The following is a 57,671-nucleotide window of genomic DNA, read 5'->3' as shown; positions in this document are numbered from 1 at the left end:
AGCGCACCGTCCGGGCCGCGCCCGTCCCGGAAAAGGTAGAGGTCCCGCTCCGGCGCGCCCGGCCCGGCCGCGAGCGCCGCCTGGAAGGCGGGGTGCGCGCTGCTGGAGTGGTTCGGGACCAGGTCGACGACGACCTTCAGGCCGGCCTCGTGGGCGTCGCGCAGCAGCGCGTCGACGTCCGAGAGAGTGCCGAACAAGGGGTCGACGTCGGTGTGGTCGGCCACGTCGTAGCCGTGATCGGCCATGGGGGAGCGGTAGAAGGGGCTGACCCAGATCCCGTCGACGCCCAGGTCGGCGAGGTCGGGCAGGCGCCGGCGGATGCCCTCGATGTCGCCGACCCCGTCGCCGTCGGCGTCGGCGAAGCTGCGGACGTAGACCTCGTACATCACGGCGTCGTGCCACCACGTGGAGTAATCGGTTTCCTCGGTTCCCGCTGGTGGCGCGGCCGGGCCGGAGCGGCCGCCGGGCTGCCCGGGTTCGCCCGCACGGTATGTGACAACGGGATCCATGCCAGCATCAAACCCTCTCTGCGGGCATGAAGTAAACGGGATGCTCCGGTTACGGAAAGTGTCCGTCGAGCGGCTCGGCGGGCGCGATGTCCGACTCTCGAACTACACTTCCGCGAGTGGATGACGTCACTGTCCGTTATGGTGTGCTTCCTGGGGGTAGATGTGTCCCGGTGGCTAAACGTCCCCTCGGTGCCGCGGCCGATCCGGTCGAGGCGTCCGGACGGGCGGCATCCGGACCGGCGACGTCCGGGCGGGCGACGTCCGGATGGGAGAGTCGAGGCCCGGTGATCGACACGGAGTCCCGCTCGGCGGGCTGGGCCGCCACGACGGCCACGGTTGGCCGCGCCATCGTCCGCGAGCTGTCGAGTACCCGGCGCCGGCGCCGCGCGCACGTCACCGAGGAGGCGACGCTCGAGCAGCTGTCGTTCCTCGCCGACGCGAGCCTGGTCCTGAGCAGCTCGCTCGACCCGCAGCGGATCATCGACATGATCGCATCCCTGGTTGTGCCCCGGATGGGCGACGCGGCCGTGGTCTGGCTTCGCGGCGACGGGGACAGCATTCGGATCGCCGGGTCGCGCTTTCTCGACCCGAAGACGGCGGACTTCGTCCGGGCCATCGTCCAGATCCACCCGCCGACAGCCACCGAGGACATCCCGCCGGGCGTCGTCGTCCGGACCGGCCAGTCGTACTACGTGCCCCGCTACACCGAGGACGTCGTCCGCCGGCTGTTCCCCGGCGAGGCCGCTGAGCGGTTCGGGGAGATCCAGGCAGGAGCCGCGATCACCGTGCCGATGTACGCCCGGGGGAGGGTGTTCGGCGCGCTGACGGTCGGCCGGCGCGAATCCGTCGAGTACACCGCGCTCGACATCCGCCTCATCGAGGAGCTGGCCCGGCGCGGCGGCACCGCGCTCGACAACGCGCAGCTCTTCCGGGACGTCGAGGAGTCCGCGCTGACACTGCAGCGCTCGATGCTTCCCGCGCACCCGCCGGCCCTGGACGGCATGGAGATCGCGATGGAGTACCGGCCCGGCACGGCCGGTACGGAGGTCGGCGGGGACCTCTACGACGTCATCCCGCTGCCCGGCGGGCGGGTCGGCGTGGCGATCGGTGACGTGATGGGCCGTGGCCTGCACGCGGCCGCGGTGATGGGCCAGCTGCGGGCCGCGCTGCGGGCGTACGCGCTGGAGGACTGGGGGCCCGCCGAGCTGCTGGCCCGGCTCGACCGGGTTGTCGACTCGCTGCCCGGCCTGCAGATGGCCACCTCCATGTACGCGGTGTACGACCCCTACTCCGGCCGGATGACGATCGCGAGCGCGGGCCATCCGCCGCCGCTGTTGCTGCTGCCCGACGAGGAGCCGGACTACCTCGTGCTCGAGCCCGGGCTCCCGCTCGGGACGGGTGAGCAGGGCACCTTCTCCGAGCTGACCGTCTCGCTCCCGTCCGGCTCGGCGTTCGTGATGTTCACCGACGGCCTGGTGGAGTCCCGGCGCCGGCCGCTCGCGGACGGCCTGGAGCACCTGAGGTCGGGCCTGGGCGAGCAGATTGCCCGTCCGCGCGCCGTTCGGGCGTTCGCGCCGCCTTCGGGTGATCCGTCTGTGGGCGCGGCGCCTGCCACGGGTGATCCGTCTGTGGGCGCGGCGCCTGCCACGGGTGATCCGTCTGTGGGCGCGGCGCCTGCCACGGGTGATCCGTCTGTGGGCGCGGCGCCTGCCACGGGTGATCCGCCCGCGGCCGCCGTGGCGCTGGCGGCCTCCGCGCCGGCTGCGGCCGCCGCGCCGGCCGCCGCGGCTGGCGGAGCCATGGTCACGCCGGAGCGGCGGATCAGGGAGCGGCGGTCGGGCCGGGACCGCCGCGGGGGCTACCGCAGGACGCGGGCGAGCGGTGACCGCCGCCGCACCGGCGGTGGCTTCGCGGCCCGCAGCTGGTCCGGCCCGGACGCGGTGAGCGGCAGCGGATCGGGCCCGAGCGAGGAGAGCGCCCGGACCCTGCTCGAGCGCTGCCTGCTGGCCGCGGATCTCCCGCCGCGCACGGACGACGACATAGCGCTGCTCACGCTGGTCACCCGGCAGCTGCGCCCGCCGCTGCTCCAGCTCGCGCTGCCCGCCGTCGCCGCATCGGCCGGACAGGCCCGCACGGCCGTCCGGCGCTCGCTGCTCGACGCCGGGATCGGATCACTCGACGACGCGATCCTGTTGGTCAGCGAGGTGGTCACCAACGCGGTGCTGCACGCGCGCAGCGATCTCGTGCTGCGGGCCACTCTGGAACCCGGGCGGCTGCGGGTGAGCGTCGAGGACAGGGAGGGCACCGCCCTGCCCCGGCCCGGCGGCAACTCCCCGGACGATCCGGAGGCCGAGCACGGCTGGGGCCTGCTCCTCGTCGAGGCGCTCGCGCAGGCCTGGGGAGTCGAGACGACACCGGACGGCAAGCGCGTCTGGTTCGAGATGGAGATCCCCGACGAGGCCGACCACACCTGAGACCACACTTGAGGACGAGGCGGTGTGCCGGCCGGTGGCCGGTCACCGGCCGGCCGGCGTGGTCGGCTCGATCGAAGTCGACTCCGTCGGGGCTGTCACAGCCGGCGCGGCCGCGGCCGGGGCGGACTCGGCCCGGCGGACGATAGTGCGCAGCATCCCGCCGAAGACCACGGCGTGGAACGGGCTGACGGCCCGCCAGTAGAGGTGGCCCGGCAGCCCGCGCGGCAGGAACAGCGCCCGCTGCCGGTAGACCGTCCCGCGGTCGGGGCCGCCTGGCTCGACGCGCAGTTCGAGCCAGGCGTGGCCGGGCAGCCTCATCTCGGCGCGCAGGCGCAGCAGCCGTCCGGGGACCAGCTCCTCGACCCGCCACAGGTCGATCGCCTCCCCGGTGCGCAGGTGGGCGGGGTCGCGCCGGCCGCGGCGGTGCCCGACCCCGCCGACGAGTGTGTCGAGCCACCCGCGCGCCGACCACGCCAGCGGCCAGCTGTACCAGCCGTTCTCGCCGCCGATCCCCTCGATGACCCGCCACAGGCCCCCCGCCGGCGCGGCCACGGCCTTCGACCGCTCGTCGGTGTAGAGCGAGCTCCCGGCCCAGGCCGGATCGGTCGGGACGGGCTCGCCTGGCGGAGCGCCGCCGGCCAGGATTCCGTTGGACGGGGCGTTGTCCGGCGAGCCGCCGTCCGCCGCGGTCCGGACGTCCGCCGCGACCGGGCGGTGCCCGCGGTGGCCGGCCCGGTCGGCGGAGAGGTACGCGGCGACCTCGGGGAACGGCGCGGCGAGCGGGCTGCCCGGCCAGACCGCAGTCGACCACCGGGTCTCCACCGTCCGGTCGCGCACCCGCGCCAGCGCGTAGGCGACCGCGGTCTCGAACGGCAGCAGCCCCTCGGGCGGGTCCGGCACCCACCGCGCGATGTCGTGCTCGCCGACGACGACCTCCGTCCGCAGCGAGCGGACCAGCGGCCGCGCGATCGCCCGGGGGACCGGCGTCACCACCCCGACCCACAGCGACGACAGGCCGGGGGAGAGCACCGGCACACGGATGATCACTCGGCGACGCAGGCCCTCGACCGCCGCGAAACGCTGCATCATGTCGGCGTAGGTCAGGACGTCCGGCCCGCCGATGTCGAACGAGCGGTTGATCCCGGCCGGCAGCTGGAGACATCCGATGAGGTAGTGCAGGACGTCCCGGACGGCGATCGGCTGGATGCGGGTCCGCACCCAGCGTGGGGTGAGCATCACCGGCAGCCGCTCGGTGAGGTGGCGCAGCATCTCGAACGACGCGCTGCCGCTGCCGATGATGATCGCGGCGCGCAGCACGACCGTGGGCACCCCGGAGTCGAGCAGGATCCGCGCGACCTCCTGCCGGGACGCCAGGTGCGCCGACATGCCGATGCCGGTGGCCGGGCTCAGCCCACCCAGGTAGATGATCCGCCGGACGCCGGCGGCCCGCGCCGCCCGCGCGAACGCCGCGGCCGCCCGGCGGTCGACGGCCGAGAAGTCGCCGCCGGTGTCGATCGAGTGGATCAGGTAGTAGGCGACGTCGACATCCTCCATCGCCGCGTGCAGCGACTCCGGGTCGAGGGCGTCGGCACGGACCACCTCGATGTCGGGATGCCGGGCCCAGCCGACGTCGGACAGCCGCGCCGGATCACGGGTCATGCAGCGGACGTGATGGCCCTGGCCGAGCAGGCGGGGTGCCAGCCGACCACCGATATACCCGGTCGCACCGGTGACGAGTATGCGCACCCCGGGTACCTGCCCCGGCCTGGCGGCGGGTACCGCCCCACAGACCGGGTGGGACGGGTCAGGCGCTCGCGGCCTCGGAGACGTCCCCCACCGTGCTCAGGTACCGCGACCACCGCGGGTCCATGCGACGGGACCCCAGAATGCGCCAGGCGGCTCCGCTCGGCGCTCTGGGCGCCGTGCGAAGCCGCCAACCGAGGTCCGCGACGGCCCGGTCGGCTTTGACATGGTTGCAGCGGCCGCAGGCCGCCACGACGTTCTCCCATACGTGTGGCCCGCCGCGAGAGCGGGGGATCACGTGATCCAGTGATGTCGCCGGGGCGTTGCAGTACACGCACCGGTGATGGTCGCGTGCCAGTACACCCTTGCGGGTGAGTGGAATCTGTGAACGGTAGGGCACGCGTACGAACCGTGCCAACCGCACGACGATCGGAACCTCGACTGCGGCCGTCGTCGAACGCAGCACCTGGCCGGCGGATTCGACCATCACGGCCTTGTCGGTCAGAACGAGCACCAGTGCTCTTCTTTGTGACACCACGCACAGAGGCTCGTACGTGGCATTGAGAACCAGCGCCTCTGCCACGCGCCGACCTCCTGCCCACCCGAGGGTCCTCGCGGACCGTCCTACCCAGCGTCTCCGGTGACAATGGACAGTCAACCTTCTTCGGCGGCAGAACGCGAGCCTGTTTGCATGGTCATCCGTCCCGGCAAAGCGTCGATGTGCATATCCGGCGTGGTTTGTGACGAACAACAACCTCATTCGACCGTGTGCCGTGACCGAAAAATTACACTGTGTGACTGACTGTCGGGCCGTGTCCGTGTGTGGCCGACACGGGGGTGCCCGCCGTCCGGGTCCGCCGATGGGCAAGACTGTCAAGGTCGACTCGGCGCTGCGCCAGCTCGCTGTGCGGGCTACGGAGCGCCGCCGGGGGATGGGTGCCGGCGGCCTTGCCGCGGCCCGGCCGGGGGGCTTCCAGACGCACACGGCGCCCGATCGGCGTCGATCCGACTGAGAGACCTGCTTACGGAGGATGGCCGGCGTTGTGTCCATCTCACGTGTCCCGTTTGGTGCTGTCCCGTTCGGTGGCGTGCCCGCCGAACCAGTCGCGGCCGGGCTGCCCCCGGCGGTCATGGGCGCGGAGCCGTCCCTGCTGGCTCAGCCCGTGATCCCGATGCTCGGCGCGATCCTGTCGCCCACCGCCGCACCGACGACCGCGGCGACGGTCTCGCCCAGCCCCATACCCTCGGTGTCGATCTCGCCCGGTCCGACGACGGATCCGCTCGTCTCGATCGAGGGCGTCGCGAACGCGCTGCGGGACGCCTGCGGCACGGACCCCGGCCTCATGTGCCGCACCGTGTACGACGTCACGGGCAGTAACTATCTTGCGTCCGGCGCCGAGGTGTTCCTCGGCACGCCGATCAAGATTCTGCTGATTCTGCTGTTCGCGATGGTGATCCGGACGCTGCTGCACCGGTTCATCCGGCGGACCACCGAACGGGCCGCCTCGGGGCGCAGTACCGGCATGCTGCGCGGGCTGCGGTCGAACACCTTGCTGGGCGCATTCGGTGATCCGACCGTTCTGCTCGAGCGGCGGCGCCAGCGTGCCGGAACGGTCGGATCGCTGCTGCGCAGCGTGACGTCAATCTTTGTGTTCGGGCTGGCTTTCCTCACGATCCTCGGCGAGCTCGGCCTGAATCTAGCCCCGATCGTGGCCAGCGCCGGAGTGCTCGGCATCGCCGTCGGTTTCGGTGCGCAGAACCTCGTGCGCGACTTCCTGTCGGGCATGTTCATGCTGCTGGAGGACCAGTACGGCGTCGGCGACGTGATCGATGTCGGCCCGGTCTCGGGCACCGTCGAGGCGGTGAGCCTGCGGATGACCCGAATGCGCGACGTCGAGGGGACGGTCTGGTACGTCCGCAACGGCGAGATAACCCGGGTCGGGAACAAGAGTCAACAGTGGGCCCGCACGGTTCTCGACGTCCCGCTCGACTACGACACCGAGGTCGCCGCCGCGAAACGGGTGCTCGTCCGGACGGCCGACAAGCTGTGGAAGGACGAGGCCTGGTCCGGCCTGATCCTCGCCGAGCCGGAGGTCTGGGGCATGGAGACCATGACCGCGGACGGCTACACGCTGCGGATCGCCATCAAGACCCAGCCGCTCAAGCAGTGGGACGTCGCCCGCGAGCTGCGGGAGCGGGTCCGGGCGTCGCTCGGCCGGGCCGGGATCGAGCTCGGCACCGTCCAGCGCAGCGAGGTCGTGGTCGTCGACGACGATGACGACGACAAGCCCGCCGAGGAGGAGGAGACGCCGGGCGGCACCGGCGGCTCGCCGGACCAGGGCGCGAACGACGTGCCGACACCCAGGATCGATCCGCCCGCGCCGGCCCCTTCCAGGCACAGCGCCTGAAGCGGGGCTGAGGATCGGACAAGGTCTTGCTGAGATGCGCGTCCGGAGCATGGAACTGTCGGGCGAGCGGGGCAGACTGGAGCCGTGCGAGTACTGGTGGTGGACGACGACGCGGCCGTCCGCGAGTCGCTGGAGCGGTCGCTGAGGTTCGAGGGCTACGAGGTGCGCACGGCGCCCGACGGGGTCGCCGCGCTGGAGGTGGTGGCGCGCGACCAGCCGGACATCGTCGTGCTCGACGTGATGATGCCGAGGATGGACGGCCTGGAGACCTGCCGCCGTCTGCGGGCGCGCGGTGACGACGTCCCCGTCCTCATGCTGACTGCCCGTGACGGGCTGGCCGACCGGGTCAGCGGCCTCGACGTGGGCGCCGACGACTACCTGGTGAAGCCCTTCGCGTTGGAGGAGCTGTTCGCCCGGCTGCGGGCGCTGATCCGGCGGTCCACCCTCGTGACACGGGCCAGCGTGGGCCACGGCCCCGCGCAGGGCGCCGAGCCGGGCCAGGGCGTCCCCCCCGCGCTGTCGTACGCGGGGGTGGCGCTCGACCCGGCGAGCCGCCAGGTCCTGCGGGAGGGCCGGGAGCTGACGCTGACCAAGACCGAGTTCGAGCTGCTCGAGCTGTTCCTGACCCATCCGCGCCAGGTCCTCTCCCGATCGATGATCATGGAGAAAGTCTGGGGCTACGACTTCGGACCCTCCTCGAACTCCCTGGAGGTGTTCGTGAGCTACCTGCGGCGCAAGCTCGAGGCCGGCGGGGAGCCACGGCTGCTGCACACGGTGCGCGGGGTGGGTTACGTCCTGCGTGAACCCGCCGCCGACCGGGTGTGAGCCCGCTGCCGCTGTCAGGGCCGACGATGCCGACGAAACCGGCCAGGTCGAAGAGGCGGGCAAGGCCGACAAGGCCGACAACGCCGACGAGGTCGGTGTGACCGGGCCGGAGCAGCCGGCGGACACGCTGGTCGAGGGCCGGCGGGTGGGGGGTCCGTCGTCCCGGCCGGCGGCGTCGCGCTGGCCCAGCCGGCTCCCGCGGCTGACGCTGCGGGCCCGGATGGCGCTGCTCGCCGGGGTGGCCGTAGCCGCCGCGGTCGCCGTCGTGGTCAGCGTCGCCCTCGGCGTCACCCGGATCGTGCTGAACCAGGCGATCGACGACCAGCTCCTGGAGCAGGCCAAGGCGTCGGCCGGCAACCTGCAGGCGAGCCAGATCAGCGTCCGGGCCCTGAACTTCGGCATGGAGCTGCAGTTCCTCGACGGCGACGGAGTGCCCCTGGAGAGCGCCTTCCCGTCGCTGGAGACCTTCGCGATCCCCGTCGACGCGGCCGACGCCGAGGTCGCGCGGGGCCTGCGTGGCAAGAACCTGCGCACCGTCACGGTCGAGGGCCAGCGGTACCGGGTGGCCACCGTCCCGCTGCGCTATCCGCCGCCACTCACCGGCACCGGGGCCCTGCAGCTGGCCCGGTCCACCTCCGACGTGGATCGCACGCTGCGCGATCTCGGGCTGGTGCTGTTCATCGTCGGGCTGGTCGGCGTGGTCGGCTCGGTGATCGCCGGCCGCCTCGTCGCCCGCGCCTCGCTGAAACCGGTGGACGCCGCGGCGGCCGCGGCGGAGGAGGTGGCACGTACCCAGGACCTCTCCGCCCTGATCCCGGTCACCGGCTCGGACGAGATCGCCCGGCTGGCTACCAGCCTCAACAGCATGCTGCGGGCGCTGGAGGCATCCCGGCTGCGGCAGCGCCAGCTCGTCGACGACGCCGCCCACGAGCTGCGCACGCCGCTGACCAGCCTGCGCACCAACATCGAGCTCCTGATGCGGGCGGAGACGACTCCGAACCGGGCGCTGCCCGCGGCGGACCGCGACGCGCTGCTGCGCGACGTCGACGCCCAGATGCGCGAGCTGACCGCGCTGGTCAACGAGCTGATCGAGCTGGCCCGCGACGAGGTGCCCACGGAGGAGATCGAGCGGCTCGACCTCGCCCAGGTCGTGCGGGCCGCCGCGGACCGGGCCCGGCGCCGGGCGAACACCAAGGGCATCCGGATCGAGGTGAACGTCGAGCCGTCCCTGGTGGACGGGCGGCCGAGCCTGCTGGAGCGGGCGGTGACCAACCTGCTGGACAACGCGGTGAAGTTCAGCCCGCCGTCCTCGACCGTGCGGGTGGTCAGCCGGGCCGGCGAGGTCACCGTCGCCGACGAGGGCCCGGGCATCGCGCCGGCCGACCGGGCCCGCGTCTTCGAGCGCTTCTACCGGGCCACGGCGGCGCGCAGCCTGCCCGGCTCCGGCCTCGGCCTGGCGATCGTCGCGGACGCCGCGGCGATGCACGGCGGGACGGCCGAGGCCGCCGAGTCGCCGTCCGGCGGCGCGCTGCTGCGGATGACATTGCCCTGCGTGGCGGCCTGGGAGCGGGGGGTTCCCTGGGACGGCGACGATCCCGTCGGGTACGGCGGGTTCGTCTCCGACGGCGGGACCGCCGGCGCGAACGGCTCCCTTTCGGCAGGCGGCCCTCCTCCGATGGGCGGCCCTCTGCCCATGGGCGGCTTCGCTCCGGCGGGCGGAGCCGCGCCCGTGGGCGTCTCCCCGACGCGCTCCGGGCCCGCGGCTGCGGCTGCGGACGCGGACGCGGACTCGCCGTGGCGGCGGCCGGCCGGCGGCTCCGCGGCGGCCGCCGAAGCGGAGCAGGCGGTGGCCGAGAGAGCGGAGACGGCAGAGCAGACGGCAGAGCGGGCGGCTGGGCGGGCGGCTGGGCGGAAGGCGGGCGGGGCAGGCGCGGGCGGTCCGGCCACGGCGCCCGGCGTTGGCGCGGAGCGGCCCGGGGGGCGTCCAACGGTCCGCCCGGGGCAGCGGGCAGGATCAGGTCCGTGACATCCGCGACCGAGCGCCCCGACCAGCCCGCCGAGCCCCCCGCTGCTACCGCGGCGCCTACCGCTGCGGCGCCGTCCACCGCCGGGCCGTCAGCCGGCGGCGCGGTCGGAGCCGGTGGGCAGCCGGGTCCGGCGTCTGTCTGGTCCGGGCTCGGTGACCTCGCGGCCCTCGCCGCCGAGTTCGGGGTGGCCACGTCCTACGACGGGCAGGACGGCACGCCGGTCACGGTGCAGCCGACGGCCGTCCGGGCGGCGCTGGGCCTGCTCGGCGTCGACCCGTCGGACCCGGCCGTCGCGCTCGCCGGGGCACGCGAGGCGCGTCGGCGGCGCCCGCTGCCCCCGTGCGCGGTCGTCCGGGCGCAGGCCCCCGCGCCGGTCGCCGTGCATGTGCCGGATGCCGCCGCGGACGCCGTCACCGCCGAGGCCGTGCTGGCCGGAGGGGAGAGCGTGCCGCTGTCGGTCGGGCTGCGCGGCACCGTCGGGGAGGTCGACGGCCGTGCCGTCCGCGCCGGCACGGTGGACCTGCCGTCCGGCCTGCCGCTCGGGGATCACCGCCTGCGGCTGAGCTTCGGCGGGAGCACCGCCGAGTGCCCGCTGATCGTCGTCCCGGAGCGCGTGCCCGACTTCGCGGCCGCCCCGAGCCCGGCCGAGGCCACCGGGCGGGCCTGGGGCTGGATGATCCAGCTGTACGCGCTCACCTCCGCGGGATCGTGGGGGATGGGCGACTACGCCGACCTCGCCACCCTCGCCGAGTGGTCCGCGCGTGACGGCGCCGACGTTCTGCTGGTGAACCCGCTGCACGCGGTGGCGCCGACCTTTCCGGTCGAGCCGTCGCCGTACTCGCCGGCGAGCCGCCGCTTCGTCTCACCGCTCTACCTGCGGCCCGAGCTGACCCCGGAGTACCGGCACGCCTCCGAGACGGTGCGGGCGGAGGTCGACCGGCTGGCGGGAGTCGCCCGCCGGGAGGGGACCAGGGACGGCCTGATCGACCGGGACGCGGTGTGGCGGGCCAAGCTCGCCGCCGTCGAGCTGCTGTTCACCTCGTCCGGCGGCGGGACGGGCGACGGGCCGGCCGGTGGGCAGGAGGCCGACGGCGCGCTGCGCGACTTCGCGCTCTGGTGCGCGCTCGCCGAGCGGCACGGCCGGGACTGGCGCACCTGGCCGGAGGACCTGCGCGATCCCGCCGGGCCGGCGGTCGACGCCGCGCGCGCCGGGCTGGCGGACGACGCCGCGCGCGCCGAACTAGCGGAACGCGTCGCGTTCCACGTCTGGCTGCAGCGGCGGTGCGACGACCAGCTCGGCGCGGCGCAGGCCGCGGCCAGGGCGGCCGGGATGCGGGTCGGCGTCGTTCACGATCTGGCCGTCGGGGTCGATCCGGGCGGCGCGGACGCCTGGGCGATGCGCGGCGTGCTGGCCACCGGTGCCTCCGTCGGCGCCCCGCCGGACGGCTTCAACCAGCAGGGCCAGGACTGGGGCCTACCGCCGTGGCGGCCCGACGTCCTCGCGGAGAGCGGGTATGCCCCGTTCCGGGCGATGGTCGCCGCGGTGCTGTCCCGGGGCGGCGGGCTACGGGTGGATCACATTCTCGGGCTGTTCCGCCTGTGGTGGGTCCCGGACGGTGCCGGTGCTGCCGGCGGCACCTTCGTCCGCTACGACGCCGAGGCGCTGCTGGGGCTGCTCGCCCTCGAGGCGCACCGGGCCGGCGCCCTGGTCGTCGGTGAGGATCTCGGCACCGTCGAACCGTCGGTGGCCGAGGCGCTCGACGGCGCTGGCATCTTCGGCTCCTCGGTGCTGTGGTTCGAGCAGGCGGCGGACGGCTCCCCGCTCCCGCCGGGCGAGTACCGGGCCCGGACCATGGCCAGCGTGACCACGCACGACCTGCCGACCGCCGCCGGCTTCCTCGAGGGCGAGCACGTGCGCGTGCGTGCGCGGCTCGGCCTGCTCGCCCGCACCGACGAGCAGGAACGCGCCGCCTGGCTCGCCGAACGCGCCGGACTGATGCGGCTGCTCGCCGACGAGGGCCTGGTGAGCCCGCCGGCGGGGGTCGTGGCGGCGGAGGAGGATCGCCTCGATCCGGAGCTGCGTGCGGCGGCCGCGCTCGGCCTGCACGTCCTGCTTGCCCGGTCACGCGCGCGGATCGTGCTGGTCGCCCCCGGCGACGCGTTCGGCGACGTCCGCCAGCCGAACCTGCCCGGGACGGTCGACAGCTATCCGAACTGGCGGCTACCGGTCGTCGACGATGCCGGGGAACGCGTCACCGTCGAACGGCTGATCACCGATCCCCGGTCGCGTCGGATGGTCGAGGCACTCGGGGCGATCACCGCCGATCGGGCGGGAGCCACCACCACCCGGCGCCCCTGAAGCGCTGTGGCACGCGTCGCCGGGACGCAACCGTGCTCGTCGGCGGTGTGGGCGAGCTAGCTCGCACCCCTGGGCACGGATCGTGCCGGCCGTTCCCGGTACCCTTCCGGACGTGATTCCACGTCGTCCGCGCCGTACGTCTCGGCGGTCCGCCGCGGCCGGCGATCTGCCCCCGACCTCCAGGTCGGGTCGGCGGGTCGCCGCGCGCCGCGTTCTGACCGTCGCTGCGTTGTCCCTGTTCACGGTGCCCTTCCTCGCGGTGTCGGCCTCCGCGCAGGATGTGGGGACTCCCTACGACCCCGACCCGCTGTCGGCTGTCCATGCCTGGGCGCTCTACGGTGGAACGGTCATCGGCGGCTTCCTGCTGGCGTTCCTCCTCACCGCGGTGACGAGCCGACTGAGCCGCCCGTCGCGCTACCGTCCGGGCCAGCCTTGGGAGCACGACGAGATCTGGATCGGCGCGAAGCCGGAGGACATCGAGGCGAAGCGTTCGCGGGCCGCCGTACCGGGTGCGGGTGGTGCCAGTGGCACCTGGTGAGGCATTCACCCACGAGCAGACCGAGCGGATCGAACGTGCTCGGCAGTCCGCGCAGACCCAGACCGGCATCCGCTTCGCTGTCCGCGTCGGTGCGCTGGACGGCGATCTGAAGCTCGCCGCCGAGCGGCTGCTGGGCGGCCTGGCCGATCCCCGCAACGACGAGGCGGTGCTCGTCGCCGTCTCCCCGGGGCAGCGGTTCGTCCGCGTTGTGACCACGCCGGCCGCGAAGAAGCGCATCAGCGACTCGGCCGCCGGTCTGGCGGCCCTGGCCATGACGTCCAGCTTCGCTCTCGGTGATCTGGTGGGCGGTGTGATCACCGGGCTGCGTCAGCTCTCCGACGCCGCCGGCGCGCCCGCCGCGCCGACCGGGTCCCGCCGCTGATCTCGACGGTTCCCGCCGCTGACACCGGCCGCCGCGCCGGGCGCAGAGAGCCCGGCGCGGCGGACCGTCAGCCCGCGACCGGCCCCGCGGTGTCCTTCGCCCGCGCGGCGAGTGCCCGCACGAGCCCGTCCCGGCCCTCCATCAGTGCCCGGCGCAGCGCGGGCACCGGGTCCCGCTCCGCCAGGTAGGCGTCGGTCAGGTCCACCGTCGACTGCTCGATGACCCCGGACGGGAACAACATCTGGGTGATCGTCTGAGCGGTGTCGAACGAGCGGGTCTCCCAGATCCCACCGATCTCGGCGAAGAACCGGTCGACGTACGGCCGGGTCAGCTCGAGCTGGTCGGAGATCCAGAAACCGTTCATCGTGGCGACCGCCAGGTGGTTCGACAGGGCGTCCGAGTCCATGACCGCCGACCAGGCGTCCGCCTTGGCCTGCGCCGTCGGGCGGGCGCTGCGCGCGGTGGCGGCGCGCTTCTCCCCGGTGGCGGTGTTGTCCCGGGCGAGCTCCGCGTCGATCTCGGCGTCGCCGTAGACCCCGCGCGCGACGAGCTGGATGAGCAGGGTCCAGCGCAGCTCGGTGTCCAGGGCGAGCCCCTGCACCACGTCGGTGCCCTCGAAGATCGCCTTGACCCGGGCGATCTGCCCGGGCTCCTCGGTCTGGGCGAAGGCGGTCGCGAAGACGAGTTGCAGGTCGCCGCCGGGCTCGGCGGAGCGCATGAGCTCCTCGGCCCGGGTGGTCAGCTCGCGCAGCGCCGCCGGGCGGTTCGCCGGGTCGCCGTAGCTGTCGACGGTGAGCGCCGCCTTGGCGACCAGCGACTGCACCACGCCGATGTCGTCCTCGGCGTCGATGCCGGACAGCACGAGCCGGACGTAGTCGCGGGCCGCGAGCTCCGCGTCGCGGGTCATGTCCCAGGCCGCCGCCCAGCACAGCGTGCGCGGCAGCGAGGCCGAGATCGTCCCGATCGAGTCGATCAGGGTCCGCAGCGACCGCTCGTCCAGCCGGACCTTGGCGTAGGTGAGGTCGTCGTCGTTGAGCACGATCAGGTCGGGCTGGCGGACCCCGACGAGCTTCGCGACCTCGGTGATCTCCCCGACGACGTCCAGCTCGACCCGCTCGCGGCGGACGAGCGCGCCCGTGGTGTCCCGGTCGTAGAGGCCGATCGCGATCCGGTGCGGGCGCAGCGTCCGCGACGCGGTCGCGGGGGCGCTCGCCGGCTCCTGGACGACGTCGAACGAGGTGAACAGGCCCGACGAGTCGGTGAGGAACCGCGGCCGCAGCGTGTTCGCCCCGGTGGTCTCCAGCCAGTCGGCCGACCACGGGCTCAGATCCCGCCCGCTGGCCTTCTCCAGCTCGACGAGCAGGTCCTTCAGCGAGGTGTTGCCGTACTCGTACTTGCGGAAGTAGCTGCGCAGGCCGGCGAGGAACTCCTCCTGGCCCACCCACGCGACGAGCTGCTTGAGGACGGAGGCGCCCTTGGCGTAGGTGATGCCGTCGAAGTTCGTGCGCACCGCGTCCATGTCGGGGGCGTCGGCGACGATCGGGTGCGTCGAGGAGAGCTGGTCCTGGCGGTACGCCCAGCCCTTCTCCGCGTTGGCGAAGGTCGTCCAGCCGTTGGTGAAGCGGGTGGACGTCACCTGCGCCAGCACGGACATGTAGGTGGCGAAGGACTCGTTGAGCCACAGGTCGTCCCACCAGCGCATGGTCACGAGGTCGCCGAACCACATGTGCGCCATCTCGTGCAGGATCGTCTCGGCCCGCCGCTCGCGGCGCGCCTCGGTGACCTTCGCCCGGAAGACGTACTCCTCGAGGAAGGTGACGCAGCCGGCGTTCTCCATCGCGCCCGCGTTGAACTCCGGCACGAACAGCTGGTCGTACTTCCCGAACGGGTACCGGTAGTCGAAGACCCGGTGGTAGAAGTCGAAACCCTGTTTGGTGATCTCCAGGATCTCGCCCGGGTCGAGGAACTCGGCGAGCGAGCGGCGGCAGTACACCCCGAGGTCGATGCCGTCGTGGTGGTCGCGCACCTCGTGGTACGGCCCGGCGACCAGCGCGGTGATGTAGGTCGACATCACCGGGGTCGGGGCGAAGGCGGTCCGCGTCGCGCCGTCGGGAGCGGCCGTGGTGCCGGTGACCACGCTGTTGGAGATGATCCGCCAGTCGGCGGGCGCCGTCACCGCGAGGGTGAAGGCGGCCTTGAGATCCGGCTGGTCGAAGCAGGTGTACATGCGGTGCGCGTCGTACGTCTCGAACTGCGTGTAGAGGTACACGGCGCTGTCGACGGGGTCGACGAAGCGGTGCAGGCCCTCGCCGGTACGGGAGTAGGCGCACTCGGCCACGACCCGGAGCTCGTTCGTCGCGGCCAGGTCGGGCAGAGCGATCCGCCCGCCGTCGAAGACCACCGCCGGGTCCAGCGACCGGCCGTTGAGGACGACCTCGCGCACCGCCGGGGCGGCCAGCTCGACGAAGGTCGACGCGCCGGGCTCGGCGCAGGTGAACGACGCGGTGGTGCTGGACAGGAAGGTCTCGTCGCCGACCGTGAGGTCGAGCTCGACGTCGTAGGACGAGACGGCCAGCAGGCGGGCGCGCTCGCGCGCCTCGTCGCGGGTGAGGTTGTGAGGCACCCGGATCCTTTCGCAGAAACGTCGCGGAGTCGGCGAGGACGCGCGGCCACTGGGCATGCGGCCCACTGGGCCGGCGAACCACTGGACGTGCGCGCCGCGTCGCGGTCGCACGCGGCCATGACGTTGACCTCGGTGACCAGTCTCCCACGCCCGGACGCGGGGCCGGCGACGTCCGGACCGCACGCCGACCCGCCCGCTTCCGGCCCGGCGGGGGCCGCCGGGCCCGTCCTGTCCTGGCACCTCCGGCCTGGTCCGGCCACAGGATCGCGTTGTTCGGACGTGTGCTGAGTGCGTTGTTCTCACCCTTGGTGGAAGCTTGCGCCGACCATCGGGTTGGATGTCCCGAAGGACGGAACCTTCAGACACCGGACGTAGGGGGTAGCGGTGCGGCGGGTGGCGGGACTGGGCCGGGTCCCGGTTCGGCGTGGCCCGAGGAGGGCGGCCGCGGACGCCGCGGCCGACTCCCGGGCCGCCGGCTCCGCCACACCAGGCTCGGCGGGCCCGGCGGGCCCGGCCACACCAGGCTCCGCGGGTTCCGCCGGCGGCCCGGGTCCCGACGGCCGGCCCGCTCCGGCCGGCCCGCGCCAGCGCATCCCACGCCGGCTGCGCCTCGCCCGCTCGGGGGCCGGTGCCGGCCCGCCCGAGCAGGAGCCACGCCGGGCCGGTCCGGCCGGAGCGGCCGGAGCGGGCAGCACCGCCGCTGGCGCCACGCAGGGCTCGACGGCGCGCCGTGCCGAGCAGCACGTGCCGGTGTCCCTCCGCGTCGCCTCCGCGTGGTCTTGGCGTCTGCTCATCATCGGGACGGCCGTCTACGTGCTGGCCATGATCGTGGGACGGGTGCGGATCGTCGTGATCCCGGTCATCGCCGGCCTGCTCATCGCGGCTCTCATCCACCCGATCGCGTACCGGTTCCAGCGGATGGGCGTGCCCAGGCTCGGCGCGGCGTTCGCGGCCCTGCTGATCTTCCTGTTGCTCGTCGTCGGGGCCGGCGTCGCGGTGGGCTTCAACGCCGCCAACGAGATCCCCGCGGTGGCCGACCAGGTCAGCGAGGGCGTGGACCAGGTCCGGGACTACCTGACGGACGGCCCGTTCCACCTTTCCCAGGGCCAGATCGACAACCTGGTCGACGACATCCGCAGCAGCCTCACGAGCAACCGCGGCCGGGTGGTCTCCGGCGTGCTGTCGACGGCGTCGGTCGCCGCGGAGGTGCTGACCAGCATTCTGGTCGCACTGTTCTCGACCTTCTTCTTCCTCTACGACGGCGAGCGGATCTGGAGCTGGATCGTCACCCGGTTCCCCAGCGGGGCCGAGGACCGGGTCCGCGGCGCGGGTCGGGAGGCCTGGCTCACCCTCACCGGTTACATCCGGGGCACGGTGTTCGTCGCCGCGGTGGACGCGGTCGGCATCACAATCGGGTTGGTCGCCGTCGGCGCCCCGCTCGTCGCGCCGCTGGCGCTGCTGACGTTCTTCGGCGGCTTCATCCCGATCGTCGGCGCGACCGTCGCCGGCATCGCCGCCGTGCTGGTCGCGCTCGTGTCGAACGGCGTGCCCGACGCGCTGATCATCCTGGGTGTCGTGATCGCGGTGCAGCAGGTCGAGGGCCACCTGCTGCAGCCGTTGGTGATGCGTCGGGCGGTCCGGCTGCATCCGCTGGCCATCGTCATCGCGCTGTCCGCGGGTGGCGTGCTCGCCGGGATCCCGGGGGCGATCGCGGCGGTGCCCTTCGTCGCGGTGGTCAACCGGGTGGCGACATACCTGGCCTCGGCCGGGAAGGATCCGCAGCCCGCGGATGGTTGACGTGGGAACGAGGCCCGATGGCCCTTCCGGGCCATCGGGCCGGACCCCGTCCTGTTCCGCGCGCCACCTTTGGAGCTGCCATGTCAGCCGACGTCGCCGTCTCGGTAGATCCTGTCGCCGACGGGCCCGCCGCACCCGCCGACCGGGCCGGATCCGTGGATGCCGCCGGCACCGCGGTGGGCAACGTCGAGGCACTGCCCACCCCCGAGCCGGCGGTCGTCGACGCGGACTTCTGGTTCGACCCGCTGTGCCCCTGGGCGTGGCTGACCTCGCGCTGGATGCTGGAGGTCGAGAAGGTCCGCCCGGTCCGGACCCGGTGGCACGTCATGAGCCTGGCGGTCCTCAACGACGGCCGGGACATGCCCGAGCAGTACCAGGAGCTGATGAAGCAGGCGTGGGGGCCGGTGCGCATCTGCATCGCCGCCGCCGCGACCGCGGGGGAGGAGATCCTCCTCCCGCTCTACACGGCGCTGGGCCGCCGCCGTCACCTGGAGAAGGCCGAGCTGACGGAGGAGACCTTCGTCGCCGCGCTGGAGGAGGTGGGCCTCGACCCGGCGCTGGCGGCGGCCGCGCACTCCACGGAGTGGGACGAGCGGCTGCGGGCCAGCCACTCCGACGGCATCGGCCGGGTCGGCATGGACGTCGGGACGCCCGTCATCGCGATCGGGGACAACGCGTTCTTCGGCCCGGTGATCACTCCGACCCCGCGCGGCGAGGCCGCCGGTCGGCTGTGGGACGGCGTCCTCCTGGTCTCGGAGACACCTGGCTTCTACGAGCTCAAGCGCAGCCGCGAACAGGGTCCGATCTTCGACTGATCCGCGAGGGGTTGGTCACCCCCGCGCGGCGGTGCGCGGTGACCGGGCATGATGGCGCATCATGCGCGTCCATCTGGGTTCTGATCACGCCGGGTTCCACCTGAAGAAGGCTCTCGTCGCGCGCCTCGCGGAGCTCGGCCACGCCCCCGTCGACCACGGGCCTGTCGAGTACGACCCCGACGACGACTACCCGCCGTTCGTCATGGCCGCCGCGGCCGCCGCCGCGGCGGAGCCCGACAGCCTGGGGATCGTGATCGGCGGCTCGGGGAACGGCGAGGTCATCGCCGCCAACAAGGTTGACGGGGTGCGTGCGGCCCTGGTCTGGAGCGAACAGACGGCGACCCTCGCCCGCCAGCACAACGACGCCAACGTGATCAGCGTGGGCGCCCGCATGCACTCGCTGCCCGAGGCGGTGGAGCTGGTCGAGATCTTCCTCGCGACGCCGTTCAGCGGAGAGCAGCGTCACCTCCGCCGACTGCGGATGATCTCCGCCTACGAGCGTTCCGGGGAGATCCCCGAGCCGTCCCCCTCCTCGCCGGCGTCCTGAGCGCCGTTCGGCCCGCGGCGGGCCCCACCGGCCCGCCGCGGCCGTCCGGCGCGCCCTCGGCCCGCTGACGGGTCCGACGGGCCTGACGGGCCTGACGGGCCGGGGCTGTCGGCGGAGCGCGTGGCGGCGCGGCCTGCCGCCGGATCCGTGGCGCCGCCGGGCCCCGCCGGCGCGGGGTGGGCGTGGCGCAGCACGACCGCCTGCTCCGCCCAGGCCAGGTCCGCCTCGGTGGGGCGGGAGACGTCCCGCGCGCGCATCGCGGCGCTGAGGCTCAGCCGGGAGCGCCCGGCGCCCACCAGGCCGCGCAGCATCGCGTCGGCGCGGTGTTGGTCGTCACGTGGCATGCCGCCTCCCGTCAGGTCCGCGCGCGGTGGCCGGCGGCCGCGGTACGTCGGGCGCGTGCGGGCCGCCGGAAAGGCCTCGAACCGTATGGTGCCCGCGTGCGTGCGCGGATGCGCGGATCCCCGTGCCGTACGGCCGGCGGAACGCACGATGGTGGTATTCCGCGGACGTAGTGACCGCCCGCATCTCCGGTGCCGGCGCCCCGTGGCCAGGGGGCTGTTCCCATTGGGAAATCTCCTGGTGGCCCCATGTTCGCGGGGTGGTCGAGAACCGGGTCGTACCGGGCCCCGGGGCGGCGGGTGGCCCCGTCGCGGGGTGCCGCCGGGGCCACCCGCCGGACATCCCCGCCGTGGTTCGTGCGACCGTCGACACCGACGTCGCCGTCAGGTCCCGAAGTTTCGTGCTGTTTCCGGGTCCAGGTACACATGTGACGATCCGGGGCTTCTCGGGAGGTAGATGTGAACGATGAGTAGCACCTTGGTGTCGTTGCGTACAATGTTCCCGGTGTTGCCGCTGACCATGAAGAACCCCGTCTGCCCAGCGGCGTCGATCTTCAGGCCATTCCGTATGCTGAGCGCCGATCTGCGGCGATCGTTGCGCGGGTATGACCGGTAAGCGAGCGGATCTGTCGCCCTCTGGCGTACAGACGTCGCTAAGACGGGAGGAAGTTGACAGAGCACGCAACTCCCCCGAAACTCGGCGATTCAGACTGGTCGCCACGGACAGACTCCATCCGGTGAGGGTCCGGTCATCGCTCCTGTCGTCACAGCCGAGGGGTGAGTAATGGACCTTGTGCCCGTGAGCGTGGTCATTCCCGCTTACAACGAGGCACTTCGTCTTCCGGCGTCCCTGCCGCGGCTGCTGGCTGTCGTGGGCAAGATCCCCAGGGCTGAGGTGATCGTCGTCGACGACGGCAGCACCGATGGCACCGCCGGGGTCGCAGAGGACCTGCTCGAGGGCTTTCCGAACCACCGTGTGGTACGCCTGCCGTGGAACTGCGGAAAGGGCACCGCGGTAAGGGCGGGCGTGTCGGCCGCGCATGGCCGGTCGATCGTCTTCATGGACGCCGACGGGGCCTCCGACGTGAACGACCTGCCGTTGCTGCTCGCCGCGCTCGAGCACGCCGAGGTGGCGCTGGGTTCGCGGCGAATCGGCGACGGAGCCACCCGGACAAGCGGCCGCAGGGCCGGTAGCTGGGCTTTCAACCAGATTACGCGTTCACTCGCGGCGCTGGACGTCGCTGACACGCAGTGTGGCTTCAAGGCGTTTCGGCACGCGGAAGCCAAGATTCTTTTCAGTCTCGCGCGCTCCACCGGCTTCGGATTCGACGTCGAGGTGCTCTCGATCGCGCGCTCGGTGGGCTATCGCATCGCCGAGGTACCCGTGCGCTGGGAGGAGACGCCCGGCGGCACCTTCCGGATTACCCGGCACACCCCCGCGATGCTCGTCGACGTCGTCCGGGCCCGCCGCTATCTCAGCCGGGTCGGGCTCCCGCCGGTCAGCCGTCGCCAGCGGCTGGGCGAGCTCGGCGTCGTGGACGCGTCCGAGCTGCTCGGCCGGCCGGCCACGCCGCGCGGTGCGGGGGAACCGCAGGGTGCCCCGCCCGGCCAGCTGCCAGTGCCCGCGACCCCCACCCGGCCCGGCACACCGGCCCGGCCGACGGCTCGTACCCGGCCCGGCACACCGGCCCGGCCGGTGCCTGTCGCCCGGCCCACGACCGCCGCCGCTCCCGCCCGGCCCACGGCCGTTCCCGCGCTGCCCGCGGCTGCTCCGGCCCGGCCCACGGCCCTTCCCGCGCTGCCCGCCGCCCCCGCGCGGCCCCCCGCGGTGCCCCGCCCCATGCCGCGTCCCGCTCCCGCGGTTCCAGCCGTGAGCGTGGCGCACGGGACCGGGCGGTTCACCCCGTCGCCCTCCCGCGGTGAGATCCCCGGTCCTGCGCCCGCACCGTGACCAGCGGAGCCTGCCCGGGCCCGGTCGCGCCGCCGCGGGAACCGGCCGCCGCCCGGGCGTCACCGGCTCCCGCCGGCCGCACCGGTCCCCAGCCCTGTCGGTGCGAGGTTGTATGAAGGTCGGGCCAATCCCGACTACCGCCTGGAGCCTCCCATCTCCTCCTCGCCGGCCGGACACGCCGTCCGCCCGGGTCCGACCGACCCGGCCGCCGATCACACGTCCGCGGGAGCCCCTGCCCGCGGCCTCCGCGGGGCGGGCCGGTCACGGTCCGACCGCCCCCGCGCGGCGCCCGGCCGGGCCTCCCGCCGGCCGCTGCTGGCGATGTTCGCCGGCTTCGTCCTGCTGTTCCTCCTCCAGGCACCGGGGAAGCTGACAGCCGACACCAAGCTCGACGTCCCGCTCGAGCCGTGGCGGTTCATGTCGGCGGCCACGCACCTGTGGAACTCGACGTCCGACTTCGGCTTCCTGCCGAACCAGTACGCCGGCTACCTGTTCCCGATGGGCCCCTTCTTCGGGCTGGGGAACCTGCTCGGCGTGCCGCCGTGGATCACCCAGCGGCTGTGGATGGCGGTGCTGCTCACCACCGCCGCCTGGGGCACGGTCCGCCTCGCCGAGGCGCTCGGGATCGGTCGGCCGAGCGCCCGGTTCCTGGCCGGCCTGAGCTACGCCCTGTCGCCCATGTTCCTCGGCAAGGTCGGCGCGACGTCCGTGGCGATGGTCGGGGCGGCGATGCTGCCCTGGATCACCCTGCCGCTGATCCTCGCGCTGCGCCCCGACGGCGCCGGCGGGGCGGACACGGGCCACCGTGACGACACCGGGGAGCGGGCCCGGGAGTTGGCCGCCGCGCGTCTGTCGCCGCGGCGCGCCGCGGCCCTGTCGGGGCTGGCGGTGCTGTGCACCGGTGGTATCAACGCGACCGTCACGCTGTGTGTGCTGCTCTGCCCGGCCGTCGTCCTGGTGTTCGCGGGCGCGACACGGCGGGCCTGGGCACTGCGGGCATGGTGGTGTGTGTGCGTGGTGCTGGCGTGCGCCTGGTGGATGCTCGCGCTGGCCGTCCAGGGCCGCTACGGGCTGAACTTCCTCCCCTTCACCGAGACCGCCGACACCACGACGGGAACCACCTCGGTCGGTGAGACGCTGCGCGGCGCCGCGGACTGGATGGCCTACCTCTCGCTGCCGACCCCCTGGCTGCCGGCGGCCCAGGAGTACGTGAGCACCCCGCTGGCGGTCGTCGCCTCGGCGGTGGTGTCCGCCTTCGGTCTCGCCGGCCTGGTCCGCCGGGATCTCCCAGCCCGCCGCTTCCTGCTTGTCACGCTCGCCGTCGGGGTGGTGGCGGTGGCGGCGGCCTACCCGGGCCAGCCGGGCAGCCCGCTCGCGGACGGCGTCCGCTCGCTGCTGACCGAGCCGTTCGGGTTCCTGCGCAATGTCTACAAGTTCCAGCCGGTCGTCCGGCTGCCGCTGGCGCTGGGCCTCGCGCACCTGCTCGGCGTGGCCCTCTCGTGGCGTCCCGGCGCGGTCCGGGCCGGCGCCGCCGGCCCGCCTGAGGACGCCGGGCCCGCGGGCAGGGCACGGCGCGGCGCGGAGGGCGCCGGCGATGATCGGCGCAGGCTCGTCCCGGTGCTGGCCATCCTGGTGACGGTCGGGACGCTGGTCGCCGGGATGGCACCGATGCTGCGTGGCCAGGGCCTGCAGCCCCGCCCCTTCACGAAGGTGCCGGACTACTGGGCCCAGGCGGCCGACTGGCTCGCGGACCATCCCGAGGGCGGGCGGGCCCTTGTCCTGCCGGGCGCCCCGTTCGGCGAGTACCAGTGGGGCCGCCCCCTCGACGAGCCGCTGCAGTGGCTCGCCCGCACCCCCTGGGGGGTGCGCAACATCATCCCGCTGGGCGGTGTCGGGACGACCCGCCTGATGGACGGCATCGAACACATGATGGCCACCGGCTCCACCCCCGGGCTCGGGGTGACGCTGGCCCGCGCGGGGGTCGGCCAGGTGCTCGTGCGTAACGACATCGAGCAGAAGGACTGGGACATCCCGCCGTCGACGGACCAGCTACACCGCTCGCTGGAGAGCTCGGGCCTGGTCCGGGCGGCGTCCTTCGGGCCCGAGGTCCAGGCCCGCACCACCGCCAAGGCCCGGCTCGTCGAATCCCTGAGCGAGTCCGCCGAGAAGGTCCCGGCGATCGAGATCTGGACGGTGCCCGGGGGAGCCAGCATGGTCCAGGCCTACCCGGTCGACACCGGGGTCGTCGTCTCCGGCGGCCCCGAGGCCACCGTGCAGCTCGCCGGCCAGGGGCTGCTCAGCGCCGATCGAGCCGTGGTGCTGGCCGGGGACCTCGCCGAGCCGGACCGCCCCGCCGGCGGCACGGCGGCCGGCGCGGCCGACGACACCGCGATCACGCGGGCGCCCATCGCCGATCCTCCGCCGGCGTCCCAGGTCGTCACGCCCACGACGGCCTGGGCCGTCACCGACACCAACACCCGCCGTGACTACACCTTCGGCATCGTGCACGACTCGGCGTCCTACCTGCTCGGCCCGGACGAGACCGTCGCCGGCCGGCCCGGCGCGCCGAGCCAGTGGGTCGACCGGCCGGTGGTCGGTCACCAGACCGTCGCCGGCTACGCCGACGGGATGTCCGTGCAGGCCTCCTCCTACGGCTACGACCTGCTCGCGGCTCCCGACTTCGCGCCGTCCGCGGCCGTCGACGGGCAGACCTCGACCTCCTGGACGGCGCGGCGCCGTCAGGGCGCGACCTCCCAGGGACAGTGGATCCAGCTCGACGTCGGCCGCGAGATGTCCGTGCCCTACATCGACATCCGGCTGCTGCAGGAGGGCGGCTGGCGCCCGGAGGTCGAGGCGCTGCGGGTGACCACCGAGCGTGGGTCGGCGGTCACCCGGGTCTCGCCGATCGAGGACATCCAGCGGCTGGCGGTGCCCCCGGGGATGAGCCGCTGGTACAGGATCACCTTCGACAAGGTCAGCCGGGAGACCGACCCCGTCCTCGGGGCCGGCCTGCGCGAGATCGAGATCCCCGGCGTGCGGTTCCAGCGGTACGCCCAGGCCCCGGCCGACATGGTCGACGAGTTCCAGGCACCGGACGAGGGGCTGGTCGCCTACTCCTTCGAGCGGACCAGGGTCGACCCGCTCCAGCCCTTCGGCGGATCCGAGGAGATCACGCTCTCCCGGCGGTTCGAGGTGCCCCGCCGCCTCACCTTCACCCTCACCGGCACCGCGAGCGCCCTCCCGCCGCCGGCCGGCGCCGAAGTCGACTCCTCCGACGATCCGCTGGTCATCCCATGTGGCCAGGGGCCGGCCCTGACGATCGACGGAGTCCGCCACGACATCCAGGTCGAGGGCAAATACAGCGACCTCGCCACCGCGCGGCCGTTCCGCATCAGCCTGTGCTCGGAGGGCCACCAGATCACCCTGGACCCGGGTCAGCACCTGATCACCGTCGACCTCGGCCAGTCGACGATGCTCGTCGACTCGCTCAGCCTGGTCGGCACCACCGCCGCGACCAGCACGGAGAAGCCACGGACGACCCGGATCGGGGAGTGGGGCGCCGAGCGGCGGACGATCGAGATCGGCGCCGGCGCCAGGTCCTTCGTGTCGGTGCGGGAGAACGCGAACGCGTCCTGGACGGCGACCCTGGACGGGAAGCCGCTCACCGCGGTCCGGCTCGACGGCTGGGCGCAGGGCTGGATCGTGCCGGCGGGGGCCGCCGGCACGGTCGTGATCGAGAACCTTCCCGGCCAGGAGTACCGGCGCAACCTGCTCATCGGGCTCGCCCTGGTCGTTCTCCTGATCGTCCTGGCGGCCGTCCCGGGCCGGCACCGGCTCCGGCGCCGCTCCGACCCCGACGGGTACCCGCTGGGCCTCGAGCCGGGGCGCGTCCCGCTGGTCGGGCTGCTCACCCGCGTTCCGGGCGCCTGGGCGGGGATGGCGCTGGCGACAGCCGCGGTGTTCCTGGTAGCGGGCTGGCTGGCGCTCGCGGTACCGGTCCTGGTCCTCGTCGGTCGGCGGTTCCCGGTGATGCTCGGCGTGCTGGCGGTGGCTGGCATGGTCGGCTCCGGCATCGCCGTCGCGGTCAGCCCCGACAGCATTCCGTTCTCGGGCGAGGGCGCGTTCGGCTGGCAGGCCCAGACCCTCGGATCGCTGGCGTTCGCCGCGACGGTCGCCGCACTCGCGCTGCGCCGTGCCGAGCCGGCCCGGCCCGCATCACCCGGACCGACCTCGGACGGCTCAGCCGGCCATGTCCCGTAGCCGTACGCCGCCGCCGCCGGCGGCGCTGGCGCTGGCGCGGTTCGGGCCGGCGTGCGTGGCGGCGAGGAGCAGGTCCTCGCCGGTGGCCGCGCGGGGCCGCTGCGCCGGCCGCAGCCCGCGACGGGCCAGCGCGGTGCGGGCCCCGGTGCTGTCGGCCCCGTAGAACAGCGCGACGAACCGGCGCCCCGGGCCCGGCAGCCCCGGCTCCGGGCCGGCCGCACCGGATTCCGGGGCGATCTCGAAGACCAGATCGGTCCGGCGCAGCACGGGAACCTCCGCACCCGGCGCCAGATCGAACTCGACCCAGGTCGCCTGGTCGTCGCGGCGCCGCCGGTCCCGCGGCGGGCGGGCGGCGAGTGGGCGTGCCGGCGCGTGCCGGGCCGGAGGCTCGCCCGGGCCCCCGGCCGAGCGGCCGCCCGCGCCGGCCCCGGCGAGCCGGTCGAGCTCGGAGCCGATGACGGCGGCCAGCAGATCGGCGCTGGTGTCCCAGCTGAAGCCGCCGGCCCACGCCCGCGCGGCCGCGCGGATCTCCCCGGCCCGCGCCGGGTCGGCGAGCAGGGTCAACGCGCGGTCGACCGCGTCGGCGAGCTGCCCGGGCTCGTCCACCAGCCAGCCGGTCACCCCGTCGCGGACGGAGTCGCGCAGTCCCGGAACCCGGAACGCGACCGCCGGTACCCCCATCCCGTTCGCCTCGAGTACCGACAGGCCCCATCCTTCGCCGTGGGAGGGGTTCACCGTCAGCCAGGCCGACGCCAGAACGGCGTCGCGGACCTCGGGAGCCGCGAATCCGTGCCAGCGCACGGTCGCGTCCGACGAGCCGTCGCCCTGTGTGAGCATCAACCGGGCGGCGATGTCGGCGAGGCGGCGGCGGTCCGGCCCGTCGCCGACGAGGTGCAGGCTGAGGCCCGGGTGCCGCCCGACCAGCACGGGCAGCGCCTCGATCAGCAGGTGCAGGCGCTTGTGCGGGACGAGCCGGCCCACACACACGATCGTGGGCGCCGCCGCCCTCGCCCCGATGGCGCCCTCGGTACCGAACGGGCCGTCCGTCCCGCCCGCGCCGCCGGAGGCGACGGCATCGCCGCCGGCGTCACCATCACCGTCGGCGATGGTGACGCCGTTCGGGACGAGGAACCGGGCCCCGGGCAGCGCCAGCACCCCACGGGCCTCGTCCCTGGTGGACGGCGAGACCACGGCCACCGGCCGGCGGCCGTAGACCCACCGGCTGCCCGGGGTCTCGAGCAGCTGGCCGATCCGCGCCACCGGCCGCGGGAAGTACAGCGGGAACTGCTTCTGGTGGACGTGGTGCAGCACCTGCACCACCGGAATCCGGCTCGGCAGCACGAGCGGGCTGAAGAACGGGATGCCGTTCTGGCAGTCGACGACGGCGTCGACCCGCTCCCCGGAGCGGACCATCCGCGCCAGCCGGGCGAGCACCGACGGGTACACCCCGAAGGTGCCCCCGCCGCGGCGCACGGCGACCCCGCCGTCCGTGGTCGCGGCGGCGGCGCCCGGTGGGCGGGAGGTGAGCAGGGTGACGCGGACGCCGGCAGCGGCGAACCGCTCCGCGACCGAGTGGCAGAACAGCTCCGCCCCGCCGGCCTGCGGATGGGCGTTGTCGCGCCAGTTGAGGAAGACCAGGTGACGCCCGGTGAGGGCGTGAACGGGCCGGGGCGCGGCTGTGGTCACCGGATGTCTCCCATCGCTGGAGGTCTCGCGGCGCAAACCTACTGGCCGGCCGCCCCCCACCTTCGGGGGGCGCTACGGGACCGCCGCCCGCGACGGCCCGTTGTGTGTGGTCGTACGATTACCGGCAATTCCGCCCGCCAGCCGGTGGCCCGCCTCGACCGGCGCGGAGTACCAACCAGCGCGGAGCACCGACCGCGGCAGGAACGCACGGACCCAGGAACACGGACCCAGGAAGAGGCAGATGGCGACGCGCTCCCGGGCGATGATCGCCGGGATGTTGGCCGGCCCGGCGGCGCTGGCGGTCGCGGGTGTCCTCGTGAACGGTCTCAACCTGTTCATGAACCTGGTGCTCGCGCGGGTGCTCGACCCGGCCCGGTACGGCGCGGTGGTCGTCCAGGTCAGCATTTTCATGATCCTCTCGGTGGTCGGCAACGCGCTGCTCATCGCCGTCGTGCAGCGGGAGACCGCCGATGACGGCGACAGCCGGCGCGCCCAGCGGGCCTGGATCAGGCGCCTGCGTGGTGTCTGTGGCATCGGTGTGGTCGCCGCGTCGGCCGCCGCCGTGCTGCTGTGCCGGCCGGCCGCGGCCCTGCTCTCCTACGCCCACCCGCTGGCCGTCGCCGAGGCCGTGATCGGCGCGGCGGTGTGGACGTTGCTGTGCGTCGAGCGCGGGGTGCTCCAGGCCCGGGGGGCCTATCCGCGCCTGGCGGTCAACTTCGTGGTCGAGGCGGCGCTGCGGATCGGGCTGATCGTCGCCTTCGTCGGCGCGGGCCTGGGGGTCAACGGCGCGGGGCTCGGGCTGGTGCTGGGCATCGCGCTCGGCGCCGAGCACGCCCGACTGGGGGTCGCGAAGGTCCCGCGCCCGGCGAGGGCCGCGAAGCCCCCCGCGGCGGCACCACCCTCCACCGGAGCACCGGACAGCCGAGTGACGTTCACCGGGCCGGTCCGTTCCGGCGGTGCGCCGGCCCTCGGTGAGCAGGCCCCGGGCCCCGACGGGGCCCCGGACACGGCTGTGTCCGGGCCTCGCCCGCTGACCGCCACCGGCCCGCTGCTCATCCCCGGGCCGACGCGGTCCGGCCGCAGCGGGCTGTTGGCCGACACCTGGGTCGCGCTCGGCGCGCTCGTCCCGCTCGCGCTGCTGCAGAACATGGACGTCGTGATCGTCGGCTGGCTGGACCACGACGGGGCCGGCGCCTACGCGGCGATCTCGACGGCGTGCAAGATCCCGGTGTTCATCGGCCTGGCGGTGGCGAACTTCCTGCTGCCCGAGGCGGCGCGCAGGCGGGCCGCCGGGCACGGCACGGCCCCGGTGCTGGCGGTGGCGCTCGCGTTCGTCGTCACCCCGGGGCTGCTGCTCGCCGCCCTCGGTTCGGTGGCCGCCAGGCCGCTGCTGTCGATGGTCTTCGGACCCGACCTCGCAGGCGCGGCCTCCTCACTGTCCGTGCTCGCGCTCGGCATGACCTGCCTGGCCGTGACGCTGATGTTCACCACCTACCTGCTCGGCGCGGCCCAGCGGCAGGTCGTCGCGGTCCTGACGGTGTGTGCCGTCGTCACGGCGGCGGCGCTGGGCCTCGCCGGCGGGGACCCGATGCGGACCTCGCTGGCCGGGCTCGCCTGCCATGCCATGACGGCGCTGGTCCTCGGGGCCCTGGTACACCGCCTGCACCGCGCCGACGCGCGGGCCGCCACGGCGCCGGCCGCCGCCACCGGCGAGGCGGGTACGGTCCCTCCGGGTCAGCATCCTCCCGGCGGGGAGGCACAGCCCGTCGGCGTCTGGTGACACCTGACAGCGCACCGCTCGCCGCACCGCTCGCCGCGTCGCCGGCAGCCAGCGCCCACCCGTGCCGGGCGTCCGTGCCCGGCGAACGTTCCCACCAAGGCCCGAAGCAGCCCGCCGGACGGCGGGCCGGAGGCCCATCGCGACCCGCCCTCCGGCGGGCCGTCCGAACGGAGTATCCGTGGCCCTGACCAGTTCCCTCGCCGAGCGCATCCCCGACAAGGTCTTCGCCTCGGCCATCGCTTACGCCCACCGCCGCTTCGAGCCGATCCTGAGCCAGGTCCGCATGTTCGTCGACCCGCACCAGACCGCGGTCGACGTGGGTGCCTGGTACGGCCCGTGGACGTACTGGCTGTCCAGGGTGGCCCGGTCGGTGGTGACCGTCGAGGCCAACCCGGAGCTGGCCGACTTCGTGGCCAGGACGGCGCCGTCCAACGTGACCGTGGTGCCGAAGGCGGCGTCGGACACGGCCGGGACGGCACGGTTGTGGCTGCCCCCGGGCGGCCGGGGCACCGAGGGGCGTGCCTCGCTGCTGCGTCCGACCGGCCGTGACGCGGCCGGGGCCTCCGCCGCCGAGGGCCGGGCCGTCGACGTGGAGACGATCCGGCTGGACTCGCTCGACCTGCGGGACGTCGGCCTGATCAAGGTTGACGTCGAGGGGCACGAGCTGGCCGTCCTGCGCGGCGCCGAGGGCCTGGTGCGCCGGTTCCGGCCGGTGCTGGTCGTCGAGGTGGAGGACGCGCGGTCGCCGGCCGCCGACACCCTCGACCTGCTGGCGAGCTGGGGCTACGAGGGCACCTTCCACCTCGACGGGGTGTGGCACCGGCTCGAGGGTTTCGACCTGGTCGGTCACCAGCGCGGGATGGAGGCCGTCGCCCAGCACGGGTACCTGCGCGCCGTCGCCGAGGGCACCGGGGACAGCTACGTCAACACGATCGTCTTCCGTCCCAGGGCCGCCCGCATCTGATGCCGGACCCGACCGACGCGGCCGACCGGACCGACGCGGCCGAGCTCGACCCGGACGCCACCAACGATCTCGGGAGGCCCCGCTCCGGCCGGCCGGGCGCTCCCGCTCCGGCGTTCACCCGCCGGCGGCTGATCGCCGGCGTGGCCGGCCTCGGCGCGCTGTCCGCCGCCGGGGCGGCCGCGTGGCGCCTGCTCGACGACGGCTCCGGCCCGCCGTCGTGGCTGCCGTCGCCGCACGCGTCCACGCCGGTGGGCGGGGCCACCGCGGCTCCGTCCCTGCCCCCCGGCTCGCTCAAGGAGATCCCCGAGGACCTGCTGACGATCTTCGGCGCGCCGGGCACGTTCGGTGATCTCGGCTCCGCGTCCAGGATCGACGTCGTCGACGTGCCTGGCTGGGGATTCGGCCCCGGGCAGGCCGGGTTCATGTCGGCGGTCGCGGCGGACGGAACGGTCTTCATCGGCACGACGCCGTTCACCGACGACCAGTCGAAGCTCACCGGGACCGGCATGGAGCTCGGCCTGTTCGAGCCGGAGGGGCGCCGTTTCACCCGCCTGGTCATCCCGTCCTCCACCGGCAGGGAGGCGCAGCCGCGCGCCGACCCCGCCTTCGCCGGCATCGGCGGCGGCGACGTCTCGGACGTCATCGTGGTGCCCGCGCCGGCAGGGGAGGAGGGCGAGCGGGCCGTCTTCACCTCGCTGATGCCCTACTACAACTGGGACGTGCGGACCTACGGCCAGCTGCCGGCCTTCGGGCAACTGCGCCGCGGCGGCCCGGGCGGCGCGTGGCGCTACGACCCGGGGCTGTCGCGCACCGCCGACGCCCTGGCGGGCACCCTCGAGCCGCACATCGCCGCCACCGCCTTCCCCGTCATCTACCAGGGGCAGCCGCGTTCGCCGCGCGGCCCCGCGTCCATCGCCAGGCTCCCGCGCAGCGGGCACCTGGTCGTCGCCCAGTACCTCGGTACCGGCTACGGCGGGACGGAGAACGGCGCGCTCATGGTCCTCGACCTCGACGGCCGCGTCCGCGCGTACTGGCAGTACCCGCAGGTCCGGCCGCTGGGCGTACAGGTGGTGGTCAACCCGCGGGAGGTCGTCGCCGACCCGACCAGCGAGGCCGACGACGAGCGCTTCGTCCTGATCAGCGACTGCCGGGGCGCCGACTACGTCACGCATCCGTTCCCGATCCAGGAGTTCTCGTACCAGGCGTCGACCGGCCGGATCATCCCGCGCAGCACCGCGGTGCGCGCCGTGCAGGACGGCTCGCGGATGGAGACCGCGGGCTTCGGCGCGGACGGCACCCTCTACGTGGCCCGGACGAAGGCCGACGGGCTGCGCGCCGACCGCCTCGCGGTCTACCCGAAGCTCGGGCGCGAGCGGGGCCTGGTCACCCGGACCCCGGCCACCGGCAACTGGCCGGTCGCGACCTGGGGCCAGGACAACCGGCCGGACTTCCTCGTCGCCAACACCGACCGCGGCGGGCTGGTGCGCAGCCTGACCGTCGACCCGACGACCGGGACGGTGCTCCTCGCCGGCCTGGACGGTTTAGTGACGGCGGTGCGCCCGGCGGGCCGGGGCAGCCGGATGACCTTCCGGACCCTGGACCCGGTGGACGTCGGCCTGGACCACCTGCGCGGGCCGGCGACCCGGTACGTCGGGATCCGGCGGGGGGCGGTGGACGCGCGGCGCCGCGTGCTGTGGCTGCCGGTGAACCAGATGGTGCTCGACGGCATCCGCTGGCCCTACCCGCCGTTCAAGCTGGACCAGTGGCTGCTGCGGGTGAACCTGGACGTGCTGCTCCGCGAGTGAGCGCCGGCCCGCGCGCCGGGCGGTTCCGGTGCGGTCGGACGGGCGGGCCGGCGCGCGGGCCGGCGCCCTGGTCGTCAGGCGGTGACGTCCCGGCGGCGGAACAGCACCGCCGTGACCGCCGCGGCCAGCCCGCAGAACACCAGCACCCGCACGCCCGCGGCGGAGTACGCGGTCGTGTACCCGTTGCCGCCGACGGCCACGATCTCCATCAGGTGCGCCGGCAGCCACCCGCCGGCCGGGGCGTAGATCCGGGACACCAGCATCTCGACCGGCAGGGCGTAGGCGACCCCGACCGCGATCGCCGCGGCGGGGGAGCGCAGCACCACGGCCGCGAGCGCCCCGACGGCGGCGTAGCCGAGGGTGCCGAACGCCACGTTGGCCAGGCCCTTCCCGAACTCGGCCAGCCCGGGAAGGGACAGCCACGCGTCGGTCGGGATGTTGTTCAACGGCGCCAGGGCGAACGACAGCCCCACCGTGACCAGCGCGGACACGGTGACCACGAGCACGAGGAAGACCACCAGCGCCAGCACCTTGCCGGCCAGCAGCCGCAACCGGTGCGGCTGCGCGACGAGCTGGTTGCGCAGCGTCCCATGGGAGTACTCGCCGGCGATCGCCGAGGCGGTGACGGACAGCGCCACCACACCCAGCAGGATCGTCACCGCCTCCAGGCCCTCGATGACCCCGGACGGCGCGGCGAGCATCGCGACCGACACCGGATCGCCGTCGAAGTCGGTGCGGCCCGCCGAGAAGATCGTCAGCGCCGTGCCCAGCGCGGCGACGGCCGCGACGGCGACGAGAGTGCCGACCAGGAACCGCCGGCGCAGCAGCGGTACCCACTCGGAGCGGAAAGCGTCGATCATGTGGCACCACCTCGCATCGTCAGGTCACCGTCGACGTCCCCCGTCGCCTTGAGGAAGGTCTCCTCCAGGTTCGGCCGGTGCGTCCGGATCGACCGCAGGGTGATCCCGGCCCGCATGGCCAGCCGGTTGATGTCCGGCGCCAGCCCTTCGGGCGCGTGCGCGACGACCACCGGGTGCCGTTCGACCATCGCCGGCATGGGCCGTGACCCGCCGGCCATCTCGATCTCTATGCGCAGCCCGGCCGCGCCCAGCACCCCGGCGAGCCGGACGGCGTCGTCATCGCGCTCGGGCACCATCAGGATGCGCGGGTCCTCGGCCGCCAGGAGTTCGGCCACATGCCCCTGGAACAGCATCCGGCCGTTCCTGATCATCACCAGGTGGTCGCAGATCTGCTCCACCTCCGAGAGCAGGTGGCTGGACACGAAGACCGTCATCCCCGTGCCGGCGAGATCCCGCAGCAACGTGCGGATCTCCCGGATGCCGGCCGGGTCCAACCCGTTCGTCGGCTCGTCCAGGATCAGCAGGTCCGGGTTCGGTAGCAGCGCCGCCGCGATACCGAGCCGCTGCTTCATCCCCAGGGAATAGGTGCTGAACCGGTCGTCGGCCCGGGTGGAGAGGCCGACCTGGTCGAGTACCTCCGCCACCCGATCGCGCCGGCCCCGCCGGCCGGGGCCGGCCGCTCCCGCACCAACCGCTCCGTGCCTGCTGGCTCCGCCCGCCCGGTGGGATCGGCCGAGTCCGCGCAGCAGGGCGAGCTGGTCGAGATTGCGCCGACCGGACAGGCCCGGATGGAACGTCGGCCCTTCGATCATCGCCCCGGTCCGGTCGAGGTACTGATCGGGCGCGCTCACCGGCTCGCCGAGGACGTAGGCCTGGCCCTCGGTCGGGCGGACCAGGCCCAGCAGCATCCGCAGCGTCGTCGACTTGCCGGCGCCGTTCGGTCCGACGAAGCCGGAGAGGGCGCCGACGGGAACGCGGAGGTCCAGGTGATCCACGACGCGGCGTTCGCCGTACCGCTTGGACAGGCCGCGGGTCCAGACCGCGGTGTCGGACGGCACCGGCCGCGAGCCACGGTGCCGGCCGCGGGCGGGCGCGGTCGACGTCGCCCCGCCCCGCCGCCTGGTGTCGGACGGGACGGTCGACGTCGCCCCGCCCCGCCCGGTGTCGGACGGGGCGGCCTGGCGACGCGCCGGCTCGGCGGGCGTGCTCGCCGTCATCGCGTGCCTGATGAGGTCGTCGTCGGCATCGTCGGAATGATCTCCTTCGGGCGAGTGGACGTCATGGTCGCCGAACGGCGACGAGGAGGGCGGTACGCCCACGGGATGGGCACGGCCGCGGACGGCCGTGCCGGGACCGGGTTCGAGTGACCGTGCCTGGGCCGGCGGAACGCGAGGCGTCTTCCGCCGGGGCTGATGCTCCTCACCGCGCCGCGGTTCCTCACCACCACACGGCCTGCACTGACGAAACAGTCGGGTGACGACAGGTAACCACCAGTCGCGCCGGTGGGTTCCGCTCTTTCTGCTCGGTTACTCGAACGAACGCACGGTAGCCGAACGTTCCTGGCGGTGTCCTGTCGAGACGAGGAGTCCGGGGCCGAACCCCGGCCGTGCCCGCCGTGCGAATCGGGTGGGACCACCAGAAAGGACGAAATCCCGGCGGGGGACGTCCGCCACGCTTGGTTCCCGAACGTGTTGGCAGGGTATCTCAGTGTGATCGTGGTTCGCCCAGGGCCCATCCGGGGCGGGCGGCGGCCGGCGGGGGGCGATCGGTGCTCTGGTTCGTGCTCACCTCGTTCGTGCTCGGGATGCTCGCGGCGGTGGCGGCCCGAGCGGTCCTTCCCGGCCGCCGCCCGCTGATGCTGGGGACGGCCTCCGTGCTGGGCGTCCTCGGCGCGCTGCTCGGCGGAGCCGTCGGTCAGGTCGTGCTCGCCCACCCGGCGGGCGCCGAGCCCACGTCACGGGCGGTCGTCGGGTCCCTCCTCGGTGCCCTGTTGGTGATCACGATCGGTTGGGGTGTGCGAGCGCACCGTTACCACAGTGGCCCGCGTCGAGCCGGATCCCGGCGGCCGAAGCCCGAACGCGTGGGCCCGCGCCGTTGACGGCTACCGCGCGCGGTGTCCCGCGCGGACCACCACCGTCTGCCCGATGCCCGGCCGATGTCTCGCCGATGCCCGGCGTGCCGACGGTCGGAGGTGTGCCGGCTCCCGGCCCCCACCCGCTGCCCGGCACCATGATTACGCATGCCAACCATGCATACCCGACACCGGAACTACCGGAGGTCGACACCGAACGATGTCGGGATCTGGTGCCCCGGCGTTGCTGATCGGATGGCCGCTGGATGGGCGTCTCCCGACCTGGACGACAATGTCTCCTGAGGACAGTGCGTCGTGGCGGGACGGCCTCGCCGGGGACACCCCCGGGATCACCGCGGTCGTGCGCCGGAGGAGTGACGGGTGGGTGAGACGGCGGGTCTGCGCAGCGGTATCCGCGTGCTCGTCACGATCTCCACGATCGCCGTAGCCGTGATGCTCGCGCTCGCCGTGTTCGCCGCGTTGCGCGCGAACAACGCGGCCGCCGAGCGCGGCGAGCGGCTCGACCCGGCGGCGACGACCACCGCTCTTCTGCTCGCCGACTTCGTCGACCAGGAGAGCGCCGTCCGCGGCTATCTCATCACCGAGGAGCCGAGCTTCCTCGGCCCGTACATCGAGTCCGATCGCACGATTCCCCAGCAGATGAACCGGCTACAGCAACTGCTGGCCGAGTTCCCCGACCTCATCCAGGGCACCGCCGAGATCGAGGCCGCCTACCAGGCGTGGCGCAGTGATGTCGCCGAACCCGAGGTCGCCGCGATGGAGGTCGGCGACGTCCAGATCGCGCGGAACATCGAAAAGGCCGGCGGCAGGGTGCGCTTCAACGAGCTGCGCGGCCGGGTGGCGGATCTCGGGATAGCGATCGACAACGAGCAGACCACGGCGTCCGGGCGGCTGGAGAGCGCCGCGGTCCTCCTCCTCAGCTCACTGGCGAGCGCCGCGTTTGTGATTCTCGGCGTGGTACTCACGGTGTTGACCGTGCTGCGCAGGTGGCTGCTGCGCCCCATCGACGCCCTGCGCCGGGCGGTGAACGCCGTCGCTGCCGGCCGGTACGACACCAGGATCCCCGAGGTCGGGCCGGAGGAGATCGTCGAGCTCGCCGGCAACATCGAGGCGATGCGCGCGCAGCTCGTCCGGCTCGTGCGGCAGAACGAGCGGTCATGGGAGGCCCTCGCCCAGCAGGGGCCGGCGGTGGTCGCGTTGCGTGACGCGCTCACACCGTCCGTGCTGCGGGCGCCTGGGCTGGTGCTGCGGGGACGGGTCGACCCGGCGCAGGGCGAGCTCGCCGGCGACTGGTACGACTCCTTCGAGCTCCCGGACGGACGGGTCGGGATCGTGGTCGGTGACGTCTCCGGCCATGGCGCCGTGGCCGGTGTCTTCGCGTTGCGCCTCAAGCAGCTCCTCGACGCCGCGCTGACCCGGGGCGCCGATCCCGGCCAGGCGATCGAGTGGGTCGTCGACAGCCTCGGGGAGACCGACGAGATGTTCGCGACCGCGGTGGTCGCGGTGGTCGACCCCGCCAGCGGGGAGGTCCGGCTCGCCAACGCGGGCCATCCGGACGCGCTGCTGCTGCGCCGGGCGCGTCGCGCCGGGACCGCGGGCGACGTCGGAGAGGGCGCGCCCAGGGCGGGGGAGCCCGCCGGTCCGCGGACGGTTGTCGCCGTCGCCGGCACGTTCGTCGCCGGTGCCGTCGTCAGCGAGACCATCGAGGGCGAGGCCGTCGAGCGCGATGCCGCCGCAGCCGATGCCGTTGGAGCCGGTCTCGTCGGAACGGACACTTCTGGAGTGGACGCCGTCGAGGGCACGGCCGGCGCGGGGCGCGGGGCGCGCGCCGAGGCGGTGAGCCGGTCCGGGCGTGGTGCCTCCGGCGGGGAGGCGCGGGAGCCAGGACTGGCCTCGGCGGCGGCCCGCGCCGGGTCCGGAGGCGTCGGTGACGGCGCTGGCAGCCGCGCTGGCGGTGGCAGCGGTGGCAGCGGCGCTGGCGCGGGCAGCGGCGGCAGCGGTGGTGGCGGGGCTGGGGCTGGGGGCCCGGGACTCCCGGAAACGGGGCCGGGACGGCCACAGGCCGCCGGCCGCCGCGCGGAGGTGGCCTGCCTGGCCGCCACCGGGCCGATCATGTCGAGCCTGGTCGCCGCCGACGGCGCGTGGCACACCGACGTGCTGCGGCTGGAACCCGGCGACGTGCTGTTCGTGTACACCGACGGGCTGGTGGAGGCCAGGAACGCGGCCCACCAACAGTTCGGCGTCGATCGGCTCGTCGCCGAGCTGCTGCGCGACCCGCGGCGGGCGCCGGCCGAGCTGTTGGACGACGCGTTCGAGGTCGTGCGGCGCCACGCCCCGGGCCGGCCGAGCGACGACCGCACCGCGATCGTCGTCGCCCGCACCACCGAGGTCTCCCGCCCGCGCTCCTGACCGGCCCCCGCGGCTGGGAAGCGACGCGCGGCACGATCGCGACAACGATTGATCGCAATCTTCGTCGGGTACATGTCCGACCATGAGTGACGAGTCCGGTTCCGCCCTTCGGGACACGCCTGGTTCCACCGAGCAGGACGATTCCGGCGCCACGCGACGTATCCGCGCGGTGCGCTCCCGACTCAGCCCCGTCCGCCTGATCGCCTACCTCGTGCTGGTGCTCCTCGTCATCTCCGGCCTCGCGTTCGTCGCCGGTTGGCGGCCGTCGATACCGAACCCGTTCGAGGAGCGGACGATCGACCGCAGCTCGCCGGCCGTGCTCCGCTCGCTCGAGGATCTCAGCGAGTACCACGCGGCGAGCGCGCACTTCGAGGTCGTCGTCGACCTGGAGGAGGACAGTCGCTGGATCCCGGACGCGCTGCGCGGGGAGCGCACGCTGTTCGTCGGGGTCGGCACCGTCGACTCGGTCATCGACTTCGGCAAGCTCGGGGACGGCGCGGTCACCGTCTCCGCGGACCGGCGGTCGGTGACCATCCAGCTGCCCGCTCCCACCATCTCCGAGCCGCGGCTCGATCTCGCCAAGAGCTACGTGGTCGCCCGCCAGCGGGGCGTGCTGAACCGGGTGGGCGGGCTGTTCGGCGGCCAGAGCAATGACTCCGAGCTCTACCAGACGGCGTCCGCGAAGATGGCCGACGCCGCGAATGCCGACGGCCAGGTGCTCGCGCTCGCGAAGACGAACACCACGGCGATGCTGCGCGGCCTTCTCGGTGCGCTCGGCTTCACCGATGTGAAGGTGACCTACGCGGAGGACCCCAAGTAACGCCCCGGGCGCCGAACCCCTCCTGCCGGTGGTCTCCCGCCGGCGGGACGGAGCAGCGGTGGGCGGAGACGCGGCCCAGCGCGATCCGGGACGACCGGACGCGCTGGGCCGCTCACGCGTCCGGCGGCCTGCCCGCCCATGGGTCCGGCTCACTGGTGGTCAGGCGGCGTCCTCGCGCGAGGTTCCTCCTGGTCGGCGCCGTAACGCGGGTGACTGTCGGAGCCCGCAGCGGTTTGTCCTGCGCGGTGGGGGGTGGCGCCGCAGGAGCAGAGCCTCCTCCAACAATGGTTCTGCACATCAGTGGCATGCGAGTTACTGAGCTCACTTGCCTTCGTAAGATTGAGTCGTCTAGACTCATGCACGTGCCCGACGGAGAGGCCGATCGGGCCCGACGACGAGAGGCTTCACGCACGAGGCCCCGCCCAGAGGGGAGTACGACCGAGATGAGCACCTACCTGTGGGACCCGTTCGCCGCGTTCGAGCGCATGGACCGTGAGTTCAACGAGATCGTCCGGCGGTCGTGGGGCTCGCGGGAGCGCACCGTGCGCCCGCTGCGCGCGACGAACCGTCCGCAGAGCGTCGTGCCGAGCGCCGATGTCCTGGTCGACGGGGACGACGTTCTGATCAATCTCGAGCTGCCGGGTGTCGACGTCGAGAAGGACGTGACGGTGGAGATCGACCGCGGGGCGCTCGTCGTCCGCGGTGAGCGTTCGTCCACCCAGGAGAAGACGGTCAACGGCCGGGTACACCGCGAGCGGTGGCACGGGTCGTTCCGCCGGGAGTTCGCCCTTCCGGAGAACGTCGACGCGACCGGGATCAGCGCGCGCTACGACCGCGGTGTGCTGACCGTCCGGCTGGCGGGAGCGGCGGCGGCGCCGCGCAGCACGCGGATCCCGGTCAGCGCCTCCCCGGCGGCGGCGCAGCTGCCCACGGCGGAGGGGAGCGCCGGCACGGAGAACAGCTCCAGCGCCCAGAACAGCTCCGTCGCCGAGAGTGGTGCCCTGCGTGACGGCGGCGCGGCGGCCGAGTCGCCCGCGTCCTGACCCAACGCGGCACCGGTCGGCGCGCTAGCAGCGCCTGACCGGAGAACGAAGCATGATCGCCCCCGGTGTGCGGACCCTGTCTGGTCCGTTCGCCGGGGGCGACTGCGTTACGGGCCGAGCCGGCGTCGGCAGCCGGCCGGGGAGCGGTCAGGTGGAGGCGCGACGGCGGGTGCCCGCCCCGGCGCGGGAGGACGACCCACGCGCGGAGGAGCCGCGCGAGGACGGGGGCGGCACCATCGGGCCGATGTCGCCGTCCGGCGCCTCGTCCAGGTCGACGACGACCGGGGCGTGGTCGCTCGTCCCGGTGCCCTTGCGGGCGGCCCGGTCTACCCACACCGCGCGTGCCCGGGCCGCGACGTCGGCCGTGGCCAGGGTCAGGTCGATGCGCATCCCGTAGTTCTTGGGGAAGCAGAGCTGACGGTAGTCCCAGTAGGTGTAGACGGTCTCGTCCGGCCAGCGCTCGCGCATCAGGTCGAGCAGGCCGGCGTCGTGCAGCCGCCCGAGCGCGGCGCGCTCGGCCTCGGTCACGTGGGTCGCGCCCTCGAACTCGGCGATGTCCCAGACGTCGGCGTCCGTCGGCGCGATGTTGAAGTCGCCGAGCGTCATCACCGGCCCCTGCGGGGCGAGCTCGGCCACGACGTCGCGCAGTGCGGCCAGCCAGGCCAGCTTGTAGGCGTAGTGCGGGTCCTCCACCGTGCGCCCGTTGGGCACGTACAGCGACCAGATCCGGATCCCGCCGCAGCTCGCGGAGATCGCCCGCGGCTCGGGCCCCGGGAACCCGGGGTCGCCGGGCAGCCCGCGCCGTACGTCCTCCAGCCCGGCGCGGGAGAGGATCGCCACCCCGTTCCAGCGGCCGTCGCCGTGGTGCGCGACCCGGTAGCCGCGGCGGAAGAGATCCTCGTCGAAGAGCTCGAGGAACGCCTCGTCCGAGAGCTTGGTCTCCTGCAGGCAGACCACGTCGGGGCTCGCGCGGTCAAGCCATTCGATCAGCCGGGGCTGCCGGGCCTTGGCCGAGTTGATGTTCCAGGTCGCGATCCGCACACCGTGAGACGGTAGTCCTCACCTCCGACAGATCTCCGCACCGACCGGTCCGTGCCATCCTCGGAGACATGACACCGATATCCGCTCCTGGCAGGAGCGCGCGGCCTGGTCGGCCGGGATTCGCCGCGGCGTTGTTCGTCGCGGCGGGCGCCGCCGGCCTCGCCGGCTGTGACCAGGTCTCCGAGGAGACCCGTGCGGCCGGCGCGACCGTGGTCTGCTCACAGATCAACATTCAGCCGAGCGAGATCGAACAGAATCCGGAGTCGGCGCGCCTGGTCGCCCTCCTCGTACGCGACCTGGCGCCCGAGGACGACATCCGGGCCATCGCCGACCGCGTCGCGGACGATCCGACGGTGCTCAGCCCCCGCGCCCAGCTCGCGGACTGGGTGGACCAGCGCTGCGGGAACGCCGTCGGCGGCTCGGGTGGTTCCGGTGGCTCGGGTGGCGGCGGGGCAGGCGGCGGGGACTCGGACGGCGAAGACTCCGAGGAGTGACCGCGCGCCCGTACGTGCTTCTGAGCTGCGCGATGTCACTGGACGGGCGGATCGACGACTGCTCGCCCCAGCGGCTGGTCCTCTCCAGCCAGGCCGATCTCGACCGCGTGGACGAGGTCCGGGCCGGTTGCGACGCGATCCTGGTCGGTGCCCGTACGCTGCGCCGCGACAATCCCGGCCTCGCGGTCCGCTCGGAGCTCCGCCGAGCCGAGCGGACGGCGGCCGGCCGGCCGGCGACGCCGCTGCGCGCCGTCCTGACCAGCGGCGGACGGCTCGACCCGGACGCCCGCTTCTTCCTGGACGGCGCGGAGAAGGTCGTCTACCGGTTCGCCGGAGCCGCGCCCCGGCCCGCGCCTGAATCTGGGCCCGGCGCTGGAGCCGGGGCGGGTACCGGGACCGGGACGCCGGCGCCGGCCGTCCCCCCGGATCTTTCCGTGGTGGCGACCGTCGTCGATCTCGAGGCGCCGCCGCTGGAGCACCTGCTGGACGACCTGAGCCGACGCGGCACGCGGCGCCTACTGGTCGAGGGGGGCACCACCGTGCACACCGCGTTCCTCACCGCGGGCCTGGTGGATGAGCTGCACCTGGTCATCGCGCCGTTCTTCGTCGGTGAGGCCGCCGCGCCGACGTTCGTCGGCCCGGGTTCGTTCCCGTTCGACACCGCGCACCGACTGCGGCTCGTGGACGTCCGCCAGCTCGACGGCGTCGTGCTGCTGCGTTACCTGACACCGTCCGTGACCTGATGTCGTCCGGCTGACGCCTATCCGTTTTGTGGGCCTCCCGTCGGGCAGACGGCCTAAGGGCGTTCCGCCCGAACTGTTCGTCGAGGAGGACCCGTGTCCGTACCCAGTGTCGCGCGACCAGGGCGCGCGGCCGCGTCTGCCGGCGGCGCCAAGGCCCGGCGTGCCCACGACAGCAAGGCGGTCGACCTGACCGCACGCCTCGGTTTCGCAGCCCGAGGACTGGTCTACGTCCTGATCGGGATCATCGCCCTCCAGATCGCGTTCGGCGGTTCCGGGGAGCAGGCGAACCGGCAGGGCGCGCTGCGGGAGATCTCGGACAAGCCCTTCGGCGCGGCGGTGCTGATCCTGCTCGTCATCGGATTTGTCGGATATGCGCTGTGGCGCCTGCTGGAAGCGGCCGTCGGGCACCACGAGGAATCCGACGAGAAGAAGCGCACAGCCAAGCGGGTGGTGTCCGGTATCCGCGGTGTGATCTACCTTGTGATCGCGGGCAGCGTCGTCGCCTTCCTCACCTCGGGTAGTTCGGGATCCGGCTCTGGTGAGCCCGCTCCGTATACGGCACGGGTCATGGATAACACCGGTGGCCGGTGGCTGGTCGGCGCGGTCGGCCTGATTGTGGTCGGTGTCGGCATCGGCATGATCGTCAAGGGTGTGACGACCAAGTTCGAGGAGAAGCTCAGGAGCGGGGAGATGAGCCCCGCGATGCGCGCCGCCAGCAAGCGCGTCGGCCAGGTCGGCTACGTCGCGCGCGGCATCGTGTTCGGCCTGGCCGGGGTGTTCGTGGTCAAGGCCGCCGTCGAGTTCGACCCCGACGAGGCCAAGGGCTTCGACGGCACGCTCCGCACGATCGCCGACCAGGCGTACGGCCAGGTGCTGCTCGTCGTCTGTGCCGTCGGCCTGGTCCTGTTCGGTGCCTACTCCTTCATCGAGGCGCGGTACCGCAAGCTCTGAACCAGCTCCCCGCACGGCCGAACCGCCCGCCGGACGAAGGCGGGCGGTTCGGATCATCCGCCCTGGTGGTTTGCTTTGTCGGTCGTCGCCTTCCGGACATGTCGCGGATCAGTGCAGAATCCGTCGGGTCGGGAAGGCAGACTAGGTGTCGTCGAGCGGACGATCAACGTCGTCGCGCGGCCACGGCGTCGCCTGGCCGGCACTGACATCGCAGCCGGCACCATGGCGGTAGGGGCAAAGGGGAGTACAGGTGGATCGGACCACGCTGAGCGTGATCAGCCCGGCGGGCCACAACACGCTGACGGGCGACGCTCCGTGCGTGGTCGGTCGAGCACGCGGCGCGGACATCGTCATCAACGACGCGCGGGTGTCCCGGCGTCATCTCGTGCTTGAGCCGGTCGCCGGCGGCTGGCATGTGCGGGACACCAGCGCCAACGGCCTCTGGCAGGACGGGCGCCGGATGGGGGACACCACGGTCCGCTCGACCGAGGTCCGTTTCCGGCTCGGCGCCGCGGACGGCCCTGAGGTCGTGCTGGTGCCCTCGTCCGTCGGGCTGGCCTCCGGTGCCGGAGCGGGCTCCGCGCCCGCCGCCTCGGCACCCGCTCCCGCGGTCCCGGCCGGGCCGCCGCCGCGCGTGGCGGGTGCGCCGGGATGGCCGTCGCCCAACCCCAACCCCGGTCCCGCGCCCGTCGGCCCAGGTCACACGCCTACTCCCGGCCACGCGCCCACCCCCGGTCAGGCGCCTGCCCCCGGTCGCGCGCCCGCCTCCGGCCGGGCCCGGGTAGCGGCACCGCCGACGGCCCCGGCATCGGCCCGCCCGCCGGTCCCGGGGGGCCACCAGCCACCGCACGCCGGGGGCCCGGGCGCCGCCGGCCCGGACACCGCCTCCGCGGCGCTCGGCCTGGAGACGGCGCAGAGCGCCATCGTGCACGCCCGCCGCAAGATGCACCCGCTGCGGCCCGGCACGCTCCGGCTCGGCCGCTCGCGCGACAACGACATCTCCGTCTCGGACCTGCTCGCCTCGCGGCACCATGCCGAGCTGCTGGTCGCCCCCGGCAGGGTCGAGGTCGTCGACCTCGGGTCGGCGAACGGCACGTTCCTCAACGGCCAGCGCATCGGGCGGGCACAGGTCGGGCAGCGCGACGTCATCGCGATCGGGCACCACCTCTACCAGCTCGAGGGCGACTCGCTGGTGGAGTACGTCGACTCGGGTGACGTCGCCTTCGAGGTGCAGGCGCTGTCGGTGTTCGCCGGCACCAAGCAGCTCATGCACGACATGACCTTCCGGCTCCCGGGCCGCTCGCTGCTCGGGGTGGTCGGTCCCAGTGGTGCGGGCAAGTCGACCCTGCTCAACGCGCTGACCGGCTTCCGCCCGGCGGACGTGGGCTCCGTCCGCTACGCCGGGCGGGATCTCTACGCCGAGTACGACGAGCTGCGCCGGCGGATCGGCTACGTCCCGCAGGCCGATCCGCTGCACGCCCAGCTCACCGTGCGTGAGGCGCTCGAGTACGGTGCCGAGCTGCGGTTCCCGGCGGACACCACGGCGCAGGAGCGGCGGGCCCGGGTGGCGGAGGTCATCGGCGAGCTCGGTCTGACCGCGCACGCCGACACGGCGGTGAGCCGGCTGTCGGGCGGGCAGAAGAAGCGGACGTCGGTGGCCCTCGAGCTGCTGACCCGGCCGTCGCTGCTGTTCCTGGACGAGCCGACGTCGGGGCTGGACCCGGCGAACGACCAGTCGGTGATGGAGACGCTGAAGGGCCTGGCCAAGGGCGGCGGGGTCGGTTCGGCGGACGAGAGCGGCCGCACGGTCATCGTCGTCACGCACAGCGTGCTGTTCCTGGACCTGTGCGACTACATCCTGGTGCTCGCCCCGGGTGGGCACGTGGCCTACTTCGGCCCGTCGGACGGGGCGCTGCGCTTCTTCGGCAAGGAGGACTTCCGCGAGTTCGCGGCGGTGTTCCGGGAGCTGGAAAGCACGCCGGGTGCGGAGATGGCGGCCCGGTTCCGTGCCTCGGAGTACTTCGTGCCCTCCGCGGTCGTGGCGCCGATCGTGCGCAAGGCGCCGGCGGAGCTGCCGAGCGTGCGCCAGCAGCCGGTCACCTCCCAGCTCGCGACGCTGACCCGGCGATATCTGCGGGTCGTGCTGGCGGACCGTTCCTACCTGCGGCTCATCGCCGCCTTCCCGTTCCTGCTCGGGATCATCCCGCGGGTGATCCCGGCCCCCGACGGGCTGAAACCCCTGCCGGACGCACCGAACCCGGACGCGATGAAGGTCCTCGTGGTGCTGGTGTTGTGTGCGTGTTTCATGGGGATGGCGAACTCGGTCCGCGAGATCGTCAAGGAACGCGACATCTACCGGCGGGAACGAACGATCGGCCTGTCCCGGACGGCCTATCTCGGTTCGAAGATCATCGTCCTCACCGGTATCACGACCCTGCAGTGCGTGATCTTCACGCTGATCGGGCTGGTCGGCCGCACGCCGCCGGAGGCGTCCCTGCTGGGCTCGCCGCTGGTGGAATGCCTGGCCGCGGTGATCGTCGCTGCGCTGGCGTCCATGATGATCGGCCTGCTCGTGTCGACACTGGTCGACAACGCGGACAAGACGATGCCGATCCTGGTGCTGGTGACCATGGCGCAGCTCGTGCTCTCCGGCGGGCTGGTGTCGCTGTCCGGCCGTCTGGTGATGGAGCAGGTCGCGTGGATCGCCCCCGCCCGGTGGGGCTTCGCGGCGCTGGCGTCCACCGACGACCTCAACGAGGTGTCCAAGCTGGGCAACGAGGTGCTGCGCACGGACCCGGCCGACGGGCTGTGGGAACACAGCGCGGGCATCTGGGTGCTCGACGTCGTCCTCGGCCTGGTCCTCGGCGCGGCGGCGCTCGCGCTGACCTCGATGATGCTGCGCCGGATCGACCCCAAGGTGACCCGGCCCGCCGGCCCGCCGCCGGGAGTCGGCCGCCCGCCGCAGGCCGGGCAGGCACCGCCGGCCGGCCCCGGTGGCCCCGGTGGCCCCGGTGGCTACGGTGCCGCGCCCGGCGCGCGCCGCTAGTACGGCAACGGCATTTGGGTGTTCCCTGCTCCGCACGCCGCGGTCACCACCAACCTCAATCGATCTTGGTGTTCCGCGGAACACCGGAGCGCCGGTGCCAACCGGCGCGGCACGTCGGCTCGGGGACGAGCGGATACGTCCGCGGAAACTCCACTCGGCCGACGTCGTCCGGGCCTGGTCGGCCTGGCGCAGGCGACACCGACACCAGGCCCGACGCCGCCATTACCAACGACGAGGTCACGCACAAGTGCCGTTGCAACTAGGCGCGTCCCGCTGGGCCGATCCCGCAGGGTCCGGGGCCTAGGTCCGGGAGCGGCGTGGCGGGCGGGTCTGGCCGCCCAGGCCGCGCCCGGCGAGCAGATCGGCGACTTCCTCGCACCAGAACGCCAGCCCGCACAGCTGGTAGGTGACGAAGCCCTTGGTCAGCGTGGGGCTGTTCTGCTCGAAGACCGAGTGCCCGGCGACCTGCAGTGCCCAGCTCGCCACGAACATCGGCAGGCCCACCTTGGGCCGGCCGACGAGCAGCGGCAGGGAGAAGGCCACGCCGGGGATACCCACGAGATGAGTTGCCCGGATTCCCCGCGTGGTGTGCTGGGACCGGTAATAGGCCATCTTCTCGGCGAACGGCGCGGACGCCGGCGGCGGCTCAGGCTCCCGGGAAGTCACGGGCCCCCTGGAAGTCAGGGGTTCCCGGAAGGGCCCGGGTGCTGGCGCGGCCGGCCTGCCGCCGAGTGGTGAGTCGGCAGTCGTCATGGACGCCCCCTCGCTTCGTCTCGTCCCCGAACATCATCGACGACGAGGGCGGGCAGCTCCAGCCGAGCTGGTGGGTCGCCTACGTCCGGCACGGCGGGCGGCGGCGGGGATCAGCGGGCGGCCTGCTCCGCGGCCGTGCTCGGCCCGAGCGCGGGCGGCCCGAGCGCGGGCGTCCCGGGGGCGGGGGCCGGCCCGCCCGGGGTGGCCATCGCACGCAGAGCCTCGAGCATCTGGCGGCGCAGCTCCCCGGTCGGCGGGGCAAGCCCGAGCAGCTCGGCCAGCCACATCCCGTCGGCCGCCATGCGGATCAGCGTCGCGGCCGCCGGGTCGATGCGGTCCTGGACGAGGCGGTTCTGCCAGTGCTCGTATCGCTGGCGGAAGCGTTGCAACCGCTCGGGATCGGCGATGAGGGCGGCCAGGAACCCGACCTCGGCCGTGCTGTCCCGAGGCTGGACGCCGGCCGCCGTCGTGGCGTCCAGGTAGGCACGTGCCCAGCCGCCGGGCCGGTCGTCCAGCACCGCCCGGGCGGTGACCTCCGACTCGAACTCGTCGTTCCACCGGTCGTAGAGCGCGTCGATGAGCGACGCCCGCGTCGGAAAGTGGTGTAAGAGGCCGCCCTTGGAGACCGCCGCCTCGCGGGCGACGGCGTCCAGGCTGAGTGCCTGACTGCCGTGCCGGGTGAGGACACGCCAAGCCGCGTCCAGCAACCGTTGTCGCGTCGCAGCCGGGTCCGAGGCGGGCACGAGCGCCATTGTGCCGCACTGACCGGCCCACCTGGCACTTCGCACCGCGCTGCCTATGCTACCGGGTTGACCGACCGTCCGGACGGACGGTAGTACTTCGACGGGACGAACCGGGCGGAGGACCCGGAAGCGCGTCAGCCCGAGCCAGGCGCTCGAGGCGGTTCGGACGCGCGCCGACGGGGGCGACGGAGCTATGCGAAGAGCAACGGGAAGCGCGGGACCATCCAGTCGGCCGTGGCCCGGCCGAGAACACCGAACCGAGCCCGCGGACCGAACCGAGCCCGCGGGCGGCGCGGGGCCAGGCATGCCGGGTGGGCCACGAGGGCCGGACGGGCCACGAGGGTCAGCAGGGCCATCCGCGGGAACCGGTCCGGGCGGGCCACAGGCCGCCTCGCTGACCCACGGCGCCGTCGGACGTCTGGTGGTCGCCCTCGGCACGGCCACGCTGCTGCAGTGGCTCGGGGCGTTCGCGATCGCGCCGATCCTCCCGCTCTACCTGGAGGAACGGGACGTCTCCGCCGGCGGGGTCGGCGTGGTCATGGCCGCGTTCTTCCTCGGCGCGCTGCTCTCCCAGTACCCCGCGGGCCTGGCCACCACGACGCGGGGGCACCGCCCGGTGCTGGTCGCGGGGCTCGTCGCCTACGCCGTGGGGTGCGCCGGGCTGATCGTCTCACCGGGGATCATGTGTGACACGGCGATGCGGGTGCTGCAGGGGGCCGGGGCCGGGGCGTTCGAGGTGGCCGTGCTCACCGCGATCGCCGCGACCGTGCCGCCGGACCTCACCGGCCGGGCCGTCAGCGCCGTCTACACCGGTCAGATCGCCGGCACCGCCATCGGTCCGCTGCTCGGCGGGCTGGCTGGCGAGCAGCGGATGGACCTGCTCTTCCTGGGCGCAGGGGTGGCCGCGGCGGTCGCCTCCGTCCCGGTGCTCGTCCTGCTCCGGCCGGACGGCCCCGGTCACGCGCCGGCGCTGTCTGTGGCCTCCACCGGCTCCGACGCCTCCGCTGTCGGTCCCACCGCGGGTGGGGGTGCGGGCGTCCCCGGTGGGCGGGCGGGCGGCGCGGAGGCGGTCGCGGCCGTGGCGGCAGTCGCCGTGCACCGCGACGGTTCCCCTGGTCATGCCGGCCGGCGGGCTCCCGCGTGGGCGTCCCGGCGGCGAACATGGTCACCCCTCGCCGTGGTGGGGCCAGGGATCGAGGGGCTGCTGCTGGTCGCCGCGGTGAACGGCCTGGCCGTCGGGACCTACGAGACCTGCTGGAGCCTCCTGCTGACCGACCGGGGCATCTCGACGGAGCTGGTCGGGCTCAGTTTCACTCTGTTCTCGCTGCCCTACATCGTCTGCGCCATGCCCGCGGGCTGGCTCGCCGACCACAACGACCGCCGATGGCTGGTGGTGGCGGCCACGGCCACGACGGGTGTCACCGTCGCCACCTACTCGTTCATCGGGTCGTTCTGGCTGATCGTCCTCGTGAGCTGTGCCGAGGCGATCGCGCTGGCCGTGAGCTTCCCATCCGCCCAGTCGCTGCTGGCGCAGGAGTCCGGGCCCGGTGGTGCCGGGCGGGCGCAGGGCCTGTTCACGACGACCCAGACCGCCGCGACGGCCGGGGCGGCGCTGACGTCGGGCGCCCTGTACGCGGCGAACGCACACCTCCCGTTCGTGCTGACGGCCGTCGCGGCGCTCGCGGTCGCCGGTTCGCTGCCGTGGCTGTGGCGCAGGGTGCGGGGGACCGTGGTGCCCGCCGCCGTGCCGTCCGGGGCCGTGCCGGCGGGGGCCGTGCCGGCGGCGAGCACGGGACCCGCCGGCGGGGCGCTCGCCAGCCACCTGATCACCCGGTAAGGGGGGTGCGCTGGCCGTTACGCTGGCCGCGTGGCAGGCAGCGAGGGGCTCATCCCGGTGACCGGCGGCGCGGCGTGACGGGCGAGGCGCCGCCGGGGGGCGGGGTCACGCTCGCCGGGGTCGCGCTCGAACACCCGATCATGAACGCCGCGGGCACCTGCAAGACCGTCGAGGACGTCACCGCCCTCGCCCGCGGAGCCGTCGCCGCGGTCGTCGTCGGCTCGATCACGCGAGACGCCCGCACCGGCAACGGCGGCGAGGTCTACTGGTCCGGCGGCTCCTACTCGCTCAACGCGCTCGGCCTGCCCAACCGGGGGATCGGGTACTACGCCGAACAGCTCCCGGCGATGGCCGACATCGCTCACGGGTACGGCAAGCCGCTGGTGGTCAGCGTGGCCGGGTTCGCCGCCGAGGAGTACGCGACGCTGGCCCGTGTCGCCGCGGACACCGGTGCGGACCTGATCGAGCTCAACCTCGGATGCCCGAACGTGTGGGACGGCGGCTCGCAGAAGCGCATCGCCTGCTTCGACCCCGGTCAGACCGACGCGATCTGCGCCCAGGTCGAGGCCGCCCTCGCCGCCGGCCGGGCAGGCCCCGGCCACCGGCGCGCGCCCGCGTACGGGGTCAAGGTCTCGCCGTTCTCCGATCCCGAGGCCCTGGCGGATCTGGCCGCGCTGCTCGGCCGCCGATCGGAGGCCGACGGCGGGCCGAGGTTCGTCACGGCCGTCAACACCTTCCCGAACGCCCTGGTCCTCGACGACCGACGGCGCCCCGTCCTCGACGTGGCCCTCGCCGGGCTGAGTGGAGCCGCGCTCAAGCCGGTGGGCCTCGGCCAGGTGCGCCAGCTCCGTGCCCTCCTGCCCGAGCAGGTGGACGTCGTCGGCGTCGGCGGCGTGCTGGGCGGCCGGGACGTCGCCGACTACCTGGCCGCCGGCGCCCGAGCGGTCCAGGGGGCGACGGCCTTCTGGAACCGGGGCGAGGACCCGACGGTCTTCGGTGACATCCTCAGCGACTGGATCGACGCCGGGAGCATGGCAGACACGAGCGCCGGGGTCGGCTGAGCGACTGGAGCGCGGCCGCCAGCGCCGCGCGAAAGGCGCCGCCGAGGCGGCTGAGCCCCGTGCAGGTGAGCCCGTGCAGGCCGTCAGTGCCGCTCGGGAAGCTCGATCACCACGTTCGTCGCCTTCACGGTGCCCACGGCGAGCACGCCGGGCTCCAGGCCCAGCTCGTCCGCGGCCTCGCGGCTCATCAGCGAGACCACGCGGTGCCGCCCCGACTGGATCTCCACCTGGGCCATCACGTCGTCGCGGCGCACCCGCGTCACGATGCCGGGAAAGCGGTTGCGCGCCGAGGCGCCGACGATCGCCGGTGGGGTCAGCGGCAGCTCGCCGGCGATGTCGATCGCGAACTGCGCGAGCACGGCTCCCTCGACGGCCTGCCGGCCCGCTCCGTCACGCACCGTCGGTAGCCGGCCGCCGTCGGCCCAGCGACGCACGGTGTCGTCGCTGACGCCGAGCAGTCCGGCGACCTCGCTGATCCTGAAGGTCGACATGCCGGCACCATATCCGGCCCCGCTGTCGGTGGCGTCGCGGCCGGTCGCGGCCCGATCCCCGTCGGGGGAGCGCGGCGTGGCCCCGTGGTGTTCCGTCTCATGACGGGAGCCGGCCGGGGCCGGCCGCCTCGTATCGTGGTCCGCGTGAGGCGGGGTGCGGACGGGCTGGTCCCGGGGCCGCGGAAGCTGCCGGGGGGCCGGTGTGATGGACGAGGGTTCGGAGGAGCCGGAGCCCGAGGCGGTGCCTGCCGCGCGGCGGCGTCCACCCGGGTCGCTGGAGGAAGAGGTGCTCGGTGTGCTGCACCGCTCCGGGGAGCTCTCGCCGGGTGAGGTCCGCGATCTTCTTCCTGCCACCGCGAGGCTGTCCTACAGCGCGGTGGTCACCACTCTCACCCGCCTGCACACCAAGGGTGTGGTCACCCGTCGGCGGCACGGGCGGGGCTATGTCTACTCCGCGCCGGGGGATCCAGCCACGCTCGTCGCGTGGCGGATGAACCGGCTTCTCGCCGGGCAGGCCGATCACCGCCGCGCCCTGACGCACTTCATCGCCGCGCTCTCGCCCACCGACGAGGCGCTCGTCCGCGATCTTCTCGCCTCCGCGCCGGCCCCCGCCGAGCACGGTGAGCACGGGCGCGGCTCCGAGTCGCGCCGGCAGGGCTGAGCCCGGTGGTCGACCAACTGCTCGTATCCCTCGTCCTGGCGCCCGCGGCGGGTGTGGTGACGAGCCGCATCCTGGTCGATCGGCTGCCCCCGCGGGTTGCGGTGCTCGGGTTCACCGCCGCCGCGGTCCTGTTCGCGCTGGCCAGCGCCGCGAGCCTGCTCGCGTTCGGGATGCCCGCGGCGGCGGGCCTGATCGGGTTCGCCCCCGACCTGCGCGCGGTGGCGCGCTCCTGGCAGATCGCCGTGGCACCGCTGTGGGCGTCGTGGATGTGCCTGGCGCTCGGCGCGGCCGTGATCACCTCGGTGGCGGTGACCGGGCGGCGCCAGTACGACTCCCTGCGCGCGGCCCGCACGGAGGCGGCGGCGCTGCCGGGAACCGGCGAGGTGGTGGTGATCCCCGACGGCCGTCCGGACGCCTTCGCGCTTCCCGGCGCGCCGGGGCGGATCGTCGTCACGGAGGGAATGCTCACGGCGCTCGGTGACGGCCGCCACCAGGCGCTCCTCGCTCACGAGCGGGCGCACCTGGCCGGCCGGCACCACCGCTTCGCGTTCACCGCGCGCCTCGCGGCCGCTGCCCTCCCAGCGTTGCGCCCCATGGTCACCCTGATCGACTACGTGATCGAGCGCTGGGCGGACGAGCAGGCGGCACAGGAGGTCGGCGACCGCCGGTCGGTCGCCCACGTCGTCGGAACAGCCGCGCTCGCCGCGACGGAACAGGCCGACCGGCATTCGGCGGCCGCCGGGACGGGAAGTTCACGGATCGGGCGGCGGGTCCCGTCCACGCTCCAGCGGATCGTGCGCGGCCCCGGGTGGCCAGGCGAGCCCTGCCACGACCTCGTCCGCGGCGAGCGCGCCCGGCACGCTCAGTCCGCCCCGCACGCTCAGCCCGCCCCGCCAGCCCGGCACTCCAAGCGCAGGGGCCTCGCCCGCAGTCGGCGCCAGCGGGCCGAGGCCGTCCCGCCGGCGATGCTGCGGGCCGGCGCGCCCGGCCGCGGTCCCCGGCCCGGGCCGGTGCCACGCCGGATCGCGGCCCTGCTCGACGCGCCGCTGCGGGGCAACCACGGGCTGCTGCTGGTGGCCCTGCCGGCGGCCCTCGCCGCCGCGTCGTGCGGTGTCGCCGTCGAGGCGTTGCTCGACCTGCCCTACCGCCGCGTGTTCGCCATCGCCGAATCCTGAACAGCCGCCCCGAACCCTGATCGGCCGCCCTCGGACGAGGGCTCGGCGAGGGCCCGCGCCCGTCGGCTCACCCGACGATCGTGATCGGGGTGCCGAGCGGGACGACGTCCACCAGCCGGAGCAGGTCGGCGTTGCGCAGCCGGACGCATCCCATACTCACGTCCGAGCCGACCAGGTCCGGGCGGTTGGTGCCGTGCAGGCCGATGATGCCCTCGGCGCCGTTGAACTGGGTGATCACGTCGGAGAACCCGGACAGGCCGAAGGCGAACGGCCCCCAGGGGCCGTTCGGGTCGCCCGGGCGCAACAGCTCGGTCAGGTAGAACGTGCCGGTCGGGGTGGGGGTCGCCCCGGTACCGATCCCGACCGGCAGCTTCGTGACCACCGTGTTGTCGCGAAAGATCGTCAGCTGGTGCTCCGAGCGGTCGACGAGCAGCTCGAACGGCGTGGTCGAGATCGTCGTGTCCGCCGTGCGAACCCATCCCACGCTGCCGTTCGGCCGGACGGGAACCTTGACCCGCAGCCAGGCGGGCTGCCGCTCCTCGACGCCGAAGAGCAGCGGAACACCGCGGGGGTTCGGGCTCGCCAACGTCCAGCGTGGCTCGTCGTCGCCGGGCCGCCCGAAGATCTTGATCTGGGGGACGTCCGCGTGCGCGACCCAGCTCCAGCCGGCGGGCAGAGCCAGCTCGGCGCCGTCGCCGGCGGGCGTGCCGTCCTCGCGGGGCGTCGCGCCGCCGGCGCGCGGGCCGACCGAAGGGCTCGCGCCGGGCGCCGGGTGGGGGCGCGGGCCGGGATCCGGTGCGGGACTCCGACCGGACCCGCCGCAGCCGGCGAGCAGCGTCATGCCCACCATCGCGGACAGCAGGACAGCGGTGGCCGCTGCCGGCCCACGCCGCCGGCCAGCGGTGTCCTGCTGTCCCCGCCGCATCCTTCCAGTCATGCCCCCCACACCCCCCGAGACGCGTGCCTTGCCGTGCCGGCGTCACGGCCGCGGCTGGGCCGGGTGGTCCGGCGGGACCACGAGCGCGGAGATCGTCTGTCCCCCTGGCAGCCACCTCGCTACCCTGCGGCCACTGTCGTCGCTCAGAGTAATGAAAGGGAGGGGGGATCATGCGAACGCCAGCCCGGCGGATGAACCGCGCCGCAGCCATCGTCGCCGGGCCCTGCTGCCGGGCGGGGCATCAGCGCCCGTCCGGCAGCAGGGCAGGCGGCTCAGGGCAGGCGGGCCAGGATCCGGTAGGCGTTCGAGCGCCTACCGGTGGTGAGGTACGGCCGGCTCGCCATGTCCCACGCGATCGCCGCCGGCATCGCGGTGAACACCGCCGCGCCGACGAGGGCGCGCCGGCCGCGGGCCAGGCCGGGCCGGCTGACCTCGCGCCACGGGACGGCCGGTGACGGTGTCGCGCGCTGCCACATCCCCCAGAAGACCACCGGGGCGTCCCCGCGCTGGTGCGTCTCACCGAAGCGCACGTCCAGCACCTCGAGGCCGACCTCGCCGAGGGCGGCCGTCAGGTTGTCGGCCGGGACGAGATGCTGGTGCTGCGGCACGAACCAGCCCGGCCAGTACGTCCCGTACCACCGGGCGGCCGGGCTCTGCGCGTTCGGCACCTCGATGAGCAGGTGGCCGCCCGGGGCGAGGACCTCGGCGGCGGCGCGCAGCTCGGCCCGCGGGTCCCGGGTGTGTTCGAGGTAGTGGAACATGCTCACGACGTCGTAGCGCCCGCTCATCGTCCCGGCGAGGTCGGGCAGCAGCCCCCGGTAGGCCTGGTCGACCCAGCCCCGGCGCTCCGCCTCGCCTATGGCCGCGCCGATGTCCAGACCGTCGAACGAGGTCGTCGGCCACACCTCGCGTGCGGCGGCGCAGAAGTGCCCGAACCCGCCGCCGACGTCCAGCCAGCGCCGTGGCGTGGGTATGTCGATCCGCGCCCGTTCCAGGTAGCTGTCGGTGTTGCGGCGGAAGAGCTCCTCGGTCAGCCCGGAGCCCAGGCCGGAGTAGGTGTCCCGGTAGTAGAAGTCGAGGCCGTCGAGGGTCAGCCGCGGGTTCTGGAAAACATGGCCGCAGCCGCCGCAGCGGTCGTACCGGAACACCCCCGGCTTGACCTGGATGGCGTCCGCGCCGCGCAGGGCCAGCGAGAGGTCCGTGCCGCCGCACCAGGGGCAGCTCGTCGTGGCCGGCTCCAGGAACCGGTCGATGCCGGCGGCCAGGTCGGCGGCGTACTCACGCCGCTTCGCGGCCAGCACGGCGGGCTCGGGGGCGGGCGGCCCCGGCCTGGGCAGGTCCACGCCCGAGCCCGTCACCGCGCCGCCGACCGCCGACGCGAGGGTCCGCAGCGCGGGCCGCCGGCGGGTCAGCGGGCTGCGGACGAGGTCGGTGGCGGGTACCCGGATGCGCCCGGCTCCGACGACCAACGGCTGCAGCCACGACAGCACCGCCGCGCCGAGCGCCCAGCCCGGGGCCGCGGTGGCCCCGGCGGCCACCGCGAGGTCGCGGGCGAGAGGGAAGAACGGTTGGCCGGGCTCCCACGGGCGAGCGGCGAACTGCACCGCGACCCGGTCCGACCCGTCCGCCGACCCGGTCGGCGGCCCGCCGTCCGCGGGTGTGAAGCCGTCCGCGGTGGTGAGGCCCGGCAGGATCGCCAGATCCGTCGACGCGGGCGCGAGCAGCTTGAGGGCCGCCGTCGCCGCGACCAGGTCGACGCGGCTCGGGTCCTTCAGGTCGAGCCCGGTGCGCTCCAGGACGTCCCGGTCGACCAGCAGCGCACGGAAGGCTCCGCGCCCCCGTTCCAGCCGCTGGGTGCGGTAACGCGCCGGATCGACCAGCCGCGCGAGGTCGAGCAGTTCGTGCGCGGGCAGCTGGGCCGGCACGAGGTCCAGGACGGTGAGGCCCTCCCGCAGCGCGTGCGCGCTCGCCGCCCGCCGGGCCGGCTCGTCGAGGCGGACGCCGTCCGCCAGCAGAAAGACGTGCGAGGGGTGTACCGGCTCGTCGGCCGGTGCGATGACGGCGAGTTCCCGCATCCGTGCGCGCAGCCGCAGGCCGTTGATCCCGACGCCCGCGCATGCGGCGACCGGCAACAGTGCTCGACGGTTCATGACGCCTCCTGTCTTGGCACCTCCGGAGGCGCCGCGACGGTCACCTCGCAACGTACGTCCCCGTGCGCTCCGCTCCGCGCCCACCCCACCCCGCTTGGCGATCCATGATGGTGTGTACGGTTCGCTCCCGTTGCCGGCTGGTTTCGGTTCCCGGCCGGTTCCGAGCGGTCCGGTCCGGGCAGGTGAGGTCACAGACGGTGCGAGGAGACGGATCGGGCGACTCGCGGGCGAGGGGATGGTCAATGCGGCGTGTGCGGGTCGTCGGGGTGGCGCTCGCGGTCGTCCTGGCGGCGCTGGCCGGTGTCACGGCGTTCGCCTGGGCGGTCCGCGGCACCGACGCGGGCGGCTCGATGGCGGACCGGCTCAGCCTCGCCGACGGCGACACCGCAGGCGGCTCCGCCAGGGCGGGGGACCCGGGCGGCGGCGCGGCGGGCGCGGAATCCGGGCGCGGCACCGCGGAGCACCCCGCCGAGGGCCCGGAAACCGGCGCCGACGAGCTGTCGGCCGCCGACCCGGGCGGCGCGGGGAGCGGCCCCGGCGCCGGTTCGGCCGAGGAGAACAGCTGGGTCGAGTCCACGCTGGCCGGCCTGTCGCTGGAGCAGCGCGTAGGCCAGATGATGATGGGATACGTCTTCGGTACCGCGGGCGCCGACCGGAGCCCGGCCGTTGTCACCGCGAACCGGCGGACGTCCGGTGTGGACACGGCCGCCGAAGCCGTCGCGAGACGGGGCCTGGGCGGCGTGATCTACTTCGACGCCGGCGGGACGGGCCCGGGGGCGCTCCCGGACAACATCGTCAACCCGAACCAGGTCAAGACGCTGTCCGCGGACCTGAGCGCGGCGGCCAGCATCCCGCTGCTGATCGCCGCGGACCAGGAGCAGGGAACGGTGCTGCGCGTCCGGGACGGCGTGACCCTGCTGCCCGGCCAGATGGCACAGGGCGCGACGGGACGTCCCACCGACGCGCGGGACGCCGCGCAGATCACCGGCGCGGACCTGCGCGCCCTGGGCATCAACGTCGACTTCGCCCCGGACGCGGACGTCAACAGCGACCCGGCGAACCCCGTGATCGGTGAGCGCTCCTTCGGCGACGACCCTGCGGCGGTCGGGCGGTTCACCGCGGCGGCGGTCGAAGGATACCGGCAGGTCGGGGTGGCCGCGGCCGCGAAACACTTTCCCGGGCACGGCGCGACGTCCGTCGACAGCCACGCCGACCTGCCGACGATCACCAGAGACCGGGCGGCGCTGACGGCGCTCGACCTGCCGCCGTTCCGGGCGGCGATCGCCGCGGGCGTACCGATGGTCATGGTCGGTCATCTGAACGTCCCCGCGCTCGACCCGGCCGCGCCGGCGACGCTGTCGAAGCCGGTGGTCGACGGCCTGCTGCGCCACGAGCTCGGCTTCGACGGCGTCATCGTCACCGACGCGCTGAACATGGCCGCGATCACCGAGCACAACACGCCCGGCGGCGCGGCGGTGCGAGCCGTCCAGGCCGGCGTCGACATGCTGCTGATGCCGCCGGACCTGGCGCAGGCGCTTGATGCTGTGGTTTCCGCTGTGCGCTCCGGGGCGATCGTTCCGGAGCGGATCGACGCGTCGGTACGTCGAATCCTGAGGATGAAGTGGAGGCTGGCGCACACCGAGCCCGCCGCGGCCCGAACCCCCGAGGAGGCGGCGGCCACCGCAGCCGCGATCGCCGAGCGGGCGATCACGCTCCTTGACCAGCCGACGTGTGACCTGCTCCCGCTCAGCCGCGGCACCGCCGGCGCAGGTGCGGGCGGGACGCAGCCGGCGGTGGAGGTCTCCGGGCCGTCAGGCGCCGCGAAGATGCTCGTGGACGCCCTGGGTGCCCGGGGGATCGGCGCCCGGTTGGCCGCCCAGGGCTCCGGCCGCCCGCCAGCGCCGCCCGCAGCGGGCGCCTCGGGAGCGGGTACGGCTGTGGTCCGGGTGGTGCTGGTCGGGAACTCGCCGCCGCCCGTCACCGATCGGCGGACCGTGGTCGTGTCGACCGGGACGCCCTACCGTCCGCCGGTGGCCGCAGGGGCGTGGCTGGCGAGCTATTCACGCGACCCAGCGTCGATGAAGGCGCTGGCGGCGGTGCTGGCCGGCGCGGTGCCACCCTCCGGCCGGCTGCCGGTCGTCACCCGAACCGCGACCGGCACCGCGTTGCCGCGCGGCGCAGGCCTACCGACCCCGCGCGCCTGCTGACCTCGGCCGCTCCTCCCGACCCGTGGTCGGTGGCGTGCCTGCCGCCGGGCCCCATCGCCGCAGGTGGTGGGCTGTGGTCCGCGCCGGTCGGGGTCGGCGCTGCGCCCCGTCGACGTTGCCCGGCAGGAGCCCGGGCGGAGGCCTACCGCCCGGGCTCCTGCCGGGGATTGATAGCACTTTGCCCAGCGCCAGGGCCGCCACCGTGGACCCCAAACCACCACAACCTGGGCGCTAGAAAACAACTGTGGCGGGTGAGTGAGTCCATGGACTCACTCACCCGCCACGCATCAATGCTGGGGCTGGTAAGGGTGCCGGGGAAGGTG

42 protein-coding genes (1 of these 42 running past the window's edge) are annotated in these 57,671 nt (G+C 74.0%); 28 read left to right on the top strand and 14 right to left on the bottom strand.

Annotated features, from left to right (window positions below):
- Positions 1 to 509, bottom strand: the 5' portion of a protein-coding gene (locus E0504_RS04910) for a glycoside hydrolase family 13 protein (RefSeq protein ID WP_373693864.1). 1,294 nt of this gene lie to the left of the window's left edge; the window shows 509 of its 1,803 coding nt (coding positions 1-509); the start codon lies at positions 507 to 509; the stop codon falls past the left edge of the window.
- Positions 510 to 679: 170 nt separating this feature from the next.
- Between E0504_RS04910 and E0504_RS04905 the strand changes: the two genes are divergently transcribed.
- On the top strand, positions 680 to 2,983 hold the full coding sequence (locus E0504_RS04905) for a SpoIIE family protein phosphatase (protein ID WP_131622168.1): 2,304 nt from the start codon (positions 680 to 682) through the stop codon (positions 2,981 to 2,983).
- Positions 2,984 to 3,025: 42 nt separating this feature from the next.
- On the opposite strand, the gene E0504_RS04900 is transcribed toward E0504_RS04905, so the two are convergent.
- Positions 3,026 to 4,729, bottom strand: coding sequence for an SDR family oxidoreductase (locus E0504_RS04900; RefSeq protein WP_112107647.1), 1,704 nt, complete (start codon positions 4,727 to 4,729; stop codon positions 3,026 to 3,028).
- A 58-nt stretch (positions 4,730 to 4,787) separates the two neighbouring features.
- Positions 4,788 to 5,309 (bottom strand): HNH endonuclease, encoded by a 522-nt coding sequence (locus tag E0504_RS04895; protein WP_020462780.1) that lies wholly within the window; start codon positions 5,307 to 5,309, stop codon positions 4,788 to 4,790.
- A 589-nt stretch (positions 5,310 to 5,898) separates the two neighbouring features.
- Between E0504_RS04895 and E0504_RS04890 the strand changes: the two genes are divergently transcribed.
- The 6 genes from E0504_RS04890 to E0504_RS04865 all read left to right on the top strand — a co-directional run bounded on the left by E0504_RS04890 (position 5,899) and on the right by E0504_RS04865 (position 13,265).
- On the top strand, positions 5,899 to 7,134 hold the full coding sequence (locus E0504_RS04890; protein ID WP_131622203.1) for a mechanosensitive ion channel family protein: 1,236 nt from the start codon (positions 5,899 to 5,901) through the stop codon (positions 7,132 to 7,134).
- 84 nt (positions 7,135 to 7,218) lie between these two features.
- Entirely contained in the window at positions 7,219 to 7,959 is a 741-nt protein-coding gene (locus E0504_RS04885) for a response regulator transcription factor (protein WP_071061445.1), read from the top strand.
- A complete protein-coding gene (locus E0504_RS04880; protein ID WP_131622166.1) occupies positions 7,934 to 9,985 on the top strand; it encodes a HAMP domain-containing sensor histidine kinase in 2,052 nt (683 codons plus the stop codon). The genes E0504_RS04885 and E0504_RS04880 overlap by 26 nt, the downstream gene beginning before the upstream one ends.
- Positions 9,982 to 12,345, top strand: a complete 2,364-nt coding sequence (locus E0504_RS04875; RefSeq protein ID WP_131622164.1) for a 4-alpha-glucanotransferase — start codon at positions 9,982 to 9,984, stop codon at positions 12,343 to 12,345. Before E0504_RS04880 ends, E0504_RS04875 begins: the two co-directional genes overlap by 4 nt.
- Positions 12,346 to 12,574: 229 nt before the next feature.
- Entirely contained in the window at positions 12,575 to 12,883 is a 309-nt protein-coding gene (locus E0504_RS04870; protein WP_235014288.1) for a hypothetical protein, read from the top strand.
- Positions 12,870 to 13,265 carry a DUF5130 family protein gene (locus E0504_RS04865; protein WP_071061750.1) on the top strand — a complete coding sequence of 132 codons (396 nt, stop codon included), beginning with the start codon at positions 12,870 to 12,872 and terminating at the stop codon, positions 13,263 to 13,265. Before E0504_RS04870 ends, E0504_RS04865 begins: the two co-directional genes overlap by 14 nt.
- Positions 13,266 to 13,332: 67 nt before the next feature.
- Here the strand turns inward: E0504_RS04865 and pepN are convergent, their stop codons facing one another.
- Positions 13,333 to 15,888 (bottom strand): aminopeptidase N, encoded by a 2,556-nt coding sequence (pepN, locus tag E0504_RS04860; protein ID WP_112107644.1) that lies wholly within the window; start codon positions 15,886 to 15,888, stop codon positions 13,333 to 13,335.
- Between the two features lie 393 nt (positions 15,889 to 16,281).
- Between pepN and E0504_RS04855 the strand changes: the two genes are divergently transcribed.
- From E0504_RS04855 to E0504_RS04845, 3 genes are all read left to right on the top strand, one after another.
- Positions 16,282 to 17,685 carry an AI-2E family transporter gene (locus tag E0504_RS04855; RefSeq protein WP_131622162.1) on the top strand — a complete coding sequence of 468 codons (1,404 nt, stop codon included), beginning with the start codon at positions 16,282 to 16,284 and terminating at the stop codon, positions 17,683 to 17,685.
- Between the two features lie 80 nt (positions 17,686 to 17,765).
- Positions 17,766 to 18,500 carry a DsbA family protein gene (locus E0504_RS04850; RefSeq protein WP_083390851.1) on the top strand — a complete coding sequence of 245 codons (735 nt, stop codon included), beginning with the start codon at positions 17,766 to 17,768 and terminating at the stop codon, positions 18,498 to 18,500.
- Positions 18,501 to 18,561: 61 nt separating this feature from the next.
- On the top strand, positions 18,562 to 19,047 hold the full coding sequence (locus tag E0504_RS04845; RefSeq protein ID WP_020462770.1) for a ribose-5-phosphate isomerase: 486 nt from the start codon (positions 18,562 to 18,564) through the stop codon (positions 19,045 to 19,047).
- On the opposite strand, the gene E0504_RS51185 is transcribed toward E0504_RS04845, so the two are convergent.
- Positions 18,993 to 19,391 (bottom strand): hypothetical protein, encoded by a 399-nt coding sequence (locus tag E0504_RS51185; RefSeq protein WP_200835370.1) that lies wholly within the window; start codon positions 19,389 to 19,391, stop codon positions 18,993 to 18,995. The two genes, E0504_RS04845 and E0504_RS51185, sit on opposite strands and share 55 nt — an antisense overlap.
- A gap of 781 nt (positions 19,392 to 20,172) precedes the next feature.
- Here E0504_RS51185 and E0504_RS04835 point away from each other — a divergent pair.
- On the top strand, positions 20,173 to 21,339 hold the full coding sequence (locus tag E0504_RS04835; protein ID WP_071061460.1) for a dolichyl-phosphate beta-glucosyltransferase: 1,167 nt from the start codon (positions 20,173 to 20,175) through the stop codon (positions 21,337 to 21,339).
- A 108-nt stretch (positions 21,340 to 21,447) separates the two neighbouring features.
- Positions 21,448 to 25,599, top strand: a complete 4,152-nt coding sequence (locus tag E0504_RS04830) for an alpha-(1->3)-arabinofuranosyltransferase (protein ID WP_235013864.1) — start codon at positions 21,448 to 21,450, stop codon at positions 25,597 to 25,599.
- Here E0504_RS04830 and E0504_RS04825 read toward each other — a convergent pair.
- Positions 25,579 to 27,285, bottom strand: coding sequence for a glycosyltransferase family 4 protein (locus tag E0504_RS04825; protein WP_112105818.1), 1,707 nt, complete (start codon positions 27,283 to 27,285; stop codon positions 25,579 to 25,581). The genes E0504_RS04830 and E0504_RS04825 overlap by 21 nt on opposite strands.
- A 241-nt stretch (positions 27,286 to 27,526) precedes the next feature.
- Between E0504_RS04825 and E0504_RS04820 the strand changes: the two genes are divergently transcribed.
- From E0504_RS04820 to E0504_RS04810, 3 genes are all read left to right on the top strand, one after another.
- Positions 27,527 to 29,065 (top strand): lipopolysaccharide biosynthesis protein, encoded by a 1,539-nt coding sequence (locus E0504_RS04820; protein ID WP_112105817.1) that lies wholly within the window; start codon positions 27,527 to 27,529, stop codon positions 29,063 to 29,065.
- Between the two features lie 178 nt (positions 29,066 to 29,243).
- A complete protein-coding gene (locus E0504_RS04815; RefSeq protein ID WP_020462765.1) occupies positions 29,244 to 30,029 on the top strand; it encodes an FkbM family methyltransferase in 786 nt (261 codons plus the stop codon).
- Positions 30,029 to 31,834, top strand: coding sequence for a hypothetical protein (locus E0504_RS04810; protein WP_112105816.1), 1,806 nt, complete (start codon positions 30,029 to 30,031; stop codon positions 31,832 to 31,834). The genes E0504_RS04815 and E0504_RS04810 overlap by 1 nt, the downstream gene beginning before the upstream one ends.
- A 74-nt stretch (positions 31,835 to 31,908) precedes the next feature.
- On the opposite strand, the gene E0504_RS04805 is transcribed toward E0504_RS04810, so the two are convergent.
- Together E0504_RS04805 and E0504_RS04800 are read right to left on the bottom strand one after the other, a co-directional pair.
- Positions 31,909 to 32,694: an ABC transporter permease subunit gene (locus E0504_RS04805; RefSeq protein WP_071061467.1), complete on the bottom strand. Its 786-nt coding sequence runs from the start codon at positions 32,692 to 32,694 to the stop codon at positions 31,909 to 31,911.
- Positions 32,691 to 33,911, bottom strand: a complete 1,221-nt coding sequence (locus E0504_RS04800) for an ABC transporter ATP-binding protein (protein WP_112105815.1) — start codon at positions 33,909 to 33,911, stop codon at positions 32,691 to 32,693. Before E0504_RS04800 ends, E0504_RS04805 begins: the two co-directional genes overlap by 4 nt.
- 551 nt (positions 33,912 to 34,462) lie before the next feature.
- Here E0504_RS04800 and E0504_RS04795 point away from each other — a divergent pair.
- From E0504_RS04795 to E0504_RS04780, 4 genes are all read left to right on the top strand, one after another.
- Complete coding sequence (locus E0504_RS04795; protein ID WP_112105814.1) at positions 34,463 to 34,792, top strand: hypothetical protein; 330 nt, start codon at positions 34,463 to 34,465, stop codon at positions 34,790 to 34,792.
- Positions 34,793 to 35,146: 354 nt separating this feature from the next.
- Positions 35,147 to 37,195, top strand: coding sequence for a SpoIIE family protein phosphatase (locus E0504_RS53380; RefSeq protein ID WP_131622160.1), 2,049 nt, complete (start codon positions 35,147 to 35,149; stop codon positions 37,193 to 37,195).
- An 82-nt stretch (positions 37,196 to 37,277) separates the two neighbouring features.
- Positions 37,278 to 38,015 carry a DUF4230 domain-containing protein gene (locus E0504_RS04785; RefSeq protein ID WP_131622158.1) on the top strand — a complete coding sequence of 246 codons (738 nt, stop codon included), beginning with the start codon at positions 37,278 to 37,280 and terminating at the stop codon, positions 38,013 to 38,015.
- Between the two features lie 443 nt (positions 38,016 to 38,458).
- Positions 38,459 to 39,058, top strand: coding sequence for an Hsp20/alpha crystallin family protein (locus E0504_RS04780; RefSeq protein ID WP_112108802.1), 600 nt, complete (start codon positions 38,459 to 38,461; stop codon positions 39,056 to 39,058).
- A gap of 147 nt (positions 39,059 to 39,205) precedes the next feature.
- Here E0504_RS04780 and E0504_RS04775 read toward each other — a convergent pair whose 3' ends face one another.
- Entirely contained in the window at positions 39,206 to 40,099 is an 894-nt protein-coding gene (locus tag E0504_RS04775) for an exodeoxyribonuclease III (protein ID WP_020462757.1), read from the bottom strand.
- A gap of 68 nt (positions 40,100 to 40,167) precedes the next feature.
- On the opposite strand from E0504_RS04775, the gene E0504_RS04770 reads away from it, so the two are divergent.
- From E0504_RS04770 to E0504_RS04755, 4 genes are all read left to right on the top strand, one after another.
- Positions 40,168 to 40,593, top strand: a complete 426-nt coding sequence (locus E0504_RS04770) for a hypothetical protein (RefSeq protein ID WP_112108801.1) — start codon at positions 40,168 to 40,170, stop codon at positions 40,591 to 40,593.
- Positions 40,590 to 41,336, top strand: a complete 747-nt coding sequence (locus tag E0504_RS04765; RefSeq protein ID WP_112108800.1) for a RibD family protein — start codon at positions 40,590 to 40,592, stop codon at positions 41,334 to 41,336. Before E0504_RS04770 ends, E0504_RS04765 begins: the two co-directional genes overlap by 4 nt.
- Before the next feature lie 93 nt (positions 41,337 to 41,429).
- Complete coding sequence (locus E0504_RS04760) at positions 41,430 to 42,287, top strand: DUF1206 domain-containing protein (RefSeq protein WP_112108799.1); 858 nt, start codon at positions 41,430 to 41,432, stop codon at positions 42,285 to 42,287.
- A gap of 250 nt (positions 42,288 to 42,537) precedes the next feature.
- Positions 42,538 to 45,333, top strand: a complete 2,796-nt coding sequence (locus E0504_RS04755; protein ID WP_131622156.1) for an ATP-binding cassette domain-containing protein — start codon at positions 42,538 to 42,540, stop codon at positions 45,331 to 45,333.
- A gap of 300 nt (positions 45,334 to 45,633) precedes the next feature.
- Here E0504_RS04755 and E0504_RS04745 read toward each other — a convergent pair whose 3' ends face one another.
- Positions 45,634 to 45,999, bottom strand: coding sequence for a DUF962 domain-containing protein (locus E0504_RS04745; protein ID WP_235015031.1), 366 nt, complete (start codon positions 45,997 to 45,999; stop codon positions 45,634 to 45,636).
- A gap of 197 nt (positions 46,000 to 46,196) precedes the next feature.
- Positions 46,197 to 46,793, bottom strand: coding sequence for a TetR/AcrR family transcriptional regulator (locus E0504_RS04740; protein ID WP_243657412.1), 597 nt, complete (start codon positions 46,791 to 46,793; stop codon positions 46,197 to 46,199).
- A gap of 340 nt (positions 46,794 to 47,133) precedes the next feature.
- On the opposite strand from E0504_RS04740, the gene E0504_RS04735 reads away from it, so the two are divergent.
- The gene (locus E0504_RS04735; protein WP_112109216.1) at positions 47,134 to 48,666 is read left to right on the top strand and encodes an MFS transporter; all 1,533 of its coding nucleotides are present in this window, start codon (positions 47,134 to 47,136) and stop codon (positions 48,664 to 48,666) included.
- A 74-nt stretch (positions 48,667 to 48,740) separates the two neighbouring features.
- Positions 48,741 to 49,727, top strand: coding sequence for a tRNA-dihydrouridine synthase (locus E0504_RS04730; protein ID WP_131622150.1), 987 nt, complete (start codon positions 48,741 to 48,743; stop codon positions 49,725 to 49,727).
- An 83-nt stretch (positions 49,728 to 49,810) separates the two neighbouring features.
- Here the strand turns inward: E0504_RS04730 and E0504_RS04725 are convergent, their stop codons facing one another.
- Positions 49,811 to 50,218 carry a molybdopterin-binding protein gene (locus E0504_RS04725; protein ID WP_020462748.1) on the bottom strand — a complete coding sequence of 136 codons (408 nt, stop codon included), beginning with the start codon at positions 50,216 to 50,218 and terminating at the stop codon, positions 49,811 to 49,813.
- 205 nt (positions 50,219 to 50,423) lie between these two features.
- Between E0504_RS04725 and E0504_RS04720 the strand changes: the two genes are divergently transcribed.
- On the top strand, positions 50,424 to 50,879 hold the full coding sequence (locus E0504_RS04720) for a BlaI/MecI/CopY family transcriptional regulator (protein ID WP_131622148.1): 456 nt from the start codon (positions 50,424 to 50,426) through the stop codon (positions 50,877 to 50,879).
- 5 nt (positions 50,880 to 50,884) lie between these two features.
- The gene (locus E0504_RS04715) at positions 50,885 to 52,054 is read left to right on the top strand and encodes a M48 family metalloprotease (protein ID WP_112109219.1); all 1,170 of its coding nucleotides are present in this window, start codon (positions 50,885 to 50,887) and stop codon (positions 52,052 to 52,054) included.
- A gap of 67 nt (positions 52,055 to 52,121) precedes the next feature.
- Here E0504_RS04715 and E0504_RS04710 read toward each other — a convergent pair whose 3' ends face one another.
- Positions 52,122 to 52,991, bottom strand: coding sequence for a L,D-transpeptidase (locus E0504_RS04710; RefSeq protein ID WP_243657411.1), 870 nt, complete (start codon positions 52,989 to 52,991; stop codon positions 52,122 to 52,124).
- Between the two features lie 272 nt (positions 52,992 to 53,263).
- On the bottom strand, positions 53,264 to 55,141 hold the full coding sequence (locus E0504_RS04705; protein WP_131622146.1) for a class I SAM-dependent methyltransferase: 1,878 nt from the start codon (positions 55,139 to 55,141) through the stop codon (positions 53,264 to 53,266).
- Positions 55,142 to 55,383: 242 nt separating this feature from the next.
- Here E0504_RS04705 and E0504_RS04700 point away from each other — a divergent pair, with 242 nt between their 5' ends.
- Positions 55,384 to 57,348 carry a glycoside hydrolase family 3 protein gene (locus E0504_RS04700; RefSeq protein WP_112109221.1) on the top strand — a complete coding sequence of 655 codons (1,965 nt, stop codon included), beginning with the start codon at positions 55,384 to 55,386 and terminating at the stop codon, positions 57,346 to 57,348.
- Positions 57,349 to 57,671: the final 323 nt, after the last annotated feature.

The organism is Parafrankia sp. BMG5.11, assembly GCF_004337455.1.
The sequence above is the reverse complement of the archived record's forward strand: the minus strand, read 5'-3'. Positions and strand labels throughout refer to the sequence as shown.

Excerpts from the sequence above, each read along its gene's own strand:
- E0504_RS04735 (WP_112109216.1), top strand. The coding sequence starts at position 47,134 with ATGCCGGGTGGGCCACGAGGGCCGGACGGGCCACGAGGGTCAGCAGGG.
- E0504_RS04820 (WP_112105817.1), top strand. The coding sequence starts at position 27,527 with ATGGCGACGCGCTCCCGGGCGATGATCGCCGGGATGTTGGCCGGCCCG.
- E0504_RS51185 (WP_200835370.1), bottom strand. The coding sequence starts at position 19,391 with ATGCCACGTGACGACCAACACCGCGCCGACGCGATGCTGCGCGGCCTG.
- E0504_RS04780 (WP_112108802.1), top strand. The coding sequence starts at position 38,459 with ATGAGCACCTACCTGTGGGACCCGTTCGCCGCGTTCGAGCGCATGGAC.
- E0504_RS04720 (WP_131622148.1), top strand. The coding sequence starts at position 50,424 with ATGGACGAGGGTTCGGAGGAGCCGGAGCCCGAGGCGGTGCCTGCCGCG.
- E0504_RS04810 (WP_112105816.1), top strand. The coding sequence starts at position 30,029 with ATGCCGGACCCGACCGACGCGGCCGACCGGACCGACGCGGCCGAGCTC.
- E0504_RS04770 (WP_112108801.1), top strand. The coding sequence starts at position 40,168 with ATGACACCGATATCCGCTCCTGGCAGGAGCGCGCGGCCTGGTCGGCCG.
- E0504_RS04725 (WP_020462748.1), bottom strand. The coding sequence starts at position 50,218 with ATGTCGACCTTCAGGATCAGCGAGGTCGCCGGACTGCTCGGCGTCAGC.
- E0504_RS04805 (WP_071061467.1), bottom strand. The coding sequence starts at position 32,694 with ATGATCGACGCTTTCCGCTCCGAGTGGGTACCGCTGCTGCGCCGGCGG.
- E0504_RS04890 (WP_131622203.1), top strand. The coding sequence starts at position 5,899 with ATGCTCGGCGCGATCCTGTCGCCCACCGCCGCACCGACGACCGCGGCG.
- E0504_RS04800 (WP_112105815.1), bottom strand. The coding sequence starts at position 33,911 with ATGACGGCGAGCACGCCCGCCGAGCCGGCGCGTCGCCAGGCCGCCCCG.
- E0504_RS04845 (WP_020462770.1), top strand. The coding sequence starts at position 18,562 with ATGCGCGTCCATCTGGGTTCTGATCACGCCGGGTTCCACCTGAAGAAG.
- E0504_RS04785 (WP_131622158.1), top strand. The coding sequence starts at position 37,278 with ATGAGTGACGAGTCCGGTTCCGCCCTTCGGGACACGCCTGGTTCCACC.
- E0504_RS04850 (WP_083390851.1), top strand. The coding sequence starts at position 17,766 with ATGTCAGCCGACGTCGCCGTCTCGGTAGATCCTGTCGCCGACGGGCCC.
- E0504_RS04710 (WP_243657411.1), bottom strand. The coding sequence starts at position 52,991 with ATGACTGGAAGGATGCGGCGGGGACAGCAGGACACCGCTGGCCGGCGG.
- E0504_RS04835 (WP_071061460.1), top strand. The coding sequence starts at position 20,173 with ATGGACCTTGTGCCCGTGAGCGTGGTCATTCCCGCTTACAACGAGGCA.
- E0504_RS04700 (WP_112109221.1), top strand. The coding sequence starts at position 55,384 with ATGCGGCGTGTGCGGGTCGTCGGGGTGGCGCTCGCGGTCGTCCTGGCG.
- E0504_RS04705 (WP_131622146.1), bottom strand. The coding sequence starts at position 55,141 with ATGAACCGTCGAGCACTGTTGCCGGTCGCCGCATGCGCGGGCGTCGGG.